Below are 57,671 nucleotides of genomic sequence, written 5' to 3'. Positions count from 1 at the left end.
GTGTATTGATCCATTTTAAATCTTTTCACCTCAAATTTTAGATATAAGCCCAAATTTGATTTTGGGCTGCTTTATATTGTGTTTAATCAGGATAGTAAGGTTCATGATGTTTGCCAAACAACCGATCCTAATATATTGTACTTTGAAATTACTTGTTAGACTATTGGTTTTGAATACTCTAAAATAAAAATACCCTGTCAATAATGACAGGGTATTTTCAAATAAAAATAAAATAAATTCCCGGAGTTCTTTCTATACGGTTTCTTCAGCATAAGATTCTACCGGAGGACATGAACATACCAGAGTCCGGTCACCGTAAGTATCATTAACCCTTCCTACTGAAGGCCAGAATTTATATGCGCTGACATATGGCAATGGGAATGCCGCTTTTTTACGTGAGTATGGATGTCCCCATGCATCTGAAGTTACCACAGATGAGGTGTGTGGTGCATTTTTTAAAGGATTGTCTGTTTTGTCAATCTGCCCGCTTTCCACCTCTGCAATCTCTTCTCTGATAGCTATCATGGCATCGCAGAAACGATCAAGCTCATGCTTTGGCTCTGATTCTGTAGGCTCAATCATCACAGTTCCGGCAACAGGGAATGAAACAGTTGGAGCATGGAAACCATAATCCATTAGTCGCTTGGCAATATCAGTGACTTCAATTCCGAAATTTTTGAATGCACGGCAATCCAGGATCATTTCATGTGCGCAACGTCCCTGACTTCCTGAATAAAGTACAGGATATGAACTTTCTAAACGTGATTTGATATAGTTTGCATTCAGGATAGCATATTTTGTTGCATTTGTTAATCCTTCGGCACCCATCATGGCAATGTATGCATGCGAGATCAGAAGGATGGATGCTGAGCCCCATGGAGCAGAAGAAACAGCAGAAATGGATTTACTGTTGCCGATGTTAACCACCGCATGTCCCGGTAAATAAGGAACAAGATGCTTTGCAACACCGATAGGACCCATACCCGGACCACCACCACCGTGAGGGATGCAGAATGTCTTATGTAAATTCAGATGACATACATCGGCACCAATTGTTGCAGGACTGGTTAAACCTACCTGAGCATTCATGTTGGCACCATCCATGTAAACCTGACCTCCGTTATGATGTATGATCTCACAGATCTCAACGATTGATTCTTCAAACACTCCATGTGTTGAAGGATAGGTAACCATTAAACAGGAAAGATCGGATGCATGCTCTTCGGCTTTTGCTTTCAGGTCTGCTACATCGATATTACCGCGTTCATCACATTTAACAATCACGATTTTCATGCCCGCCATTGCTGCAGATGCAGGATTTGTTCCATGTGCTGAAGAAGGGATAAGTGCTACATTTCTCTGAGCATCACCTCTGTCTGAATGATAAGCACGGATAACCATTAATCCGGCATATTCGCCCTGAGCACCTGAGTTAGGCTGTAAACTCATTGCGGCAAAACCGGTGATTTCACTTAACCATTTATTTAGCTCATCAAAGATCTGCATATATCCGCCAACCTGGTCAGCAGGAGCAAACGGGTGAATTTTGCTGAATTCAGCCCAGGTAACCGGAACCATTTCAGTTGTTGCATTCAGCTTCATTGTACATGAACCTAAAGCAATCATGGAGTGGCAAAGGGAAAGGTCTTTTGCTTCCAGAGATTTGATATATCTGAGCATTTCATGCTCTGAATGATGTGAATTGAAAATCGGATGGGTTAAAAAGGCAGATTTTCTTTTAAGTTCTTCCGGGATCTGTGACCTGACTATTGATTTTAAATTATCGATATCCAGATCATGAATGGTTTTACCTTTCACTTTGGCGAAAAAGCGGATCAGGGTCATCACATCCTCAGTTGAGGTAGTTTCATCAATTGTGATACTTACTGAAGATCCAATATAATGCAGATTTACTTCATTATTTAAGGCCTCTGCATGTATTGGATCGATCAGATCTCCCAATTCAAGTTTTACTGTATCAAAGAAATTTTTGTTTTCCTGTTTATAGCCCAGATTCTCAAGTGCAGATGCCAGAAATACTGTTAATCCGTGAATACGTTCTGCAATAAGTTTAATACCTTTCGGCCCGTGGTACACAGCATACATACCCGACATGATTGCCAGTAATGCCTGGGCGGTACAGATATTCGATGTGGCCTTGTCTCTGCGAATATGCTGTTCACGTGTCTGCAAAGCCATTCTCAGCGCATAATTTCCGGCACTGTCGATGGTTACGCCAATAATTCTGCCGGGTAATGAACGTTTATATTCTTCTTTAGTAGCAAAGAATGCAGCATGCGGACCACCAAAGCCCATCGGCACACCGAAACGTTGGCTTGATCCAAGCACGATATCCGCACCCCACTCTCCCGGAGGGCTTAATAAAGCCAGTGACATGATATCGGCAATTACAGTTAGTTTAATACCTTTCTCATGTGCCTTCAACGCAAAATCAGAATAGTTATAAACCTCCCCGGTTCCGGCAGGGTATTGAACGATTGCACCGAACATGTCTTCGTTTAACTCTGCTTTACGATGATTACCAATAAGGATCTCAATTCCGTAAGGAGCTGAACGGGTTTTTAGAATATCTATGGTTTGAGGAAGTACCTCTTCAGAAACAAAGAAAATTTTTGCGTTTTCATTTTTGCGAAGACTGTATTGCATGAACATGGCTTCTGCTGCTGCAGTTCCTTCGTCAAGAAGTGAGGCATTGGCAATTTCCATTCCGGTCAGGTCTGCTACCATCGTCTGGAAATTCAAAAGTGCCTGTAAACGGCCCTGAGAAATCTCAGCCTGATAAGGGGTATACTGAGTGTACCATCCCGGGTTTTCAAGTATGTTCCTCTGAATAACTCCCGGAACAATTACATCATGATAACCTTGTCCGATATATGATTTGAATACTTTGTTCTTAGAAGCTACCTGTTTAAGGTCATTCAGGTAATCTGCTTCGCTTTTTGCCCGGGGCAGATCCAGAACTTTTTTTAACCTGATGTTTGCCGGAACAGTTTGTTCGATCAGTTGATCAACAGAATCTGCACTGATTGTTTCGAGCATTTTAGCAGTATCCTGCTCATTTGGAGCAATATGACGCTGCTCAAATTTTTCCTGATAATCTATATTTAATTTCATTAAAATGGAGGGAGTTTTCGTGCGGTAAAAATAAGGATTTTCCCGACATTTTTTAACGCTGAATTATATTGAAATCTCCTGAATCAGTGAAGGAAATAACTGAATATGAAAGAGGTTCAACAGGCGATGAATTTAAGCTCTGAAATATTGGGGAATTACTCAGAAGCAACAATCCATCCATCGTCTTTTTTGAGTTTCAGCCTGTAAGTTTTAGTGATAAACTCACTGTTGGATGTTTTGTCTTTATCAAATGGATAAAACTCAGTTTCTTCCCTCTTAAGTGTGACGGTAATCTTAACTGATTTTTCATGCATTTTAATAAAGTTGACCGGTTTTTCATCATCAAGAATATAATTGACCGCTTTAACTTTAGCCTTATCACCGCTTTGACTTATGACAAGCGGCGCAGATTTTTCAGTTAAGGTAATCCGGTAAACATAATTGCTGTCTTTTGACAGAAACCTTTTCTTTTCTTCCAGTAAACTCATGCTGATCATACCTGACTCTTCCAATGTCGTGTATTTCTTCAGGTCGTCCTGATCTTTTTCGCCTTTGAATTTAATCTCTCCGAATTTGAAACTGATTGTTTTGTATTCCGGCTTTGCTTCCAGATAATCAGCAATTACCGATAATGCTTCACTCTCGTTGAGTGAGGTATTGCCACCGCATGCAGCAAAGAATATATTGATGCAGATTGCCAGATATAAAAGGATCGGTCTTTTCATATTTTTGGGATTATGGAAACATAGCTTTATTTGACTGATTATGCTTAAAGATACAAAAGGTTTTGTCCGTCAGATAATTTCAATCAGATGTGCTTCGTTTTTTTCTTCTAACGTTCCAAAGCTGATGATATTTTTTTCAGGAATTCCATTTGCCCTTAAAACTGCTTCAAAATCTTCCGATTCAGACGCTTCAACAGCTACTAATAATCCTCCGCTGGTCTGAGGATCAGCAAGAATCGTAGTTTTTCTGTTCAGTTTGTGTTCTGATCCTGCAATTTTATGACCATAACTTTTCCAGTTACGGACAGTTCCGCCTGGCACAGAATTCTGATCCAGATATTCGTGAATCACCCCGATCTTAGGTACTTTGTCAAATTCAATGACAGCTTTCAGATTACTTCCCTCACACATTTCAGAGAGGTGGCCAAGTAGCCCAAAGCCAGTGACATCGGTCATTGCCTTTACATAATCCAGTTTCCCTAATGTTTCACCAATCTTGTTCAGGGTAGCCATGCTTTTAGGGGCAATATCTGAATGTTCAGGTTTAAGTATTCCTTTTTTCTGTGCAGTTGTCAGAATGCCTACGCCAAGGGCTTTTGTCAGGTATAGTTTACAACCTTTTGTTGCGGTTGAGTTCTGCTTAAGATTGCGGATATCTACCATGCCGTTTACCGAAAGGCCAAAAACAGGCTCAGGGCAGTCAATACTATGACCGCCTGCAAGAGTAATGCCGGCTTCAGCACAGATTGCTCTTGAACCCTCCAGAACTTTTTGTGCCACTTCCGGCGATAATTTGTCGATCGGCCATCCAAGGATAGCAATGGCCAGAACCGGCTTACCGCCCATGGCATATACGTCGCTTATGGCATTAGCAGAAGCAATTCTCCCAAAATCGTAAGGATCATCTACAATAGGCATGAAGAAATCGGTTGTGGATATCAGGGCTGATCCGTTCCCCAGATCGAGTACAGCTGCATCATCCCGGGTATTATTGCCAACCAGCAAGTTAGGGTCGGCAGTATGGCTAATGGGGCTGTGCAGAATGATATCGAGTACTGCAGGACTGATTTTGCATCCGCAGCCGGCCCCATGCGAATATTGAGTTAATTTTATTTCTTCTGTGTTCATTTTTTTAATAATTATTGAAATGCCGGAAACTGTTTTTGTTTGAGGCGCTCCAGGATAATTGAGGCATTTTCTCCGGCATTGGTCTCCCTGCAGGGAATAATTTCAATACTTTCGGGATCCCTTTTCCCCTGTCCGTTTGCATAAGTTTTGTCGTAATAGTGAAGTACGATTCTGATAAAGTCGGCCATTCTGCCTTCCCTGATTGCAGTCGTTGCATCGCGGGTTTGCTCAGGACCCAAACGTCTTCCGATTCTTTCAGTGCTTTCAATCAGAAATTCTTTATCTAATTTCCCATATTCTTCAACCAGGAAATCAATCCTTTTATCAGGAGGAACCATCACTTTGAAAACAGTATTTTCTCTCATCTGTTTAAAGATCGGATTAGGGATAAAGCATCGGCCTATCGACAGGCTTTCATCCTCAAGCCAGACCGGGAATTTTTTATCAATTTTTTTCAGGGCTATTGCGAGCAGATTTTCAAAATGCTCCTGACTTGGCTGGATCAGATGGCCCATAGATCCGTATGAAGAACCCTGATGTTGTGCAAGCCCTTCCAGGTCTATAATCTGCTGTCCTTTTTCTTTCAGTTTATGCAGGATTTGGGTTTTACCAGAGCCGGTCATCCCACCAAGAACGATGATTGGGTATTGTTCCTCAAATTTATCAAGAACCCAGTTTCTGAATCGTTTATAACCACCTTCCAGAAGATATACCTCGAAACCATAAAGGTTCAGTGCCCAGGCCATTGCACCGCTGCGCATTCCTCCGCGCCAGCAATGTACCATGATCTTTTTTTCAGGGGCAATCTTAAGGGCCTGTTTAATAAAATCCGACCACTTCGGACCGGTAAGATCAAATCCTAAAAGAATTGCCGCTTCACGACTTTTTTGCTTGTATGTTGTGCCTACCTGTACTCTTTCCTCATTTGAAAAGATAGGGATATTAAAGGCACCGGGTATTCTTGCATGATCAAATTCAAGAGGCGTCCTGACATCTATCACCGGTATAGTTTCGGCCAATTCCAGAAAATGATGAATATCCAGGGTATGAATCATGTTTTTTTATTTCAGCTGAGAATATCAGATGTTTTTCAATTCTCTGAGGTACATCTGAATAGTATTTTCGAGACCTAAATACAAGGCATCGCAGATCAGTGCATGGCCGATACTGACTTCGAGAAGACCCGGAATATTTTTAGAGAAATAATTCAGATTATGCAGATCCAGATCATGCCCGGCATTGATGCCCAGACCTAACTTATTTGCAACAATGGCAGCATCTATGTAGGGTTTAATAGCAGTTTCCCTGTTATGATGATAGCCGCTTGCATAGGCTTCTGTATAGAGTTCTATCCGGTCGGTTCCGGTGGTTTTTGCTGCTTCAACCATATCGGCAGAAGGATCTACAAAGATGGATACTCTGATACCGGCAGCTTTAAATTCTGCAATAATATCTTTTAAATAGGACTGATGCTTCATGGTATCCCAACCATGGTTTGAAGTTAACTGCCCTTCAGCATCCGGAACCAAAGTTACCTGTGCAGGTGTGTTTGCCAGAACAAGGTCAACAAACTTTTGTTCCTTAGGATTACCCTCAATATTGAATTCAGTGCTGATTACCTTTTTCAGATCGAATACATCCTGATACCGGATATGTCTTTCATCGGGGCGCGGATGGACTGTAATCCCTTCTGCACCAAAGCGTTCTGCATCCAGTGCTACTCTGACAAGATCAGGGTTGTTACCACCTCTTGAATTACGAAGCGTAGCTATTTTATTGATGTTAACTGAGAGTTTGGCCATGATGTAAAGGTACGCTATTGCCTAAATTTTTTTTCTTAAAAAAATGGAATAACCCGGATTTAATTAATGAATTAATTTTTTTTAGTTTTACTAAATTATTATGCTTGAAAGATTATTTTGCTTCTTATTACTTAATCTGGGTTTTATTTACTCTGGGTTCCCCCAGAGTTCAATAATAGCTAAATTAAGAGCAGAGTTCAATAATTACCCGGGTACTTCAGATACAGGTTTAGTAAACATACTGAATTCACTTTCCACGGAATACACGTTTGTTAAGCCTGACAGTACGATCTATTTTGCAGGCAAGTCAAGGCAGATTGCCCATAGCATAAATTTTTCACTGGGGGAAGTCAGGGCAATTGCCAATTTAGCCAAAGCATATTATGTAAAGGGTTCTTATGATCTTTCGCTCAGTTATACACTTCGGGCAAAAAGTATCAGTGAAAAGATCAATGATAAGTTTGGATTGGCTTTCGTATACAATAATATTGGCCTGATCCACCTGACACAGAATAAGGTGCGGGACGGGATTAAAGTTCTGCTAACAGCACTGAATCTGGCGATAGATTCAAAAAATATTAACATTCAGGCCGCTGTTTATTTAAATCTGGGGATTGCATATGCCGAGATTAAACAGCATGCTATAGCTTTAAAATATTTAGAGATTGGTCTTGATCATAGCAAAAAGCATAAATTACATACCTATGCTGTAATGATACTGAACCGGCTGGCTGAGAATTATTATAAGATTAAACAATTTGAGAAGGCTATAGAATATTATCAGTATGTATTAAGCTATCAGGATTTCCGTAGCGACTGGGAGCATAGCTTTGCATATTCAGGAATTGCCCGGATTGAACTTGAAAGGGGAAATTCGGCTGTTTCAATCGGGCATGCAAAGAAAGCTTTACATTATGCCAAACTTGTAAATGCTAAATATGATATTTCACGTTCTCTTCAGATCCTCTATGCAGCATATGCTGAAGCCGGAGATTACAAAAATGCATTTGAATCTCTGGAGCTTGAAAAGTTGTATAGAGACAGCCTTTTTAACGAGGCCAAAGAGAAAGAGATCAACAGATTAAATCTTGAGCAAAAGATTGCTGAGAATAGAAAGCTTCTGAAGCTGATTGATCAAAATAAAGAGCAGATCCGTATCAATGAATTAATAATCAGGATTGTTGCCGGTTTAGCGGTATTTCTGTTGATCCTTACTATTTTGGTATTCAGATATTACAGGCAAAAGAGTAAGCTGAACATGATACTTGTGGAGAAATCTGAACAAATGGAAATCCAGAATGAACTGATCCGAGATCAGAATATGCAGTTGGGGCATCTGAATAAGACTAAAGATCAGTTATTTTCTATCATTGGCCATGATCTCAGGAGCCCTTTCGGAAATATGCTGCAACTGATGGATCTTATGCGCAGCGGCATAATTTCTGAAGAGGAGTTGAGGGGCTTTCTGGATGATTTCTATGAGAAAGTCAGTGATATGTCTTATATGCTTGATAATCTGGTTTCCTGGGCAGGCAGCCAGCAGCAGGGTATAAAGCCAAGACCAGTAAATATTATACTTTATGATCAGGTTGAGCCCTTGCTCAAAATGTTTAAAAGTCAGATAAAGGAAAAGAGGATTAAACTGATTCATACAGGGATTGCCGATACGCACGTATATGGAGATCCCGATCATGTATTGATCATAATTCGTAATCTTCTCGTCAATGCGATAAAGTTCACTCCAGCCGGAGGCAGCATATCAATTTCTTATTCATCAGGTGCAGGCAGTTTATCAATTCATATTAAGGATTCCGGAGTCGGGATGTCTTCAGAAAAGATCAGATGGCTGTTTAAAGCAGCCGGAAAAGAGATCAGCACCCATGGAACTGATAATGAAAAGGGGACCGGTATCGGATTATTGCTGGTAAAGCAATTTGCAGATGAAAATGGAATTGGAATTGAGGTTTGCAGCGAGGAGCAGAAGGGGACGGAGTTTGTACTGCATTTTAAGAGAACTGTTTAGAGTATTGAATCAGGCTTATCAGTTACCTGTTATCTGAAATGAAAACTGATAAATCTCAGGCCGGCAGGAAGGGGTATAAAAACAGAATGCTTACCCTGAAGTAAGCATTCTGTTTAAAATGAATCAAATTTGTGTTTATTCTGTCGGATTTGTCAGCTAACTGGCAACAGGCAACTGACAAAAGACAGCTATCTGCTTCAATTAGTATCTGTATGAATCAGATTTGAACGGACCTTCAACAGGAACTCCGATATAATCTGCCTGATGCTGATCAAGTGTTTCAAGCTCAACACCGATTTTTGCCAGGTGTAGACGGGCTACTTTCTCATCAAGATATTTAGGAAGAACGTAAACCTTGTTCTCATATTTATCAGAATTTGTCCAAAGCTCTAATTGAGCAAGAGTCTGATTGGTAAATGAGTTAGACATTACGAATGAAGGGTGACCTGTAGCACATCCAAGATTTACCAGGCGGCCTTCTGCAAGTACAATGATATCTTTTCCGTTGAGGGTGTATTTATCAACCTGTGGTTTGATCTCAATTTTAGTATTTCCGTAGTTTTTGTTTAACCATGCCATGTCGATTTCGTTATCGAAGTGGCCGATGTTACACACAACAGCTTTATCTTTCATAGCAAGGAAATGCTCGCCACGAACAATATCACAGTTACCTGTAGTTGTTACGATGATATCAGCTTCTTTAACAGCAGTAGAAAGTTTCTTTACTTCATAACCCTCCATTGCAGCCTGTAAAGCACAGATCGGATCGATTTCAGTTACGATAACGCGAACTCCCTGAGAGCTTAAAGATTCTGCAGAACCTTTACCCACATCCCCAAATCCGCAAACAACAGCAACTTTACCTGCAAGCATTAAGTCAGTTGCACGACGGATCGCATCAACCAATGATTCACGGCATCCGTATTTATTATCAAATTTAGATTTGGTTACAGAGTCGTTTACGTTAATTGCAGGTAAGTGCAAAGTTCCGTTTTTCATTCGCTCATATAGACGATGAACTCCGGTTGTAGTTTCTTCAGAAAGACCTTTGATTTCCGCAATCAGTTCAGGGAATCTGTCGAATACCATATTGGTTAAATCGCCACCATCATCAAGAATCATGTTTAATGGTTTGCGATCAGGGCCGAAGTGTAAAGTTTGTTCAATACACCAGTCGAATTCTTCTTCATTCAGACCTTTCCAGGCATAAACCTGAATTCCTGCAGCCGCGATGGCAGCAGCAGCATGGTCCTGAGTTGAAAAGATGTTACAGGAAGACCAGGTAACTTCTGCACCTAATTCAACAAGCGTTTCGATCAGAACCGCTGTTTGAATGGTCATGTGTAAACATCCTGCGATGCGCGCACCTTTAAGAGGCTTTGAAGCACCGAATTCTTCGCGAAGTGCCATTAATCCCGGCATTTCGGCTTCAGCAAGGCCGATCTCTTTGCGGCCCCATTCTGCTAATGAAATGTCCTTAACTTTGTAAGGAACGTAATTTGTCTCTACTGATGACATAGTTTTTTGTTTAAATACGGGTTAACGTATTGATAAATAATTAATTGACTGCTTTTTAGCTTGATATTGGGTTTTGCTGAACGCTTGCCCGCTGTATCAAATGCCTGAAAAACTTTCGACAAAAGTACTTCATTTTCTTTCAATTCAAAAGCCTCAGCATAAAGCATTAAAGGAAAATTGTTTTATTACAATGCGATGGTATTTTACTCATTTTCAGTAAGGAACAGACAATAAGTATAATTTCCGTGTCAAAAGTATGGATCTATAGGGCCTATACATTTCATTTACTTAACTTTGTGTTTGATTTTAAATTTTAATACAAAACGATATGTATCCAGAATATTTAGTTGCACCAATGCGCCAGGAACTGACTAATGCCGGTTTCGAGGATCTAAGAACATCTGAAGAAGTTGATCAGGCTATAAAATCAGAAGGAACGGTGCTGGTTATGGTTAATTCAGTTTGTGGCTGTGCTGCTGCCAATGCACGTCCTGCAGCAAGAATCTCTACTCAGTATGAAAAACATCCGGATAAGTTTGTAACCGTTTTTGCAGGAATGGAAAAAGATGCGGTTGACAGAGCAAGACAACATATGCTTCCTTATCCTCCGTCTTCTCCGGCAATTGCATTGTTCAAAGACGGTAAACTGGTACATATGATAGAACGTCATATGATTGAAGGCCGTCCGGCACAGATGATTGCTGATAACCTTCAGCAGGCTTATGAGCAGTACTGCTAATCTTAATCAATAAAAATTTAATCCGGCATCAGCCGGATTTTTTGTTTAAGCCTTTTATGGGTTTTTCCTAAAAGTCTTTGTTTAATAATTTTTCCAATTCAGCAAAACCTACCTTCATTTTAACACGGCCCTGCTTGGCATAAGAGATCTCGCCGGTTTCTTCAGAAACAATAACCGCTACCGCATCACTCGTTTCAGTTATTCCTATACCGGCTCTGTGCCTGAGCCCGAACTGCGGTGGCAACTTATCGTTTTCTGTTAGCGGGAGTATGCTGCTGGCACATTTGATGCGATTTTCGGAAATGATCACTGCGCCGTCATGCAGCGGACTGGATTTTTGAAAGATACTTTCCAGCAGACGTTTTGAAATTTTAGCTTCTATAATTTCACCGCTGTTCTGAAAGAATTGTTCATCGTAGTATTTGGCAAATACAATCAAAGCACCGGTCCTGCTTTTCTGCATGCTTTTGCAGGCATCTATTATTGGTTTTATACGTACTGAATTATTTTTAACGATATCCTTACGTCCAAAAAGGAATGACCACCAGGCTTTATTTTTTTGAAGGGATGCATTGCGGCCAATCAGAAGCAAAAAACGTCTGATCTCCTGCTGGAATACCACAATCAATGCGATGAAACCAACGCTGACAAATCCGCCAAGCAGCTCAGTAAGCAGGCGCATTTCCGCCTGTTTAACGACCCGGAATACGGCATAAATGATAATCAGTCCGAGTAAGATGTTAAGCGCAATCGTCCCCCTGATCAGATTATAGATATAGTAGATAATCATTGCCACAAACAGGATGTCTACGATGTCGAGAACGCGTAAATTGAGGAAACTGAAATCAAATCCTTCCATCTGACTAATTTATGAATTTTTAAGCTGATTGACTATCCTGATCACCTCTTTTGCTTCTTTAACATCATGAACCCTCAGGATATTGGCTCCCTTCATCAATGCAATGGTATTCACTGCCGTTGTTCCGTTCAGTGCATGTTCTGCATCGCTATCCAGCAGTTTATAGACCATAGATTTACGCGAGACTGCCGCAAGGACAGGATGCCCGCAAATCTTCAGAGCTTCAAGATTTGACAGCAGTTCATAGTTTTGCTCCAGTGTTTTGGCGAATCCAAAGCCCGGGTCAATGATCAGATCATAAACTCCCATTTCCTTTAATTGAGATATTTTCTCAGAAAAATAGCGGCATACGTCTGCAGTAATATTTTCATAATCGGTATTCTGAGCCATATTTTGCGGAGTACCTTTCATATGCATAAGAATATAGGGGACTTTAATTTCTGCTATGGTTTTGAACATATTCTCGTCCAGAGATCCTGCGGAAATATCATTGATCATTCCGGCTCCCTCCTGTACTGAAGCCCGTGCAATTCCCGACCGGAAGGTATCAATAGAAAGAATTGTTCCCGGAAATTCCCTGATGATAGCCCTGATTACCGGAATCATTCTTTCATGTTCCTCCTCCTCAGAAATATGTACTGCTCCAGGGCGGGATGAATAAGCTCCCACATCAATCATGTCAGCTCCTTCAGTCAGCAACTGTTCAGTTTTTTTTAATGCAGCAGTCAGGGTATTGTTTCTTCCTCCATCGTAAAAAGAGTCGGGAGTAAGGTTCAGAATTCCCATTATCTTCGGACTGGACAGGTCGAGCAGAGTACCCCGAACATTTAACGTTGATTTTTGCTGAAAAACTGTATTTTTATCCGCCATATCAGGCAAAATACCGATTAATTCATCGTTCTGACAAATAAAATATAAAGGCTTTGATAAATAAAACTTCTATTGAATACGATGCCGTAATACGGGTGTGCAGGGAATTATTCCTGAAAAAGACCAGAGATTATGGTACTGCCTGGCGTATACTCCGGATTTCATCCATAACCGATCAGATCTTTATTAAAGCTCAGAGAATCCGTACTCTTGAAGAGAAAAAGATTTCTAAGGTAGGTGAGGATATCACTTCAGAATATATCGGTATTGTAAATTATTGTATCATTGCCATGATGCAGCTGGACATGGAAGGAGATCAGCGAACAGAACTTCCTGTTGATGAGGTAGAAACCAATTTCGACAAGAAAGTTTCCGAAACCAAGGAATTAATGTTTGCGAAAAATCACGATTATGGCGAGGCCTGGAGGGATATGCGAATCAGCTCACTGACGGATCTGATCTTAATGAAAATACTCAGGGTGAAGCAGATTGAAGATAATGCCGGACAAACGCTGGCTTCAGAAGGTGTCAGGGCGAACTATCAGGATATGCTGAATTATTCAGTCTTTGCGTTGATCAAACTCGGACTTAAATAATCCGCTTCAGCATTTGTTTTTATAAACTTCTTTAGAAATCTTATCCTCATGAAGAATATTGGGTTGCAAATTACCAGAGTCATTGTAGGGCTGTTATTTATTTTTTCAGGACTCATCAAGGCCAATGATCCGATGGGTTTTGGCTATAAACTGCAGGAGTATTTCGAAGTATTTCACATCGCTTTTCTGCATGATTATGCCACAGCCATTGCCATTTTACTTTGTACACTCGAAATCATTTTAGGAGCATTGCTCTTATTGGGTTTATGGTCGGCGAGAGTGGCATGGGGACTGCTGCTCATCATTATTTTCTTTACCTTTCTGACTTTCTACTCTGCATTTTTTAAGGTAGTTACCTCCTGCGGATGCTTTGGAGATGCCATTCCTTTAACTCCATGGCAATCGTTTAGCAAGGATCTGGTCCTGCTTGCCATGATTCTTCTTATTTTCATTAAAAGAGAGCAGATTCATCCCCTGATCAGGAAAGAATCTGCTCAAAAGCTGGTCGCAGTGCTGGTAGTTTTAGCTTCCCTGGGCTTTGGCTTATACACCACTAATTTTCTTCCGGTTCTGGATTTTCTGCCGTATAAAGTTGGTAATAATATACCTCAGCTCATGATTGTTCCTCCGGGAGCACCTCAGGATGAGTACGAAATAACTTATACCCTGAAGAATAAACAGAGTGCCGAAACCAAAAAGATGACCGACAAGGAGTATCTGAAAACTGAAATATGGAAAGATAAGAACTGGGAAATCGTTGGAGAGCCCGAGTCTAAACTGATTAAAAAAGGTTTTGACCTGAAGATCAAAGATCTGAAGATCACAGACAGTCAGGGGACAGATTATAATGCCGAACTGCTTGAAAACCCATTTTACAATCTGGTTATCGTGGCTTACGATCTTTCAAATGCAGATCAGCAGGCTATTGGTGATTTGAATGCACTGGCCATCAATGCTGCTGAGAATTTCAATATCCGTACCGTTTTTCTGACTTCAAATTCAGTTCAGGATGCTGAGCTGTTCAGCAAAAAGAATAAACTGGTAATGGAAGTATTTTTTGCAGATGCCATTCCATTGAAAAGTATGGTACGATCTAATCCGGGTTTGATGCTGCTTAAGGGAGGGAATGTGATTAATAAATGGCATTATAATAATCTGCCATCGTATGAGCGTCTGACATCTGAGTATTTTAATAAATGATTATTCAAAAGCGGTATTTAAATATAATATGAAAGTATTTCTGGTTGGGTTTATGGGTAGCGGCAAAACTACCATTGGGAAAAAGCTTGCAAACTATCTGAAGTATGATTTTATTGACCTGGATAAGTTAATAGAATCAAGGGCAGGAATGAGTATTGTGGATTATTTTGCGGCTCATGGAGAGCAGCAGTTCAGGGATCTTGAAAGAGAGGTTCTGCAAAAAACCGACTATCCTGAAAATGTAATTATTGCCACAGGCGGAGGAGCTCCGTGTTTTTCAGATAATATGGATTGGATGAATGAGAATGGGACTGTGGCTTATCTTTCTATGAGTCCGAGAGGCCTTGCCAGTCGTTTGGAACACTCCACAGCCGACAGGCCACTCATCAAACATCTTAAAAATGAGGATCTGGTTAATTTTATTGCTGAAAAGCTGAAAGATCGTGAACAGTTTTATTCTAAGGCTAAATATGTAGTCAGTGCTGCTGATCTGACGGCTGAGCGTTTGGCTTTTTATCTGAATCTGAAGGAAGTGTAGGTTGAGTGAGGCTTAGAACCCTAAGTTTTTTGTAACAACCTTCCTAATCTCATGCCCCTGTTGGTATTGTCAGCAACAGGTGGGTGTACATTGCCATTAATATCATGTTTGTTAGCCTCTGCTGTAAAAGCTTTTATTAATTTCTAAAAGCTTTTTGATTCCGCATATTCCGGCAGTACACTCCATCGTATATTAAAATTAACCATTAAAATCACACTATTATTGTGCAACCCAGCCGCCATCAACTGCCATTGCATGTCCGGTTATAAATGATGCATCATCAGAGCAAAGCCACAGCACAGAATTAGCAACTTCTTCCGGTTGGCCCAATCGTCCAATGGGTTCCATAGCGGCAAACTGTTCTTCCACCTCTTTTTTGTTACCAGTAATCCTGTCAATCATTGGGGTTTTAATTGCTCCTGGACAAACAGCATTCACTCTAATTCCAAGTTTAGCACATTCTAATGCAGATGTCTTCGTCAATCCTATAACACCGTGTTTTGATGCTACATAAGCAGGTAAACCCGGAAAACCCACCAGTCCGGCAATAGAAGCGCAGTTAACAATTACTCCTTTACCTTGCTTAAGCATTTCAGGGATTTCATATTTCATGGAGAGCCATATGCCTTTTAGGTTAATACCAATTGTTTTATCCCAATTTTCCTCTGTACACTCATGTACAGACCCATTATTACCTTCAATTCCTGCATTGTTAAAAGCATAGTCTAAACGACCGAACGTTGCAATGGTTTTTTCTACCATTGCTTTTACATCTTCTGGTTTTGATATATCGCATTTAATAAATATTGTTTCCCCTCCAAGTGACTTGATAACATTGAGCGTTTCGCTGTCTTCTACCCAGTCCACAACGGCAACTTTTGCGCCTTTTTTTGCAAAGGCAATGGCAGTAGCTCTGCCTATTCCAAATGAGCCACCTGTCACAATAGCTACTTTTTCTTTAAATTGATTTTCCATTTTATTGATTTTAAATTGTTTATGTTAATATGTTGTCTTAATACAATGACCGGTAACTCGTCTACAACGATGATAAACTGCCGCAAGCCCGCTAAATTTTGTAGTCTTGCGGCTCTTTTATCATCCTTTATTAAATATCCTTATTCTAAGTATAATTACCTAATAGAAACCGAAAATGGCAGGCCTTTATCTTTAAAGCAAAGGCTTGAAAGATTCAACCAGAAAGGCTAGCCGGGCTCGCGCCGGTTGGGTGAACCGTTTTATTCTAAGGCTAAATATGTAGTCAGTGCTTCTGACCTGACGGCCGAGCGTTTGGCTTTTTATCTGAATCTGAAGGAAGTTTAGGTAGAGTGAGGGGGGTAGATTAATGTCATCCTGACGCAGGAGGGATCTTCGTATTGGTTCGCTTTGATTACTCCAATGATCAATTCTGCTTACTTCGGATGAGATCCTTCCTCGCCATCACAATCCTGGTGAATTCAAAACAGGTACGGCTCGTCAGGATGACGCAGAGTTGCAGACTGACGCAGGCGGTTTTACAGAACCTTATTTCATACTTATTTTGAGATTTTCATAAACAAGCTCTACCAATTCAACAGCGATCTCATTTCTATCTGATTTTAGATCGGTGCCGGTAATTTTTGTTGGCCAGGCATTAATTAGTTGCCATTCTATTGTTCTATTACCTGCTTCATCCAGGAGCCATATAGTTATTGTTCTTCTTACCGGTAAATTCATTTTAATTTCTGAAACCCAATCCCAGGAGGTTTGGTCATTTGTTAAAATGCCTTTTTTCATGGTGACATTCCCGAATCACTAGTGTCCGGTTAAATTTAGAACGAATAAAAAAACTTTGTTTTGGCCTTTAAAACATGGATATTATTTTAGGATTTCAATGTAAGCCCTCCTCTATAACCATTCCTCCCTCTATCGCCGGGAGGGCTCGGTACTTTTGAAGGCCAAAAGTACCCAAAAGCCTCTTTCAATCCCTAGGTGCCTTTAGCCACAAACCAACCACACATCAAAAAGCAGCGATCGCTGTCTTTGGGGGATATTGTTTCATGAAAGCATACCGCATATGATCCCAAAGCCTAATGCTCGGTATTACTTTTTGATTGAATCTGTCTCTGTTTTTTGATCTTGCAGGCACTGGGGATTGAAACGTTCTTCGGTAGCTCCTGTATAATATGATCGTTTGTTGGAATCGTGCTTCGGGTGACAGTCATTCATCTACTACAGGTATTGAGTCATGCAGGGATCGGCCTTCCGGGATTTGGCAGTAAAAGCGCGTTTTATCCTTTGTGATAACAATCATATAGCACAGGCTTCAAGCAATCTGGAGAAGTGTTGTAGTAACGTTCATATCTCTCTTCCTTACGCACGGCTTGGAGTGCGTTAATAGGATAAAATGTGGATTTACAATGCCTTAAGTAAGGCACTTCCTTTTCCAGCTGAAGGAAAAGGAAGTGCCCAGCGGCATGAGCGAAAGATTTTCAGTGTGAGCAAATCATTTTAACCGGACACTAGTGATTAACTGATAAATTGACTTTAACCACCGTCAGCCATTTTTACACAAATTTGTTGTTAGCGGTTGTAATTTTTCATTTTAAATTAATACAGATTTGATGGAAAATAATGAATATCAAATACATAGTTGCCTTTGTAATTTTCAATGATACTTAAAGATAAATACGCTTTCTTTTTTAAAAGGCTACTTGAAGAAGAATAAAAAGAATACCCACGTCCAATTAAATCGTTATTCTCATTTTCAGAAACGCTTTTAAAAGTTTTATATGAAATTGGATCGAAAATATTTAGTACTTCCTCCAATTGTTTTTGACATTTGGAAGCCTCATTTGAACTATATTCACTAGTCAATGCTAGCTGGTCGTATTTATGGTTTTCTTTTAAAATTAACATGATGTTATTCTTAGATCCTAAAAACGACATTAATGGATTCTGCTCGAAACTCACTGACATACTACCATTTGAAGTTTTACTTTCCCAATAGTCATAAAAATTTTCTGAACTATTTACGATCAATTTAATATCGAATTTTTCACTACTTTTTGGAAAATTGAAAAATATATCATTAATTTTTGATTTGATATTTGTTATTTGGGAAAAGCAGTTTGTAGCACTAATTGCAATTAGTAACAAAGTAATTAGGTGTTTCTTTTTCATCTAATATTTTTTAAAAACTATATTCAACCATCCGTCATTTTTCTCTATAGATGCCGTTATTCTTTCACTTGCATTCCTGTAAACGTTTTCAGTGTTATAATCCTTTTCGTAATTTAATAATTTTAGGTAAGCTTTAAGAAAACTAAGAGTGCTTTCGAAGTTATTTGAGTTTAGTCGCTCTGACATTACTTCTCCATTACATCTATTAAATGAATTGAAGTTATAAAAAACACCTTTTTTAAGGTCTTTAGAAAAAACAATAATTGAATTGTCGTCAATTGTAACTTCAGGGTATAGCGAAGCAAAAGCAGGTCGTCTAATAAAAGAAATTAATTCGTCTTTGCTTTTGTTTAGACCACTTTGAGCAAAACTATAAGATTGAAACAAGATAAAAAGTACAAATAGTAAATTCCTTTTTAAATTAAAATAGCTTTTCATTGAAAATTGATATTAGTGAAATTGTAATGCTGACTGTTGAGATTAAAAGTGTCAATATTTGTAAATAAAGAAGGCACCATGTCGTTTTTTGGTACACTTTCATTAGTGTTTTATAGTCTGTTACACTTTTATTATTTAGCTCACTTTTAATTTTATTTAGTGTTGTCCGAAAATCAAAAAGTCGACTAAAAATTGTACCTGTTCCAAAGATTATCGAAAATAATAAAGTTAAAAGGCCAAATGTGAAAAATATCTTTTGACAACAATTTGGATTGAAATTTTTGTTGTTTAGAAGTGAAAATATAAACCCTAATATTCCAAAGGAGATGGTCAAAAGCAAATTATTTAAGAAGCTAACGTGTTCTCTTAAAATATTCTGCCACCGAACAAATCTTTCATTGCTGTTGATCTTGTTTTTTGTAGTGTCGTTCATATTATAACAGCTAACGGATTAGGTATTTGTGATGGTGCGGAAATAGTATATCTTCAGCTGAGTTTTGCGCCAAAGTTAAATAGAATTACTGATGTTGAGCATTCAACGTTAAGCCGAACTATTGCAAATACCCTGTTAGCTGCTGCTTTTATTTTTTTGAAGTGTATTCAATTAGTGAAAAATTTACTGCGTCACAAATTTGTGCCGTAAAGAGTTCAATACTTTCTAAATGTCGTAATGACAAGTTCAAATCATCGCCTTCTTTAAATGAATTAGGTATCCAAGGTCGATTAGTTGCGAATTCTCCCAATACTTTGTCAACCTTTGACGCACCGTGAACTAAGTGATTTCTAATTAATGCAACAAATTCAATATTATCACCCCAAGTGGAAGGACTAGATTCTTTATAGTGGCTCGGTGTTTTAAGATTTGCTTCTTTGCAATATGAAAGGAATACTTTAGACAAACCGTCATAAAGTCTTTTCCTATGCCAACTACTTAGTCGTTTTTCCCATTCGCTTTCCCACTGTTTTTTTAAATCCTCACTATTGTTTCTTTCTCTAAATAGTTTTCTTAAGTCTTTAAACTCGCTTCCTTTTATAAGATTATCCGGGTTGCTATTTAGAAAGATTTTGTAAATGTCAAATACAAATTCCTCTAAAGCTGAATAAAGGTCTATTATGCCAAATTCACTTATATAGTTTACTGACTTTAAATGCTGCTTTCCTGCTGTTATTCCATCCCAAGTAATAATTGTCTGTCTTTCGGGAATTCTATTATCTGTTTTGGAAGGCCTAATAGAAGTTACAATAAATTGTTTTTTAGTATAAAAATCAGGTGAAGTATATTTTTCATTTGCAAGATTTAGTCCGTTTATAGACAAAGCCCATCTTGCATATGTGCTTAAAAATATTTGTCTCCATTCTGCAATTCTGATTGTAGTATTTTCTATCCACTTTAAATGAGTTTCATCTGTTTTGAAAATAAAATTCTGAATTGGAATTTTATTCTTAACAGCCTCTTCAGACGTAAAATTCAGAGGTTTTGATTTAATTATGTCTTTTTTTCTACTGTTTGACATTGTTTTGCGGTCTCGGTAAAGTAGCAACTGAATAACTTATCGCCGAATTTTCCAACACCGGCCACTTATAAACGAATATAACCGTTTATTTTGACCGGAAATAGAATAAATATAATATAACAATGATGCTAGTATGCTGGGTCGTCCTAAGCTTGCAACTAACTTATTTATTGCTGCACCTTCCAACTTCATCCGCTTATAAACGAATATGCCAGTTTAAATCGAACATAACTTATAATAGAGCAAAACGTGGATACTGGTTAAAATTGCTGTTTAGGATACTTAAACCCTATTAAAGCACTTGCCATAGATCGGCTAAGGCCTGTGAATTATCATCTGAATTGAGGCTGCCACCTATTGGAGTAGAAGGTTGTGTTTTTAAAGAATTGAAACCTGAGGAAAGGGTAAAACTGTATTTAATCAGCCCCTTAATACACACTAGCCTAATTCTAACTCAAATACACTGCATCTTCCGTTGATGGATCATCCATCACCACATCAACATGTTCTTTGAGGATGGTGGCTAATTCCAGACCGGTAAAGTCGGGGGATACAGGGAAATTACGGTGACTTCGGTCGATTAAGACCAGAGTGCGGAGCTTTTTCAGAGGGATATCAAAAAATACGCCGAGGCCATAGGCAAGGGTTCGGCCGCTGTTTAAAACATCATCAACCAATATCACCACCTTGTTGGATACCTGTTTGATATCAATATCCGAACTGGCTTCAAGGTGGGAGATGTTTTTATTGATCTCCACTTTGATCAGGGTAATTTTGATGTCAGAGATGGTTTCGAGAACTTTTTTCAGCCGTTTTGCAATAATGTATCCTTTGTCAATAATTCCGGCAACAATCAGCTCCTTTTCCTCAAGATTATCCTCCAATATCTGGTAGGCCATACGATCTATCCTTTGCTGAATTTGCTTCTGATTAAGTATCAGTAATTTCTTGTCTGGCATTGCTTCTCAAATTTCATTTGAAATTACATATTCCTGCTGAATTGATGTAATTCCCTGATTATTTATTTGTTATTCCTGATAGGGGTAGAAAACGAAATTAGCGCCTTCCGGTACGATTACAAACAGACACATAAAGTGCTGAGGATCTTTGTACTGAGCAATGAATCTGTCCTTTTTATTCTCCTGAATAATGCCTTTTTCTGAAAATTCCTCTATGGTAGATGCATGAATGCTCCATTCTGTATTTAACTCAATCCGGTCGAGAATAGGTTCTCCGAGTTTGACTTCATGCTGATGGGCAACAAATATCGGGTATTCGGAAATACCCTCTAACATGATCTCGGTTGCTACTTCTTTAATGGATTCGCTGTAGAATTTGAGATCAGATTCAAGGCTTTTCAGCGGACTTACCTTTTCCTTTTTATTTTCCCCATCACTGCCTTCAGGATTGAGAAGATCTTTAATTTCCATTTTGCCGGTATTGAATTATTATTCTTCTGATTGTGTTTTGTTCAGTTTCAGTAAAACCACGTTTTCTACATGCTGGGTATGCGGGAACATATCTACCGGACGGATGCGTACGATTTCATATTTCTCTTTCAGCAAGGCAATATCGCGTGCCTGGGTTGCGGCATTACAACTGACATACACAATCTTTTCTGCTTCCATTTCCAGTAAACGTTCAACCACATCCTGGTGCATTCCTGCTCTCGGAGGATCGGTAATCACCACATCGGGTTTGCCATGGGTACTGATGAACTCTGAATTCAGAATGTCCTTCATATCACCGGCAAAAAAGACGGTATTATTGATGCCGTTTATTGCTGAATTGATTTTTGCATCTTCAATTGCGGTAGGTACATATTCAATCCCTACAACCTTTTTAACTTTCCCCGCTACGAAATTAGCTATTGTTCCGGCGCCGGTATAAAGGTCGTAAACGAGTTCGTCTCCTTTAAAATCTGCAAAATCTCTGGCGATCTTATATAATTCGAATGCCTGCTCCGAATTGGTCTGGTAGAATGATTTCGGACCGATCTTGAATTTCAGTCCGTCCATATTTTCGAAAATATGATCTTCTCCTTTGAATACATGAATATCCTGATCGAAAATGGTATCGTTCCTCTTTTGGTTGATAATATACAGAAGTGAATTTATAGCCGGGAATTCACCTGACAGATATTCCATCAATGCTGAAATCTGATCCTCATCTGCGTAAGCAAATACTACGATCAGCATCAGTTCGCCGGTACTTGCAGTTCGGATAATCAGATTTCTGAGTGCACCTTCGTGGTTCTTCAGGTTGTAAAAGGAGAGCTTATTTTCAAGAGCATAGTCACGCACTTTATTCCTGATTTCGTTAGAAGGGTCGGCTTGTAAATAGCAATGGTCGATGTCGAGAATCTTATCAAACCTTCCTGGGATGTGGTAACCCAAAGCATTCATCTCTCTGCCTTCTGCATCACCCTTCATATCTTCATCCGTAAGCCAGCGCTTATCTGAGAAAGTATATTCCAGCTTATTTCTGTAATAGCGCGATTCTTTGGAGCCCAGAATAGGTTCCATACCTGATACATCAACTTTTGCAAGTCTTTGTAGGGCATCACTCACGCTTTTCTGTTTGAACTGCAGCTGGGCATCGTAATTCAGGTGCTGCCATTTACAACCTCCGCATACTCCGAAATGCCCGCAAAATGGATCGGTACGATGTTCTGAAGCTTTTACCAGATTGTGGATTCTTCCTTCAAAGAATTTCTTCTTCTTTCTCATCAGCTCCACATCCACAATGTCGCCCGGAACGGCCTTGTCTATGAAGATAACCAGGTCGTCTGATTTACCTACACCTTTACCCTCTTCAGCAATATCTATTATCTGAATGTTATTCAAAAACTTTTTGTCGGCGGGAATTTTTTTCATGAGCCGCAAAATTAAAGATTTTTATTTTAGGAAAGCAGTCGGGTGCGGGATAAGGGCAAAAGAGATCCAATCCTGTAAGAATTACAAGTTTTTTGTATTAAAAATTAATGAATTGCCTTAGAATTCGAACAACTCATCAATTAGTATAGAAAGCTCAAAAATTTCACGACTCATAACTGGTTAGGTTTTGATTTCCACCAAAATACAATAAAATATACCCAAAACCAAATTGGTATAAAATCTTAATAATTTCTTAACAATACTGTCAGGTTAAATCCAAATGATTTAATCTGACAGAAAATCTTTCGCTCATGCCGCTGGGCATTTCCTTTTCCCTTCAGCTGGAAAAGGAAACAATGCCGAGCCACCCTCAGCGGCGAGTCCACGAAAGCAATTAAAAGACATAAAAAACTTGAGTAACGCCGCGGCTGTCCGGTATTTGTTGTAAATCCACATTTTATCCTGTTAGTGCAATCCAAGCCGTGCGTATGGAAGAGAGATATGAACGTTTATTCAACACTTCTCCGGATTGCTTGATGCCTGTGCTATATGATTGTTATCACAAAGGATAAAACGCGCCTTTACTGCCAAATCCCGGAAGGCCGATCCCTGCAAGACTCAATACCTGTAGTAGATGAATGACTGTCACCCGAAGCACGATTCCAAACAACATTCATATCATACAGGAGCTACCGAAGGACGTTTCTCCCGGTGTTAAACCGGGACCTATGCCATCAAGATCAAAAAACAGGGGCAGATTCAATCAAAAAGCAAAACCGAGCATTAGGCTTTGGGATCATATGCGGTATGCTTTCATGAGACAATACCCCCCAAAGTCAGTCCCGAATCTTCGGGACTGTTTTTTGATGTGTGGTTGGTTTGTGGCCAAAGGCACCCAGGGATTGTCCCGATAAGTCGGGATGGGTACTTTTGGCCGTCAAACCTGAGCCGCCCTTCAGCGGCGAAAGCATGAACACCTTTAAAAACAATAACCAAAGGGTGAATAACACCGAGCCCTCCCGGCGATAGAGGGATGAAAGGTTAAGGAGGTGGACTTACCTTTAAAACATGAAATAATGTCCCTGATTTAAAGACCTAAGTGAAGATTTCTTGTTGCTTTTGAAATTAACCGGACAACAGTGAATCTTTATAATTCCTTAATGTAAACTTATTTTACTGCTGCTTTGACCAGATAGGGAAGGATCTCCTTCTGGAAAGAAATGAAATTCTTACGTACATCCGAATCACTTACGGATGTGAAAGCAAAGGAGAAGACAATATTTTTACTTGCTTTGATCAAAAAACGAAGCCTTTCGATATAGTCATCTGCTTTAAAGAGCGGAGTTTGATTAAATGACTTGATCAGGAGGTTTTCAAGATCATCTGATAGGGTTTTCAGAAATTCCTGCGAATTGGCTGATTCGCGGATAAATTCCCAGCCAATAAACTCATTACAAACGGTATAGGAAAGCCGGCTGGTTTTCAGGATGATCATACTCAGGTAAGCTTCTTCATCAAGGTCTTCTGAAGGGTTATCAATAATTTCCTGAACACTATGATGGATATATTCCATGATAATGGCCTGCAGCAGAAGTTCCTTGCTTTCAAAGTATTTGTAAATGGTAGCTTTTGCGATTTTAGCACGCTTGGCAATTTCATTAACACTGGTTTTGTGATAGCCGTATTTACGGAACAAATCCTGAGCTGACTTCTTAATACTTTCCTTGATCTTATCTACTTCCATTTCAGTTAACTACCGTCAGGTCAAAATTAGTAATAATTACTCTATATTCCTTCAGTGGTCTTTTTGCAGGTGCTTTTACAGGCGATCCGTCATATAAAGAAAACTTGGCGCCACTGCAGGGATCGGTTGCTGTGAGGTTCGGATCATCCGGAACAACGGCACATCTTTGCTGGGGATTTACAGAGCTGCAGCGATCGTAGGCTACGTATGCTCCATCGGCTCTTCTGTAAATAATCAGTCCGGCAACTCCTGCATTTTCCTGTTTGTTGACCAGCAATAATCCATTCTGATTTTTTATGCCAAATTCCTGTAATGTAATACGGTAACTGACATAAGCTTCAGGAATTCTGTCTGAGCTGTCTTTTCTGCAGGACATCAGAGACAGGAAGATTATGGATATTGCAAGGAAACGCAATTGCATCAGATCATTTCCGACTTGAATTGTTTCAGGAAGCGAACATCATTTTCAGAGAACAATCTCAGATCCTTGATCTGGTATTTCAGGTTAGTGATTCTCTCGATACCCATTCCAAAAGCATAACCGGTATATTTCTTACTGTCGATATTACAGTTCTCAAGAACATTAGGGTCAACCATGCCGCAGCCCAGTATCTCCACCCATCCGCTATGTTTACAAAGCTGGCATCCCTCTCCTTTACAGATTGTACAGGAGATATCCATTTCAGCAGAAGGTTCTGTAAACGGGAAATAACTCGGACGGAAGCGAACTTTGGTTCCTTCACCGTAAAGTTCCTGTACAAAATAGAAAAGGGTTTGCTTTAAATCGGCAAATGAAACATTCTCATCGATATATAATCCTTCTACCTGATGAAAAAAGCAATGTGCTCTGGCAGAAATAGCCTCATTACGATAGACTCTGCCTGGCATAATAGCACGGAAAGGAGGTTTGCCTGCCTCCATCATTCTGACCTGTACTGATGATGTATGCGTACGTAAAGCGATGTCTCCTTTTTCTCCACCCTTTTTGATGAAGAAAGTATCCTGCATATCGCGGGCCGGATGTTCTTCAGGGAAGTTCAGTGCTGAGAAATTATGCCAGTCGTCTTCAATTTCCGGTCCTTCAGCAACATTGAACCCCAGTTTTTTAAAGATCTCAATGATCTCTTTCCTAACCAAAGACAGCGGGTGCCGGGCACCAAGTTCATAACCTTCACCGGGCAGGGTCAGATCGGCATCAGAAGTGGAATTGCCTTCTGCTGTTTCTGAACTTTCTTTCAGAGCCTGATATTTTGCTTCAGCATTTTGCTTAAACTCATTCAATACTTTACCAAGTACTCTTTTCTCTTCAGGAGTAACGGTTTTGAATTCTTCAAAAAGATCTTTTATAATTCCCTTTGTACCTAAAAAGCGAATTCTGAAGGTTTCCAGTTCAGCGGCATCTTTTGGTTGAAAAGAGTTTATCTCAGCGGTATACTGATTAATTTTTTCCTGCATGATTTATTTTATATTCGAGGGCTGAAGGCCCGTTTTTTAATTCTGTTTTAATACACCAAGTTTGGTTCCTGTTTTGATGAAAGCTGCAATGGCCTTATCAAGATGCTCAATTTCGTGTGCTGCGGATAACTGAACCCTGATACGTGCTTTACCTTTTGGAACTACCGGAAAATAAAAGCCGATGACATAAATTCCTTCTTTCAATAATTCTGAAGCAAAATCCTGAGCCAGGCGCGCATCATAAAGCATTATCGGAACAATTGGATGTGTTCCCGGCTTAATGTCGAAACCGGCAGCAGTCATTTTTTCTCTGAAGTATCTGGTGTTACGCTCCAGTTTATCTCTGAGTTCAGTTGTTTCACTCAGCATGTTCAATACTTCTATGGAAGCTCCAACTATGGAAGGTGCCAGGGTATTTGAGAAAAGATATGGCCTTGAACGCTGACGCAGCATGTTGATTACTTCTTTAGGCCCGGAAGTAAATCCGCCTGATGCGCCGCCCAATGCCTTGCCTAAGGTGCCGGTAATGATGTCTACGCGGCCAATAACATTATGATGCTCATGTGTACCACGTCCTGTTTTGCCTAAAAACCCGGAAGAATGACATTCATCAATCATAACCAAAGCTTTGTACTGATCAGCCAGATCACAAATTTTGTCTAATTGTGCTATGGTTCCATCCATGGAGAATGAACCATCTGTCACAATGATGCGGTGGCGAAGATGTTGTGTTTCTTTCAGTTTTTCTTCCAGATCAGCCATATCATCATGGTTATATCTGTAGCGCTGGGCTTTACATAATCTAACCCCATCAATAATTGAAGCATGGTTTAATGCATCAGAAATAATAGCATCCTGCTCATCAAAGAGAGGTTCAAACACACCGCCATTGGCATCAAAAGCAGCGGCATACAAAATGGTATCCTCAGTGCCCAGAAATCTGGAGATTTTCGCTTCCAGTTCTTTATGGATATCCTGGGTTCCGCAGATGAAACGAACAGAAGCCAGACCAAATCCATGGCTGTCCATTGCTTTTTTTGCAGCGTCTATCACACGGGGATGAGAAGCCAACCCGAGGTAATTGTTCGCACAGAAATTAATGACTTCCTGTCCGCCCTGTATTTTGATATCAGCTCCCTGAGGGGTGATAATAATCCTTTCACGTTTATATAAGCCGGCTTTTTCAATTTCTTCCAGCTCCTTTTCCAGTACAGGTTGAAGGGTTTTATACATGATAATGAATATGAATTTGTAAAATTACGAATTTTGCAGACTTCATGGTAACAATAAGGTTTAGAGCAAGAGATTTCTCCTCACGTCAAACTTATTCCTGAACATAAAAAATCCGTTCGCTCGTTACCCATGACATGTTATTTTCTATTCACTGTTTTATGTTTTTTTGCTCGCCAAGACGCTAAGACGCCAAATCAAAGACTAATTCCAACATTCATTTATTTCATAAATGAAGCGTCTCTGTGTCTTTGCGTGATTATCTATCCCGCTATGTCATTTTCTCCTTCAGAATTTCTTAAATTTTATTACTCGAAAAGACGTGATATTATGATCATTCCAGCCTAACTCCTAATCCCAATTTGCTCATTTGCTAATTTTCTCATTTTCAAATCCCCATTTCCCAAACATATTTCTCATTATCTCTACAGATGTTCATCTTTACAAAAAAATGTACATGCGATTCATCTTTTATCTGATTGTATTTCTTAATCTGCCTTACAGTATTTTCGCCCAGTCGCTGAATCTGAGAGGAAAAGTCTTAGATACATTCGGGAATCCGGTTCCCTTTGCCAGTGTTTTTGAGCAAGGCACAAGCAACGGAACTTCAGCAAACAGTGAGGGTGAATATCATCTTAAATTAAAGTCCGGCAAACATTTTTTGGTATTTAAGGCCATTGGCTTTAGTCAGGAACTCAGGGAAATGGATCTCAACTCTGATCAAAGTATGCATGTTGTTTTACAAAGGACAGTTTATCAGCTTAGCGATGTAGTTGTCAGGGCCGGAGCTGAAGATCCTGCCTATGCAGTGATCAGAAATGCAATCAAAAAGCGGAAGCAGCATTTGGCAGAGCCTGAACAATACACGGCTGAGGTATATATCAAAGGAATGCAGAAACTGCTGTCGGCACCCCGGAAATTTCTCGGAAAAAATATTGATGATCTTGGGAGGCAGATCGGGCTGGATTCTAATCGCGCAGGTATTTTGTATCTGTCTGAATCTGAATCAAAAATCAGTTTTCTTCAACCCGGCAAACTAAAGGAAGAAATGATTTCTTCCAGAGTATCGGGTAGTAACCGCGCTTTCAGCCTTAACCGTGCTTCAGATATACGAACTAATTTTTATGAGAATCTGCTCGATCTGGAAGGCATAAGCAATCGCCCTTTTGTTTCGCCTATTGCAGATAATGCTTTATTTTATTATCACTATAAACTGGTTGGGACTAGTTTAGAAAACGGTGAAATGATCAATAAAATAGAGGTCATTCCTAGAAGATCCTCAGATCCGGTTTTCAGAGGTCAGATTTATATACTTGAAGATAGCTGGAGAATTCATAGTGCAGATCTGACTGTAACGAAAGAGGCCAACATTAATTTTGTTGATACTTTGACGATTAAGCAGGAGTTTCTCAGGGTTGATGCAAATATCTGGATGCCCGCTTTAACCGGCTATGAGTTTAGAGGGAAGGTATTGGGTTTTGGTTTTGATGGTTACTTTATAGCCTTGTTCAAGAATTATGTTTTAAATCCGGGTTTGAATAAAAAGAATTTCGATGAAGTGCTCAAAATTACTTCCGGTGTTAATAAAAAAGATACAGTTTACTGGGAACAGGCCAGACCTGTTCCGTTGACGAACGAAGAGCAGAGGGATTATATTAAGAAGGAAATTCTGGCAAAAAAGCGGGAGTCTGAATCCTATCTCGACTCGCTGGATAAAGTGAGCAATAAGTTCAAACCGCTGAGTTTTCTGATCGGCTCCGGTTATAATCTTCGTAACAGGTATAAGAAGGAAAATTATAACTTCAGTTCTCTTCTGAATTCAGTTTTCTATAATACAGTTGAGGGTTTCGGGATTAATTATCAGGTTAGCTATACAAAGCGTATTGATTCAATCAGTAATAAGTATTTAAATTATTCAGGAAAGCTGAGATATGGACTCTCATCGGATAAACTCTATGCAAGTTTTTCTGGATTAATCCCTCTGAATTCAGCCAGATTAAAATTCGGCCTGGGCTCTGATGTAATGGATCTCAATGATAGGGGGAGCGTTACCCTTCTGGGCAATTCCATTAATTCTTTGTTCTATGAAAGAAATCTGCTGAAACTATACGAGGAGAAATTTGTGAATCTGTCGTTTTCAAAGCCATTTGGTAGTTTGCAAACTAGCTGGAACGCTTCATGGTCGAACCGGCGATCACTTCAGAATAATGCAGACTATATGATCAGGGATCTGGGCAGAAGACAATTTACATCGAATAATCCATTTTTGCCATTAAGTGATGCGCTATTATTCCCTGAAAATCAGTCGCTGAAGGTTAGTATGGGACTTTCATATGCATTTAGTAATGAATATGAAAGTCATCCTTCAGGGAAGTATTATCGTTCCTCGAAATATCCCAGGCTAAACATTAATTATACCAAAGGAATCAACGGGATTTTGGGCTCTGACGTAAATTATGATCTGCTGACTTTTGATCTTTCAAAATCAGATATCAGGCTGGGGATGTTTGGTAAGTCATCAATCTGGCTTGGAGCCGGAAAATTCCTGAATGCGGAGAGTTTATATTATCCGGATTATAAACATTTCAGAGGCAATAAAACACTCACCTATCTACCTGGAATTAACAGCTTTTTATTTCTGGATTATTATGTTTTCAGTACGTCTGATCGTTATTATGAATCTCATATTGAGCATAATTTCTCCGGCTTTTTTATGAATAAAATTCCACTGCTTAAAAAACTGAAACTGACTGAGATCGGAGGGTTCAATTATTTGAATACCCCTGCGTTTAATCAGTATTCTGAATTTTATTTCGGTTTGAAATATCTGACATTAAGGGCTTTGTTTGGGATGTCATTCATTGAAGGGGAAAGAATGGACAGGGGATTCAGAATCGCTTACAGCTTTTAAGCTCCTGATTTCTGGTATCCATAGCTGGTTGAATCTTTTGCAGAAATGTTTATCTTTGCACCGCATTAAACGCTGTTTGCAACAGTATCAATGAATTATGATAAAATACCAGACACTTCTTTACTATTGTTATAGTAGAATAGAGGATGCTGAACAATTCGCATCCGATCACCTTAAGTTTTGTAAATCTTTAAATCTCGTTGGAAGGATCATCGTTGCTGATGAAGGCTTGAACGGCACCGTTTCTGGAACAGTGGAATCATGTAAAATTTACATGGATGCGGTTCATGCTGATCCGCGTTTTGCCAAAACAGATTTTAAGATTGATGATGTGGAAGAGCCATCTTTCATAAAAATGCATTGCCGTTATAAGGCTGAAATTGTGCATTCAGGACTCAGAGATCCGCGGATCATTAATCCTGAAGAGAAAACAGGTATACATCTTGCTCCTGCTGATTTTGTAAAATTGAAAGATGAAGAGGATGTGGTTATCGTGGATGTCCGGTCTAATTACGAGCACTCTATTGGCCGCTTCAAAAATGCTATCACTTTCGATATTGAAAATTTCAGGGATTTTCCTTCCATGATAAATGAACTGGCTCAATACAAAGACAAGAAGATCATTACTTATTGTACAGGTGGGATTAAGTGCGAAAAGGCATCTGCTTTATTATTGCATGAAGGCTTTGAAAATGTTTACCAGTTGCATGGTGGAATCATTAAATATGGCAAGGAAGCAGGAGGTGAAGATTTTGAAGGTAAGTGTTATGTGTTTGATAACAGGGTTGCTGTTGATGTGAACTCTGTAAATCCTGTGGTGATATCAACCTGCCGGAATTGCGGAACCCATACAACAAAAATGATTAACTGCGCAAACCCTGAGTGTAATGAGCATTTCACACAATGCGATGCCTGTGGTGAAAGACTGGAGGGAGCATGTTCAGAAGAGTGTATGGCACATCCGCGAAAGCGTGTTTATGACGGAACAGGCTATTATGTAAAAGTTCCGCAGCCGGTTAATACTGAAAAATTAAAGCTTAGCAAAGTCTGAGATTTTGAGAGTTTTACTGACTATTTCACTGCTTTGTATTTCCAATATTTTCATGACTCTTGCCTGGTATGGCCATCTCAAGTTCAGAGAGATGGAATGGAGCAAAGGTTTAGGACTCTTTGCGATTATACTGATCAGCTGGGGAATAGCAATGTTCGAATATATGTTTCAGGTTCCGGCCAATAAATTTGGGTTTAAAGGAAATGGCGGACCATTCAGTTTGCTCGAGCTTAAAATGATACAGGAAGCTCTGTCAATCGGTATCTTCCTGATTTTCACACTTTTCTTCTTCAAGAATGAAAAGATAGCCTGGAATCATCTGGTTGGCTTTGGCTTTCTGGTTCTGGCGGTATATTTTGTATTTCTAAAAAAGTAGATTCGCCTGAAGATGATTAATAAATCCGAAAAATCGTATTTTCGGTAAATTGATTTTATGAAAAGATTCTTACTCATTGCCTTCTTAGCGGCATCAATTATCCAGCAATCTTTTGCTCAGGATAAATCCATGTATTCCAGAGAACAGTTTATCAGCGGAGAGGATACTTTATTATATCGTATGCTTCTTCCTGAGAATTTTGATCCTCAGAAAAAGTATCCGGTTTTGTTTTTCTTACACGGTTCAGGAGAGCGCGGCAATGATAATGAAGCACAGTTATTTCATGGAGGTAAACTTTTTCTGCAGGCACAGAACAGGAAAAATTTTCCTGCGATCATTATTTTTCCTCAATGCTCCAAAGATGACTTCTGGGCAAATTTAAAGAGAGGCGATGGTAAAACTTCCGAGCGTTTTGGTTTTCAGAAAGATGGTAAACCAGGCAAGGCTATGAAACTTCTGATCGGACTGGTTTCAGAAATCAGATCACAAAAATACGCAGATAAGCAACAGTTTTATGTGGGCGGCCTGTCGATGGGAGGAATGGGTACTTTTGAATTGTTAAGACATAAACCAAAGGTTTTTGCGGCTGCTTTTTCAATCTGCGGAGGCGATCATACAGAGAATGTAAGGAAGTATAGAAAAGTTCCCTTATGGGTATTCCATGGCGGAAAAGACACGGTTGTGCCTCTTGAAAAATCAGAAATTGTAGTTAATGAATTAAAGCGTCTGAATGCTGAAGTGAAGTTTACCGTTTATCCTGAAGCAAATCATAACAGCTGGGATTCTGCTTTTGCAGAACCTGATTTTCTTGCCTGGATATTTTCGCACCGGAAATAGCTATTCTTCGGGATTTTTTTTAACCATTGAGGGCTTAAACCGGGGCTTGTATGCCGGTTTAACTGCTTGTTCTTCTGCAGGTTTTGTTTCAGATGGAGCAGAAGCAACACTTGCGGCTTCAGCTTGACCTTCCGTGATTTCTTTTTTGTCGCCTTCAGAAAGTGCCTTAATAATTTCTGCAGACTCTGATTTTGCCGCAACAGGGTTTAATGAAGCTTTAAATCTGGGTTTGAAACCGGCAGGCTTTGCCGCGATTTCCTGTTTAATCTCACTTTCTTTTTGAACAGGAGCCGGGCTTGTGCTTTCGCTGCTTTCAGTACTTTCTTCAGCTTTCGCTGCGGGTAATTGAGCTTTGAACCTTGGCTTAAATGCCGGTTTTGCTGTGCTCGTTTCCAGGCTTGCTTCTGAGGGTTTTCCAGATTCTGCGGCTATTGGAGATGAGGCAGCAGTGCTTGCTTCTTCAGGTTTAACCGGCTTGGGTTCTTCTTTTAAGGGATGAGCCCGCCGGAGTTTATTGAACCAGAATTTCTTACTGTATTCGAAGCTTTTATCGCCCATTTGATTGAAATGACTTTCGAATTCAAAAAAAAGATCCCGCTCAGCCATCATTAACTGAACAGGATCAATTTTTTTCTTTTTTAGAAATTCTTCGAAAGTCATTTTAATTCAGACTATTCAGCCATATTGTGATAAACAGCCTGTACATCATCATCTTCCTCAAGTTTATCGATAAGCTTGAGAACATCTGCAGCCTGCTCTTCAGTTACTTCGGTAGTTGATTGGGCAATTCGTTCAAGTTTTGCACTGATTACAGGAATACCTTTTTCTTCCAATGCTTTCTGCATTTTCCCAAAATCTTCAAATGAGGTATGAATCACGCCGATGTCTTTACCGGTCTCATCTACTTCAACGTAAAGATCCTCCAACCCGGCATCAATCAGTTCAAATTCCAGTTCGTCTAATTCCATTTCTCCGGGGTCAAAGCGGAATACTGATTTACGTGTGAAAATAAAATCAAGCGATCCGGTCTTTCCGAGTGCGCCATTGGTTTTATTGAAATAACTGCGAACATTAGCCACTGTTCTGTTGGTATTATCAGTTGCAGTTTCGATAAGAACGGCAACTCCATGCGGAGCATAACCTTCATAAACGATCTCTTCGTAATTACTTTCGTCCTTATTTGTTGCTCTTTTTATTGCAGCTTCAACGGTATGCTTCGGCATATTTACCGCCTTGGCATTCTGAATTGCAGTTCTGAGTCTCGAATTTGCATCAGGGTTTGATCCGCCATCCTTCACCGCCATAACAATCTCTTTCCCGAGACGTGTGAACTGCACAGCCATTTTGGCCCAGCGTTTGAATTTTCTTTCTTTTCTGAATTCGAATGCTCTTCCCATTATTGTCCTAATTGTATTTAAAATTTCAGCAACCGAAATTGCTCATTTATTCTTTATTTTTCACTAATACTGCTGTAATTTTTCTGTTTGCAGAGCACAAATTCATTGCAATTTCTAAACTAAAAACAAACAGAATTATTTTCTCAGGTTGTTCAGCATTTCCGCTGTCATCTTTGTAAGATCAAAATCTGGTTTCCAGCCCCAGTCGCGTTCTGCAATACCGTCATCGATTGATCGTGGCCAGCTATCTGCAATCGCCTGGCGCTGATCATATTCTGTATAACCAAGTTTGAAGCCGGGGATATGTTTTTTTATTTCATTAGCCAGTGTCTCTGGGGTGAAACTCATTCCGGTAAAATTGTATGAAGAGCGTATGCTGATTTTTTCTGCAGGTGCATCCATCAATTCAATTGTTCCACGAATTGCATCATCCATATACATCATGGGTAATTCGGTTTCGGCTGACAGAAAACTCTGATAAGCCTGCTTCTTCAATGCATCATGAAATATATGTATCGCATAATCGGTTGTTCCACCTCCAGGCGCGGCTTTCCAGCTGATCAATCCAGGATAACGGATGCTTCTCACATCAAGTCCGTAACGCTGGAAATAATACTCACACCACCTTTCTCCCGCAAGCTTACTTATCCCATAAACGGTATTCGGATCCATAATACAATATTGCGGAGTATGATCTTTCGGAGAATTTGGCCCGAATGCAGCTATTGAGCTTGGCCAGTAAACTCTGGCGGTATTGTATTCAAGTGCAAGATCCAGCACATTGAGTAATCCATTCATATTCAGATCCCAGGCTAATTTAGGATTCTGTTCTCCTGTTGCTGATAATAATGCCGCAAGAAGGTAAACCTGTGTAGGTTTGTATTTTTTAAATAGCTGGTTCAGGATTTCTTTTTCCAGAACGTTTACGAACTCAAACGGACCTGCATTTTTTATATCATAATCAGGTCTTCTGATATCACAGGCTATGACATTCCCATCACCATAGCTTTTCCTTAATTCGCTTACTAATTCTGTTCCTATTTGCCCGTTTGAGCCAATAACCACAATCTTTTCATGCATAATAATTGGTTTTGACCAAAGTTATAAAAAATCTGTAGGGCAGATTTAATTATTAGGGGAATAACTCATTTGAATTTTCCGGCCAGTGCAAAACTTCTTTTGAAAATTTTTGTATTTCCTTTTGTATTAAATACTTCAGCATGAATTATATAGATCCCGGCCGGGGCTAATTGTGAATTTTCATCAAATCCATCCCATTGAAATGAACCTTCGGCATTCAGAGTATAGTTTTTCAGTATTTTTTTAACCGCTTGCCCCCGATCATTAAATACTGATACATTGGCGATGCTTCCTGACTCGTCGAAACGGTATTTCATTTCAATAAAATCTTCAAAACCGTCGTTGTCTGGCGAGAATGTTTTGGATACAAGTTTAAATGATTCTGTATCAGGCAGTTCATCTGAATACTGTGAATTCTGATATCCCGGACTTGCGCCTCCTGAAGCGGTAGTTGCAGATCTGAGATTACCCGGTTCATCTGTAGCTTGATTAAGCTTTCTTCGTTCAAGGGATGTTCCCTCAACATTTTTTAAAAGCGGGAAATGCATTTTCTCCTGATAGCTTAACCTGTCAACCTGTTTATTATTGCTGATCAGAATTGCTGTTCCTGAATCATCATTGAATGCAGGGAATGCTGACATTTTCAGAATCTGATTCGGGTGTTTCGCAAGATATTCTTTTCGGATATTATCCGGATCCGGACTTAAGGCAAGATATTTCCCGGGTTCCAGAAGAGTCTGCTTTGTACTTATCCGGAATAGTGAACTCAGGTTGTCGCCTGAAGATTTGCCAAGTGAAATTTCCTTTAAGTCGACAGGATATTCAGTGTTATTGTAGATTTCAACAAAATCTGCCCCGCCGGGTCTTGGATTAAAAAGAATTTCGGTAAGCAGTATATCGTTTTTTTCTATTTTTTTTGGATAGAAGAATTCCAGTTTGTTAAACTCAGCTTTGATCAGGGTGTTTCGGCAATCACAGACATTATCAACTACCAGGCTGTAATTCATTCCGCGGCTTAAGTTTTTATCGAATTTAATCCTTACTTTATTAAACTCAGGGCCAAGGGGAAGAGCCAGGGACGCTTTTCCTGCACCGTTATTCAGTGAGTAATTCTCCGGATTTGATGCTCTCAGACTGTCGATACTTTTATTGAACCCAAGAAGCAGTGTCAGGCTGTCGAGCAATTCAATTTCTGTAAGTTTTAAGGATTCGGGGGTGTTATTTACCTGAAACAGGGAATTTGTCCTGCCCGGACTTCCACCCAGACTGTCGCGGCTTGCTGCCCAGTTTTGAAAGGCAGGGCATATTGAGCCGGGATCAATTAGTTCCAGAGAGTAGCCGCCTTTTTGTTTTTCCGGATCTTTATACCAGGCCTGTTTAAATTCTACTCTGTGAATTTCCCTGCCTTTGTTATTACTTAAAGTCAGCATATCGGCATTGTTCTTCAGTCCCGGCCATGTCTGAATCCCCTGCACACTACCATGTTGTTTAAACCTTGCACTGTCTGCAACTGCACATAAAATCAGGAAGGCCCCGGCTTTTAATTCACCTTTGCTGAAAGTAAATGAACTGCCGAATTTTAGTCCGGCTAGTTCTACCGGCTTTTCAGTAGGGTTAAATAATTCTACATATTCGGCTTCGGGCAGGCCCCTCACCGGCGAAGGATCAGCCATAATCTCGCTGATTATAAGCGGGTAATCTTTTTCAGCAATAGCTGGTATTTCAAAAGTGATTTGAGCATCTGATCCTTGAATATGAAGTCCCGAACAACTGATCAGCGAGTCGATTTTTAACTCGTACCTGTTCCCTTCTTTGAATTTTTCTTTGAAAACCAAGTCTATTGTGTGGTATCCGGGATCAACTGTAAGTTTCTCCGGATTCCCCATTTGATTGCTGAGTGTAAAATTTGAAAGCTTAAAATTATTTGTATCAGGTATACTGCTAAATGAAATACTGAAACTACTGTCTGATATTAATTTCAGCGTATCAATTTTTAAGTTCTTTATTGGAGCACTAAGGCTGTTTGGCTGCCCCGGTGTTCCTCCTTTGGGATCATCTGATGCACCCCAGTTATAAAATCCTTTGCATGAATTTTCTGACAAATCTGCCTTCTCCAGCGACCATCCACCTGCCTTCTTTTTGAGGTCTTTATACCAAACTGAAGAATAAGAAACGGAATCCACACTGCGGCCATTGAAACTTTTAAGGCTGATCTGGTCTGAACTATTGTTCAGAGATGGCCATGGATTTATTCCAAGTGTTCGCCCCATAGCTTTATATTGTGAACTGTCTGCTTCCGGACAAATGATCAGATATTGCTGCGGTGGAAGCTTGAATTTTTTAAAGATAGCTTTGCTTTGCAGATCGGAAATGCTCCACCCGCTGAGATCTGCGGTATCTTTTCCCGGATTATATACTTCAATAAACTCAACCAAAGGGAGAGCTATTTCCGGTGAAGGGTCGGCAAAAATCTCAGTAATGATCAATTTTACTGTATCAGTTCTAAGCGGCTCAGCTGGTGGTTTTGGAATTTCCGGTATGCTGAATTTTAATGGCTCCGGAACTTGAATTGAATTTCCGTTGCAATCTTTCAGATTTGAGAGGTTTAAAAGGTAATTTGTTCCGGGTTTGAATTTTTCGCTGAAAATCAGTTTCAATTTCTTTTGATCCGAAGTATGCATAATTTTCAGATCAGATCCTGCCTCGGGGCTAAGCCTGAAATTCTCCTTGTTTATACCCGATGTGTCGGGAGCCTTGTTGAAATAAACAGTCAGAGTTGAGTCTGACGTCTTATTTAAACTGTCGGCCTTAAAGTTCAGGATATCATAGTGGCTTATATGAACAGAATTTAATCTGCCCGGTGTTCCTCCTGATTTGTCAGTGGAAGCTGACCAGTTGAAAATACCTGAGCATCCGGATAGCGGATCTATTCGCTCTAATGTCCAGCCACCTTGTTTTTTTACATCATCGCCGTACCAGCTTGCAGAATAAAAAACAGAATCAACAAGCCTGTTTCTAAAACTTTTTAAAACGATCTGTTCGGAATTGTTATTTAGCGAGGGCCATGGGCTCAGCCCCAGAACTTTTCCGAAATCTTTGTATTGAACAGTATCTGAAAGCGGGCAAAGTATCAAATATTGTTTAGGTGGGAGTAATAACTTTTTCATAATTGCTTTTGTCTGAATGTCACTTAATGACCATTCTGCCAGATTTACAGTATCAGTTCCCGTATTAAAAATCTCAATAAATTCAGCTAATGGAAGTCCTATTTCCGGCGAAGGATCGGCAAAGATTTCTGTGATATATATATGGGCAGTATCTGTTCTTTCAGGGGCAGGTTTAGGCAGATCCGGGATTTTAAAACTTAAAGATTTCGAATTATTGATATTGACTCCGCTGCAGTCTTTCAGCTCTGATATTTTTAATTGGTAGGATGTACCGGGCAGAAATTTTTTATTGAAAATCAGAGTGGTTTGTTTGAATTCAGAGTCATTTCGTATTTCTTTGATCCGGGGATCGTCAGGGATAAGTTGAAAGCTTTCATTTTTGACCGGGAGATTGGCCAGATGTTTATTGAAATAGACGATTAAAGTAGAATCGGAAGTACGCGTCAGACTGTCGGCCTTTAGTTCCATAAGATCATACCCTGAAATATTGGTGGAGTTAATTTTACCGGGACTTCCACCCGTACTGTCTTTTGAGCTGTACCAGTTGAAAGCACCTGCACATATTGATTTCGGGTCAGCTCTTTCCAATGACCACCCTCCCTGCCTTTTGACAGGATCCCGATGCCATTGATCGGAATAGCTTAGAGAGTCTATGGTGATATTCTGAACGTTTTTTAGAACAATCTGATCACCAGAGTTATTTAGTGATGGCCATGGTGATATCCCAAGAACCTTACCAAATTTTTTAAATTCAGCAGTGTCTGATTTCGCACAAAGGATCAGAAAGGATTCAGGGTCCATGCTGATTTCCCCAAGGGTGGAGATGCTTGACTGGTCGCTGAATTTCCATGTTTTAATTGAGATAGTTTCTTTTGTTGTGTTGTATAATTCCACAAATTCTACTGATGGCAGGTCAATCTGAGGACCAGGATCGGCAAATATTTCATTAATTATAATATCTCCGGCTATTGCAGAATAGGGTTTAACATAAGGGAAGCTGATAGTATCTTTTGTGCTTATCAGATTACCTGCCCGGTCTTTGACGCCGCTGATTTTTAAAGTATAATTTCCGGTATTTAAAGGTTTTGATAAACCAAGCCGGTATTTTGCCGGATCAATGCTTGTTGATACCGAACTGATGCTGCCATCGTAATTACTCAGGTTAAAATTTGCCGGTTTTTTTATGCTGATACTGTCCATTATCTCATTGAAGCTTAGTTCAAGAGTTTCTGCATTCAGAACAGAAATTCCGTTTAGTTCCGGCGGACTGGTATCTGCTACCAAGGGCAGGATTTTGAAATCATCAAAAAAATGTTTCTGGAAAAAAGTCGGGCTTGATTGCTGAATGAATATTCCAAAGTGACCTGAATTAGTAAAGCTGATATCTGTCATTGTACCTTCAGTATAAAAGCCTGAATTAGTACTTCCTGTTTCCCGCTCCAGAATAAATATGCCTGTATCGCTGCGGGATACTTTTACTTTTATGGTGTTGTTAGAAGAGTTCAGAATTCCGTTAACTCCGTCAATGAGCTTGGTACTGCCTGAGGCAGCTCCCGACCGTTTAAAGAGGCTAATCTCATCATCTGTGCCACCAATCCTGATAAAGTATCCGTTGATTGCTGCATTTTTCAGATCAGCTTTGTCCGAGATCAGATAGATATCTGCATAGTTTGAGCCTGAAGGGTTAAACTGGATATTTACCCAAAACTCCCATTTTACATTCATTGCCAGATTATTGGCAGTACTCAAATAAAAGGATGATGAGGCAGTGTTTGAATTTGATCTCAGGCGGTTATTTATAATTGAGAAGTCGGCACCCGAATTGCTGCCGGTCCAGTTAGGATTTGAGCTGAAATCTCCGTCTGCGAATTCATCATTCAGTTGAGAATAAACAGTATTGCTGAACAGGAGTAGCATGAAGAAGATGATATTTTTCATTTCTGCCGTGTTTTGCAGAATTAAATTAATGTTAGGATCATTGGTTTTTCTACAGAATGAGTCAGCGCCTTCAAATTGTGATTTAACGGTAAAAATTATGAATGCAGGATAGATTTGGTATCAATGATGTTAATCTTTGATACTTAGAGGGATGAAATCTTAGAATGCCCAAACTTTTTCACATCTTTGTATAGATATTAATTTTTTATTCAAATTTTTTTAACAAAAACACAATTAAGAAATGAAAGTTGCAGTAGTAGGCGCTACCGGCCTTGTAGGTTCGGTGATGTTAAAAGTTTTAGCAGAGCGCAATTTCCCGGTTAGTGAATTGATCCCCGTAGCCTCTGCCAAGAGTGCTGGTAAACAGATCGAGTTCAAGGGAAAGAAGTATACTGTTGTGACTATGGATGATGCCATTGCAATGAAGCCTGATGTGGCATTATTTTCTGCCGGTGGAAGCACTTCTCTGGAAAATGCTCCACGCTTTGCTGAGGCGGGAACAACAGTTATTGATAATTCATCTGCATGGCGGATGGATCCGGGAAAGAAGCTTATCGTTCCTGAAGTAAATGCAAATGAACTTAGCGCTCAGGATAAGATCATTGCAAATCCAAACTGTTCAACTATACAAATGGTAGTGGTGTTAAAGCCACTTCATGATAAATATAAGATCAAACGTGTTGTTGTTTCAACTTATCAGTCGGTAACAGGTACCGGAGTGAAAGCGGTTGAACAGCTGATGAATGAGCGTAAAGGGATTGAAGGGCCAATGGCTTATGCTTACCCTATCGATCTGAATGTTATTCCTCAGATCGATGTGTTCCTGAGTAATGGCTATACTAAGGAAGAAATGAAAATGATTCTTGAGACCAAGAAAATCATGGGTGATGATTCAATTCAGGTGACTGCAACAACTGTACGTATCCCGGTTATGGGCGGTCACTCAGAATCTGTAAATATTGAGTTTGAAAATGAGTTTGATCTTGCAGAAGTCCGTTCAATTCTTGAGAATGAAGAAGGAGTTATTGTAGTGGATGATCCTGCAAACCAGAAGTATCCTATGCCAATGGATGCACATGAGAGAGATGAGGTTTTTGTCGGACGTATTCGCAGGGATGAGTCGCAGCCTAAAACTCTTAATCTTTGGGTTGTTGCTGATAACCTTAGAAAAGGTGCTGCTACCAATGCAGTTCAGATAGCAGAATATCTGATGGCAAAGAAGCTGATATAAAATAATAGAGCCCTGAATTTATTTCAGGGCTCTATTGTTATTGAGCAAACCGCTCCATTTTAATGTATTTAACAACGGAGGAATTATTTTTAATTAAGTATAGCTCCGGTTTTCTTCCTCCTAAAGATATTTCCTTTCTTTTTCTTAGATAGCCCCTGCAGAGTTAATTCGATGGCTGGAATTAATAAAGTTCTGAGCTAATATTATAAATTCTCCTGATATCGGCATTCCATTTTGCTCTTCCCGAATTGAGAAGTTTGATCAGCTCTGTTTTGTATTTTAACAGAGTACTCCGGGCTTTTTTTCTGAAATATTCAGCTTTTGAACGATGTAAAATAGTTTCTGGCAAATATTGTGACATTCCTCCTGGATATGTGTCTCCTCTTTCCTCCGGAAATGGATTTGCCTTTTGCTATTATTTAGAGAATGTTTTTCGTGAAATAATTACGTTTTATTTTTATAATACCTTAGAGTAGAAACTTTTATAAAAAAAGTCTAAAAATTATAATTTTTTAATGATAAGGTTAAAAACAATAAGATTATTACACAGCTTAATGTTTTTTTTCACCTATATTTAGGATGTCTACTGAAAACTATGCAAAACAAAATGGGACAAATATCTGATTTTGAGCTCATCTCCAGAATAAAGGAGGGCGATGAATCTGCTTTCCGTATTGTTTTCAATTTATACTCCGGAAAATTATTTAATTTCAGCTATCGTTTTCTTAAAGACAAGGAACCATGTCATGAAGTTGTTCAGGAAGTCTTTCTGAGCCTTTGGCTTAATCGCTCAAAACTCGATACGCAATTTCCTATTGCCCCCTATCTTTATACAATTACCCGCCGGCTTACACTGAATGTTATCAGACAAGTTGCCAATTCTCAATGTGCTATTGAAAAAATGTGGCTGAACACGCAAAAGGTTAGCAATGAAACAGAAGAGGTAGTCCTTTTGGATGATCTTGAGAGATTTGCTGCAGGTGTTTTGGCTCAGTTACCCAAACAGCAGCAGCTTGTTTACAGAATGAGCAGACATCAGGACCTGACTTATGAAGAAATTGCACAGGAGTTAAATATTTCCAAAAATACTGTGAAGAATCATCTTGTAGCGGCATTAAAGACTCTGAGGACTCATTTATTTAAAGTTTTCACCTTTATATTTTTTCTGGACTCTGTTCTGTCATAATTTTCTGACAAATATTTTCCTGCCGACTAGTCCTTATCGAATTCCCGCGTGTATTAGTATTGTTGATCATTCTGCATGACAGGATATAAATATGAGTCAAAGAAAATTAGAAGAGCTTTTAAGACTTTTTGTTGAAGGTAAGATCAGCAGAGCTGAATACGAGCAGCTTTTTGATTATATACGGTCAACCTCCGGCGAGGATGATGAGTTGAATCATGCTGTTGATTATGTTTTCAGAAATATTAAGAGCTATGAAGATTTAAGTGATGATGAGAAGGAACTTCTCTATAAAAATATTATCAGCTCAATTCCTTCTGAAGAAGATTCCCGGAATGAAAAATCTACCCGGAGCTTATGGTATAAGATTGGGATTGCTGCAAGTATCATTGTAGTTTTTGCAATTGGTTTATTTTTTTATTCAAAAGAAACTCAAATTCAGCCGGTGGTTGCAGTGAAAAAGATTGCTAAACCTGTAGTTATAGAACCCGGAGGCGATAAGGCAGTATTAACACTTTCAGACGGTTCAAGGATTATTCTGGATAATGCAAAAAATGGTGTTTTGGCTAATCAGGCAGGTGTAAGCATTCAGAAAACATCTGATGGCGAATTACTCTATACATTTTCGCATTCTGATGGAGATGAGACTCTGGAAATTACTGAAGACATAATTTATAATAAGATAGAAACACCTGTAGGGGGCAAGTATCAGGTAAATCTTCCGGATGGTAGTAAAGTATGGCTGAACTCAGCCTCTTCCTTACGTTTTCCTGCTTTATTTAGTGGAAATACCAGAGAAGTTGAGTTGAGTGGAGAAGCGTTTTTTGATGTTGCCAGTAATAAGAATAAGCCTTTTAAGGTAATTACCAAAGATCAGATTGTTGAAGTCCTGGGCACTCAGTTTAATATTAACTCTTATGGGGATGAAGAGACTATTAAAACGACACTGATTGAGGGATCTGTAAAGATTATTTATAAGGATAAGGTGGTTCTGCTTACGCCAGGTCAGCAGTTTCAGCCAAATGAATTAAAACCTAAGGTAATTGAGGCAGATACAGAAGAGGTAATTGCCTGGAAGAACGGGTATTTTTTGTTTAAGAATGAAGATATACACAGTATCATGAGAAAATTGTCGAGATGGTATAATGTAGAAGTCAGCTACAACGGTGAAATTCCTGAAGTTGGTTTTGGAGGTAATATCTCCAGATCAAAGGATATCACTGAGGTGCTTGATGCATTACAGCTTACCAATGCAGTTCATTTTAAAGTTGAAGGAAGGAGGATTACCGTTATGCGATGAAACAGACTTCGTAAATGAAAATGGTAATCCAAAAAAACCAGAAGCGGTTGCAACGCTCCTGGCTAAACGTTGGGCTACCAAACAACATGTAGTGAACAAGTATTAACTAAACCCAAACACGCAAATATATGAAATTCGATTCATTAACATTATGTAGGCCCTCTGACTACATAATAAAGCTATTGTTGATGATAAAACTGACTTTTGTTTTATTGGTCACAGTTCTGCTTCAGGTAAGCAGTGCTGAAACGTACTCTCAGACGGTGAGTTTAAAGTTTAAGAACGCTAAACTTGAAACCGTGCTGAAAGAAATTGGAACCCAGACGGGTTATGATTTGGTGTATATTACTCCCCTGATCAATGAGGCCAGGCCGGTTAGTATACATGTAAGTAATGCTCCTCTGAGGGATGTATTGGAAAGATCATTTTCTAACCAGTCTTTAACTTACACAATTAGTAATAATACAATTATCGTACAGAAGAAAGCTGCTGAAAATGTGGCTGTTCCTCTTATCGGTATTGAAACACTGACTGAAAAAGCTCCTCCGGCAGAAATCAGAGGTAAAGTTACTGACACTAAAGGCGAAGCACTGATCGGTGTTAGTGTAAAAGTGAAAGGAACTGCTGTTGGTGTAAGCACTGATGTTAATGGTAATTTTACCATCAATGCACCCGATGGTTCAACTACTCTTGTATTTACCTATGTTGGTTATACTACGCAGGAAGTTTCTATCGGCGGTCGTACTTCTCTGAATGTTCAGCTAAGCCAAAGCACTGAAGCCTTACAGGAAGTGGTTGTGGTAGGATACGGAACTCAAAAGAAAAGTGATTTGACCGGTTCTGTTGTTTCAGTAACCTCTAAGGATATTAAAGATCAGGCATTTTCCAATATTAACCAGGCCCTTCAGGGTAAGGTTGCCGGGGTTACTTTTACAAGTACTTCAGGAGATCCGGGAGAAGGAGTCAATGTCAGAATCAGAGGACTAAACACATTTGGTAGTTCTGGCCCTTTATATGTTGTAGACGGTATGCCAATGGAGGCCGGAGATATTAATAGTATTAATCCTAATGATATCGAGTCAACAACTGTTCTGAAAGACGGATCTGCTGCAGCTATTTATGGTTCAAGATCTGCAAATGGTGTGATCCTGCTTACCACAAAGAGTGGAGCAGATCGCGTTCCTTCTATCAGTTTTAATTCATACTACGGTATTCAGTCATTTAACAAGTTTATTCCATTGCTGAATTCTCAGCAAATGGCAGATGTGATTAATGAGGCTCACGTAAATGGTAATTTTTATCCTTTACAGCCAGCCATGAACGATCCGAATAACCTTAAAACCAGTACTGACTGGCAGGATGAGGCGATTAATCCGGCCCCGATTCAGGATCATTCAATATCAGTTTCCGGAGGAAATCCGAATGCTAAATATGCGATATCCGGTGGTGTTTTTGATCAGGAAAGCGTTTTGGCCTTCCGTACGTTTAAGCGTTATTACTCCAGAGTAAAAACTGAGTTTAAAATAGGCAAGTTAACTATTGGTCAATCGTTAATAGCGAGTAGGGACCAGGGGCTGAACCTGAATTTTGGTAATAACCTTGATTTAGCTTATATGATGGGTGCAGCGCCTACTATGCCTGTATACGACCCTAATAATGATAGCGGTTATGCAGGTCCATCTCCGGCAGTAACCGGTGTTAATAACAGGGATAATATCTTAGGCCGTCGTGATATGAACCGTGCCTATACCTGGAACAATAAGCTAATTGGAAGTGCATATGCAGCTTATAAGATAATACCTGATCTGGAATTCAAGATTAATGCAGGTCTGAACTTTGGTAACCGGCGTTTCAAAAACTATGTTCCACGATTCCAGATGAATAACAGGGGTAGTAATATAAGGTCGCTTACAGAAAGATTGTCAGAATCTTATGAGTATCTGATTGAAAACACATTGTCTTACAATAAGGTAATCGCTAAAAATTATCGTGTTAATTTATTGGCAGGTTATACTCAGCAAAATTTCTTCTTTAATACTATTTCTGGTAACAGAAGGGATTTCCCAAGTAATGACATTCAGGTATTAAGTGCCGGAACCGGAGCTTTTACAATTGATGGAAATCAGGCAGAAAACTCATTAAGGTCATTTTTAGGAAGGGCTAACATTACCCTTTTTGAAAAATATCTTGTTACTGCAACCATTCGCCGGGATGGCTCGTCAAGGTTTGGTTCAACCAACAGATATGGTAATTTCCCTTCAATTGCAGTTGGGTGGAATCTGGATCAGGAAAACTTCCTGAAAGATTCAAAGCTTATCAGTGGATTGAAGCTAAGAACAAGCTGGGGGCAATTGGGTAACCAGGACATAGGTAATTATAGTAACCAGACTGTAGTTTCAACTAACTCGCGTTATTTCTTTGGAGCTGATGCTTTAGCTCCGGCTGCTGTTGTAAATACCCTTGGTAATCCAAATTTACGCTGGGAGAGAACTACCCAATCAAACATTGGAGTTGATTTAAGTTTACTTCAGAATAAAATCACTTTTACAGCTGATTACTGGGTTAAAAATACCGATGGAATTCTCGTTCGTACCCCTATATCTACCGTTACAGGATTTGCACGTGATTCAGGACCATACCAAAATGCCGCTGAGCTACAGAACAAGGGATTTGAATTCCTTGCCGCTTACCGTGGTAATGCAGGTGAATTGAAGTATGGTGTTTCTGCTAATCTTTCAACTGTGAGAAACAAAGTGCTTTCACTTGGAGCTGGAAGCAGTATCATTAATCTTCTTGAGAACGTTTATTACTCAGGAACTTTTGTTCGTACTATGCCGGGTATGCCTATGTCGCATTTTTATGGACATATTTCTGATGGTATTTTCCAGACTCAGGCTGAAATTAATGCTCATGCAAGTCAGCCGGGAGCAAAACCAGGTGATGTAAGATTCAGGGATATCAATGGAGATGGAAAGGTTGATGCAAATGACCGGACAAACATTGGCGATCCATGGGCTGATTTTGATTATGGATTCTCTGCAGATGCAACATTTAAAGGCTTTGATATCAACATGAGTTTTTATGGTACACAAGGTAAACAGCTTTATGATGCTCAGGGAGTTTATTTAGAGACGATGCAAGGTGAGTGGAATAACAAGACCACTGTATTGAATCGCTGGAAAGGTCCTGGTACATCCAATACTTTACCAAGAGCAGTTCGTGGTGATACCAATCAAAACAACCGTGGTCAGTCAAGATATGTTCTTGATGCAGATTTCCTTAGAATGCAGAATTTCCAGATTGGCTACACCATACCGCAAAGTATGATTAAGAGAATTGGTGCCAGAAATGCAAGAATTTATTTTAATGGACAGAACCTATTTACTATCACAAAGTATCCAAATTATAATGCGGATACCCTGGGTGGTTTAGGCTTTAATGACGATTCAATGAGTCCGCTGGGATTTGGAGTAGACACAGGTTCAACTCCGATACCAACTGTGTATTCATTAGGAGTTAATTTAACCTTCTAAGGTAATTAGAACTTCAATTTATTCTGATAATTAAGTCATTAAGAAATTTAAAGTATAAAAAAATGAAAAAGCTAAAAAGTCTAATAACGACCTTCATAGTATTGTTATTATTTAGTGGTTGTAGTAAGGAATTTCTGGAAAAATCTCCACCTGATGCATTGACAGAAGATGGATTCTACAATTCTGAAGAACGGGCACAACTTGGAGTAAATGCAATATATGTATCACTTCAGTCATCCTGGAGTGAAAACCTCTTAAGAATTAATGATGTCCCTTCCGGTGATCTTGTGTTATCCAATACAACACCATTGGAGTATAATAATTTTACTTATTACCCTGCTCTGACTCAAATCCACTCTACCTATAGTGGATTGTATCAGGGGATAATCAGGTCTAATGCAGTTATCAAAAATGTACCTTCAATCAATATGACTGATGCACTTAAGAATCAATATTTAGGTGAAGCCAAATTTTTGAGAGCTCTGAATTATTTTACCCTCACCAATTTGTTTGGTGCAGTACCATTGGTTACTGAGCCTTTAGCAAATACAGATGCGGCTTTAGTTGCAAGAACTCCGGTTGCTGATATTACTAAAGTAATTATTGCAGATCTTGTGGCTGCTGAAGCAGGTTTGCCTGTTTCTTATAGCGGCAATAATTTAGGAAGAGCCACCAAAGGTGCAGCTCAGGCACTGCTCGGAAAGGTTTATTTGTATAATAAGGATTATACTAATGCAGAGAAGTACTTTAGTCTGGTTATTGCTTCGGGCAAATATGGACTGATGGACAATTTCCAGGAAGTATGGCACCGTTCTTTTGAGAACAATAAGGAATCAGTTTTTGAAGTACAGTTTGCAGATATTGGTGGAAGTGGAGCGAATAATAAAAACGGTACAATGCTTCCTGCAGTAAATGGAGCTACCGGTTCTACTTTGGCTACCAAAAGGGCATTTGATGCTTTTGATCCGAGTGACCCACGCAGAGGTATGTCTATATTCAAAGCCGGTGATACTTTCGCACCAAATGTAAGTGCAGCTTTAGCAATATTTAACCCTACATGGTCTGCAAGTGGTTATGCAGTTAAGAAGGGTATGTGGCCTATCATGTATGTTAACGGAAGTGGTATCAATTACCCACTGATTCGTTATGCAGATGTATTGTTGATGTATGCAGAAGCAGCTAATGAGTTAAATCAGATCGATAAGGCTCGTGCAGCGGTGAATCAGGTTCGCCAGCGTCCGTCTGTTATGATGCCTGTACTGACAACTGCAGATACAGGAACGAAACAAACTATGTTTGACGCAATTGTTAAAGAAAGACAGGTTGAACTGATGTTCGAATTTCAGCGCTTTATGGATCTGAAAAGATGGGGAATGGCGCCAACTGTATTAGGTCCACTGGGATATCAGGCTAAACATAATTTATTCCCGATCCCTCAGCTTGAACTGGATATTAATCCTAAACTGACACAAAATCCGGGCTGGTAACAGTCTTCAGTAGTTCTTTTTTAATAAAAGGGATGTTGTGAAAATTTTCACAACATCCCTTATTCAAATTTCCGGGGAAATTCGATCTCTTCATAACGAGACCAGGATATGAACCGTACCTGAAACCTATTGCCCTTAGTTTAAGGAACAGTATGAGGTTCAGTTCTCTGATAGAATAAAAATTCTTTCAAAAACAAATAAATTGAAACGCAGAGATTTAATTAAGGGTTTATCACTGTTGCCATTAACAGATTATTCGGTTATCGGCGATTTAGGTAGGCTTTTTTCTGAAGGAACCGCTTCTTCGTCGGAGGCATTTTTCTCAGCTGATCTGCATAAAGATGCATTTGTAATGGATGGACATATCCATGTGATAACAAGGCAGCTTCTCGAAGGTTTGGATATAGGCCAGCGTTATCCAGACGGGCATGTTGATCTTCCCAGAGCTATCGGGGGTGGACTGGATGCCATGTTTTTTTCTGTTTATACTCCTGAACCTTATTATCCCGGACGACATGAAGTCAAGAATACTTTTCGGGTAATTGAACTGGCTTTGGCTCAGATCGAAAAGAATAATAATCTGATCGAACTTGCCCGTTCTGCATCAGAAATTACAGCAGTCAATAAGAAAGGTAAAGTTGCCGCTTTTCTTGATTTGGAAGGCGGATTTGATCTCGACGGAGATCTTAATCTGTTAAGAGCGCTTTACAGACTTGGTTTACGCTCTGTTCAGCTTACAGCTCATAATGAAACCAATGGATTTATAGATGCATGCAGCGATATTAAGCGTTGGGGTGGTATCAATGACCATGGCCGGGCGGTAATCAGCGAGATGAACCGTTTAGGAATGGTGATCAATGTAGCTCATGCTTCGGATGATGCTATATTGCAGTCTGCAGCAGCCAGTAAAGACCCAATTATTTACAGTCATGGCGGATTCAGAGCTATTGTAGATAATCCGAGATGTATCACGGATCAGGGAGCCAAAGCGATTGCTGCAAAGGGCGGGGTAATCGGGATTCAGTTTGGCAGCAGTTTTAATAATCCCAAATATGCCGCATGGCAAAAGTCGCTTCAAAGATCTGTTACGGCTCCCCGGCAGGAACCTAAAGATCTGACGAAGCTATCAATTGAAGAAATAGACAGGGAGATTGCAAAGGATCTTCCTTTTGTATATAAAACTAAAATACCTGATGAATACTGGATGGGTACAGATCAGCTTGCTAAAGTCATCGATTATGGTGTTCGTTTGCTCGGTGAAGATCATATAGCTCTGGGCTCAGATTTTGATGGAGGACCGCCTCTGCCAAGACAGATTAAGGATGTGAGTGATTATCCGCAAATGACAAAAGCAATGCAGGAATTAGGTTATTCAGAACAAAGAATCCGCAAAATTTTAGGAACAAACTGGTTGAGGGTAATCAGAGAGGTTACAGATAAGTAGTAAGAAATTATTTCAATATAATATAAAAGAATTTAGAATCATAATCAGGAAACATGAACAGAACTTTACTTAAACAATTTGGCCGGATTCTGTTTGCCGGACTGTTATTGCCGGCCTTAAACCTTCAGGCTCAGCAAATTGATCTGCTCCTGAAGGGCGGTCATGTGATCGACCCAAAGAACAATATCAACTCTAAAATGGATGTTGCTATTGCTGATGGCAAGATATTCCGTGTAGCCGCCGATATTCCTGCAAATACCGCAAAAAAGACTGTTGATGTTAGCGGATTATATGTTACACCGGGCTTGATCGATATTCATACACATGTTTTTGCAGGAACTAAGGATCCGGGGTTTACCGGATTTGAAATTGCTGACGGATTAGGAAGTGTGGTACCGGATGATTTCAGTTTTCGCGCAGGAGTAACAACTTTAGTAGATGCGGGTTCTTCGGGCTGGAGAGATTTTCATAAATTCAAAAAAACCATCATTGATCATTCAGAAACCCGTGTGCTTGCATTTTTAAGTATTGCAGGTCATGGAATGCTGGGAACCGTTAATGCTCAGGATCTTACAGATATGAATCCGGTTGCTACCGCATTTGTAATGAATGAGTATCCTGACCTGATTGTGGGCATTAAAGCCCATCATTACCGCGGGCATGATTTTACACCGGTTGACCGCGCTGTGCAGGCCGGAAATATTACTAAGAAGCCGGTTATTGTAGACTTTGGCGGAAGTACTCCGAGATTGTCTATAGAAGAGCTGTTTATGAAGCATTTGCGGCCTGGTGATATATTTACTCATACTTATGCCTATTCATTGCCGGGCAGAGAGTCTGTTGTTGACGAGAACAGCAAGTTAAAACCTTTTGTTCTGGCTGCACAGAAAAGCGGCCGGATTTTCGATCTGGGACATGGCGGCGGCGCATTCAGATGGCATGTGGCCAACGCCTCGGTGAAGCAAGGCTTTTTACCTAATACAATCAGTACTGATCTGTATCGGGCCAGCCGAAATGCAGGGATGAAGGATATGGCTAATGTGATGTCCAAATTCCTGGCACTGGGTTTATCTGTTCAGGATATTATTCTTCGTTCAACATGGAATCCAGCACAGGTAATTCAGAAACCTGAACTTGGGAATTTAAGTGTGGGTGCGGAAGCTGATGTGGCTGTTTTTAACGTTCGTGAAGGAAATTTCGGATTTATGGATTCAAGAGGCTTAACCATGAAAGGCAATAAAAAATTTGAAGCCGAGCTTACGCTGAGGGCAGGAAAGATTGCATGGGATTTAAATGGTATCAGCGGGCCTATCTGGGATCAGGTGAAACAATAATAGTGAAGAATCAGTGAAAAATGTAAATTCAATAATGATAATCAAAGTATTAACCTATTAATATAAATACAGATGAAACGTAGAAATGTTCTTAAAACCCTGTCGCTTCTGCCTCTGGCGGGGTCGGTAAATTCAGTGTTTGCATCTCCGGCAGTAGTTAGCCAGGTTGCTCCTCCATTTAATCCACTGGGGCCTGCAGCTGAGATCACGCTTGAATCGTTTATGTCTCCGACTAATATCTACAGAACGTATGGAATTGAACCTGTTATCAATTGCAGAGGTATTTTTACGATCATCGGCGGATCATTGAAGCGCCCGCAGGTTAAAGCAGCAATGGAGGAAGCTTCACGCAATTTCGCACAGATGGATGAGGTTGGTGATGGAATTGGCAGGAAGCTCGCTGAACTGACCGGTGCAGAGTGGGGTGTTGTTTCGGCAGGTTGCGCTGCAGGATTGAAGCTGGTTACAGCTGCCGTGGTTGCCGGGGGCGATCCTGAGAAGCTAATCAGAATTCCAAATCTTGAAGGTTTGGAGAAGACTGAAGTAATTGTACCAAGGACATCCAGAAATGCCTATGATCATGCTATCAGGAACATTGGGGTAACGATGGTCAATGTAGGGTCAATGGAGGAATTGAAAAATGCAATTAACCCTAAAACTGCAATGATCTATGTAGTAAATGGCGACAGGTCCTGGACCGGAGCACCAATGTCTCTGGAGAATATTGTTGCAGTGGCAAAAGAAAAAAATATTCCGGTTCTTTTTGATGCGGCAAATGAGATACTGACATTTCCCCCTGTACATCTTAAACGTGGTGCAACAATTGTTGCGTACAGCGGAGGGAAGGCTATCTGTGGACCGCAATCATGCGGTCTGATTCTGGGTAATAAAGATATTCTGATGTCTGCCTGGCAGGCCAGCTCCCCTCATCATGGTCCTTGCCGCGATAATAAGGTAGACCGCGATGAAATGTTTGGAATGGTAGCTGCTGTGAAGGCATGGAAAGAAATTGATCACGAGGCAATCAGAAAGCAGTGGTATTCTTATCTCGATCATGTCATTAATAAAGTAAAAGGAATTAAAAGTGTTGAAACCATGGTACATGTACCTTCAACACAATCCGGATTATCAAATGTTTCGCCTGAGGTGGTGATTACCTGGGATGCGGATGTATTAAATATTACAGGGGCAGAAATGGCAGATGAGCTGGCCCGTACCAAACCACGAGTCGCTGTTGCAAGCGGTGGCGGTCGCGGAAGAGATGCAAATATCAATGGAATTGCGGTTACTACCATTGGAATGCAGGCCGGAGAGGAGAAGATTGCTGCAGATAAAATTTATTCTATCCTCACAGCAAAGAGGGCCCCAAGGGTTAAAGAACTAAAGGCTCCGGCAGGGAATGTTGCAGGCGCCTGGGATGTGGATGTTAAGTTTTACAGCAGTCAGGGTAAGCATAAATTGTTTATTGAACAGGATGGAAACTGGATCAAAGGCTCACATCAAAGTGGTTTTGCAGTGAATGATATGACCGGAACTATTGAGGGGAATGAGGTAAAACTGCAAAGTTCCATTAAGCTGACCGGCGATTCAGTGATTTATACATTCAGCGGTACCTTATCAGGGAATCAGCTTTCCGGTGAAATATTTATGGGAGAATATCGCAGCGCCAGATTTACAGCCCTGCGAAATACAGAGGCCGCACCGAAGAAAAAAATATTTGTCCCTTCAGGAGCTCCGCTTGCCAGTTAATTTAAAAGTCATTAAATTAAGAGAATACTATTTTAAACAATTTAAAATGAAAAAAAATATAATCAAAAAGATTTCAGGGCTGTTATTTACAGCATGTTTAATGTCTTTATCGGCTGTTCAGGCTCAGGAAATAGATATGCTGTTAAAAGGCGGACATGTAATTGATCCAAAGAATAAAATCGATTCTAAAATGGATGTTGCAATCAAAGACGGTAAAATATTCCGGGTTGCAGCAGATATTCCTGCTTCCAGTTCAAAAAAGACTGTTGATATAAGCGGTTTGTATGTTTCTCCGGGTTTTATTGATTTACATGTACACGTTTTTGCTGGTACAAAGGATCCCGGCTTTACCGGATTTGGAATAACCGATGGACTGGGCAGCGTTGTGCCTGATGATTTTACATTCCGTTCAGGGGTGACCACAGTTGTGGATGCAGGCTCTTCCGGCTGGAGAGATTTCTATACCTTCAAGAAGAATATCATTGATAATTCCCAAACCCGTGTGCTTGCTTTCATCAGTATTGCCGGCCATGGGATGCTGGGTACTGTTCATGCTCAGGATACCACTGATATGAATCCGGTGGCTACCGCATTTGTCATGAATGAGTATCCGGAAACTATTGTAGGAATTAAAGCACATCATTACCGTGGCCATGATTTTACTCCGGTTGATCGTGCAATTGCTGCAGGAAAGATCACCAATAAGCCGATCATTGTAGACTTTGGCTCGAGCACGCCAAAGCTTTCTATTGAAGAGCTTTTTCTAAAGCATTTCCGTCCCGGTGATATTTTTACTCATACTTATTCAGGTTCTGCAACTTCTGAAGGTATGCCGGGTGGGCGCGAATCTGTTATCGACAAAAATAATAAGGTTAAGCCATTCATATTTGAAGCTCAGAAGAAGGGAAGAATTTTTGATGTTGGCCATGGTGGCGGTGCTTTTGTTTGGAGTACAGCCATCAATTCCATTAAACAGGGATTCCTTCCGAACACAATCAGCACTGACTTGTACAGAAACAGCAGAAACGCAGGTATGAAGGACATGGCTAATGTAATGTCTAAATTCCTTAACATGGGAATGTCTGTTCAGGATGTAATTCTGCGGTCTACCTGGAACCCTGCCAATGTAATCAATCATACTGAACTGGGCCATTTGAGTGTTGGTGCCGAAGCTGATGTTGCGGTGTTCAATGTCAGAGAAGGCAAGTTTGGTTATATGGATGCAAGAGGATCTGTTCTGAATGGCACCAAAAAACTGGAAGCAGAGCTTACTTTACGTGCAGGCAAAGTTGCCTGGGATTTGAACGGACTTACCGGTCCGCAGTGGGATGCCGTAAAGTAGTTCTCAATTAAATAATGGATACAATCATAAATATATTTCTATGCAAAAGATGATTAAAAACAAACTGGCTTCGTTGCTTTCTAATGTCCATTCGGTTAACTGTTGGAAGTTAGCTGCAGCTGCAATGATTTTAATTTTATCTGCTGCTCCGGGAAATATCCGGGCACAGGAAATAGATTTATTATTGAAGGGCGGACATGTAATTGATCCGAAGAATAATATCAATTCTAAAATGGATGTTGCCATTACTGGGAATAAAATATCCCGCATTGCAGCAGATATTCCGGCAAACACTTCGAAAAAGACGGTAGATGTAAGCGGTTTATATATTACTCCGGGCCTTATTGATATGCATACCCATGTTTTTCACGGCACTGACCCGAATAGTATGACAGCAAACTCTTACGGCGGATTGCAGGCTGATGCCTTTTCCTTTCGTGCGGGAGTAACTACAGTAGTTGATGCAGGATCTTCCGGTTGGAGGAATTTCCCGCTTTTTAAAGCTCAGTCTATCGATCGTGCCCAAACCCGGGTTCTGGCGTTCCTGAATGTTGTTGGCCACGGAATGCGTTCTCGTTTTGATCAGCAGGATGTAACAGATATGAATCCTGTGATGAATGCTCACATGATTAATAAACTGTATCCGGATATTATTGTCGGTATAAAATCAGCACATTACTGGGGTGATTTTACCTCTGTGGATAAGGCGGTTGAATCAGGTAAGCTCGCCAATGTTCCGGTAATTGTAGATTTTGGAGAACATACACCCACAAATCCCATACAATCTTTATTTATGGAGCATTTTCGTCCGGGTGATATCTTCACACATACTTTTTCTGAAATTAATGGAGGCAGAGAGTCAATTGTTGATGAGAAAACCCGTAAAGTAAAACCATTTGTATTTGAAGCTCAAAAAAGGGGGATCATATTCGATGTTGGTCACGGAGCAGGGGCATTTAATTTTAATCAGGCTATTCCTGCCATAAAGCAGGGCTTCCTTCCAAATACGATCAGTACAGATCTTTACAATTTGAGTATGAATGCTGCAATGAAAGACATGACTAATGTGATGTCTAAATTTCTTGCGATGGGTTTGAGTCTGAACGATGTTATATTAAGAACAACATGGAACCCTGCACAAGTTATAAAAAGGACTGATCTGGGACATTTAAGTGTAGGTACTGAAGCTGATATCGCAGTGTTCAATTTGAAAAAAGGAAATTTCGGATATATGGATGTTCGCCGGACAAAAATCAGCGGCAAAGAAAAGCTGGAGGCAGAGTTAACTATCCGTGCAGGGCGTGTTGTTTGGGATTTGAATGGGATCAGTGTTCCTGAATGGCAAATGCCTTCAGCTACCAATTGATCGATGGTAAATGAAATCATTAAATCATATCGATATGCAAAAGATGTTTAATTACAGAAAGGTATTGCCGCTGGTCTTTGCAATTCCTGTACTGATCGGGCTAACATTGTTTATTACCCCTATTCAAGCAGATGCGCAGGAAATTGAGCTTTTGCTTAAAGGAGGCCGCCTGATTGATCCAAAGAATAAAATTGACGCAAAGATGGATCTGGCAATTGCAGCCGGAAAAGTTATTCGTGTTGCAGCAGATATTCCGGCATCGGAGGCTAAGAAGGTAGTTGATGTATCAGGCTTAATTGTTTCACCGGGACTGATCAATATGCATACTCATGTTTATGCCGGAAGTAATGCGGGGTTTACTGACGGTACCTCAAGCCAGTTGCCTGACGCTTTTGCTCCGCGCGCAGGTATTACAACTGTGGTTGATGCCGGAACATCCGGATGGCGTACATTTCCTGATTTTAAATCAAAGATTATCGATAAATCAACTACCCGTGTACTTGCATTTCTGAGTATTGCAGCCGGTGGATATTCTGTTGATAAAGCTCAGGAGAATGTTGAAGAGATGGATGTTCAGAAAACGGTAGAAACGTTAAAGAATAATCCTGATATACTTGTAGGAGTTCGTATCGGAAGATATGATGGAAAAGAGTGGACTCCTTTCGAAAGAGCATCTGAAGCTGCTAAACTGGTCAATAAGCCATTATTTGTAGAATGTCATCTTCCTGAGTATTCTCTGGAGGATCAATTGAAACGTATGCGTGCCGGCGATATCATTACCCATGCCTTTGAAAATGTTTCAGAACGTATGACTGTTGTTGATGAGCAGGGTAAAGTAAGGCCTTTTGTACTGGCAGCGCAAAAAAGAGGTGTGCTGTTTGATGTTGGTCATGGTGGTGGAGGTTTCTGGTTTAATCAGGCGGTGCCAGCTTTTAAGCAGGGCCTGTGGCCAAATTCATTTGGTACTGATGAGCACCGGACAAGTATGAATTCAGGAATGAAAACCATGCTGAATGTAATGTCTAAATACCTGAATATGGGGATGAGTATTCCTGATATTATTGACAGGGGCAGCTGGAGAGCAGCACAATCTATCAAGCGTCAGGACCTTGGGAACCTCTCTGTGGGTTCTGTGGCTGATATTGCTGTTTTGAGCATTGTGAATGGAAAATTTGGCTTTGTTGATTCCGGGAATAATAAGATCGAAGGGGATAAAAAGTTTGAGGCAGAGCTGACCGTCAGAGGAGGTAAAATAGTATGGGACCTCAACGGTCTGTCTGCTAATGCATATTCCAAATAATTTAATTAAAGAATTTTAATCTGTTTATATGAAGCGAACATGAGATTTTAGCACACACAGGGGCATGTAAATAAGAGTTGGTAACTTTCTACAAAC

General features: G+C 39.9%; 44 protein-coding genes and 1 pseudogene (1 of these 45 running past the window's edge). 20 read left to right on the top strand and 25 right to left on the bottom strand.

Annotated features, from left to right (window positions below; all coding sequences use genetic code 11):
• From P2W72_RS07570 to P2W72_RS07545, 6 genes are all read right to left on the bottom strand, one after another.
• A protein-coding gene (locus P2W72_RS07570; RefSeq protein WP_276360408.1) for an ABC transporter substrate-binding protein crosses the window boundary here: on the bottom strand, window positions 1–29 show its start. It extends 2,215 nt beyond the left edge of the window; only the first 29 of its 2,244 coding nucleotides appear in the window; the start codon lies at window positions 27–29; its stop codon lies beyond the left edge, outside the window.
• 223 nt (window positions 30–252) lie between these two features.
• Window positions 253–3,135: an aminomethyl-transferring glycine dehydrogenase gene (gcvP, locus tag P2W72_RS07565; RefSeq protein ID WP_276360405.1), complete on the bottom strand. Its 2,883-nt coding sequence runs from the start codon at window positions 3,133–3,135 to the stop codon at window positions 253–255.
• A gap of 155 nt (window positions 3,136–3,290) precedes the next feature.
• Window positions 3,291–3,860 (bottom strand): hypothetical protein, encoded by a 570-nt coding sequence (locus P2W72_RS07560; RefSeq protein WP_276360403.1) that lies wholly within the window; start codon window positions 3,858–3,860, stop codon window positions 3,291–3,293.
• Between the two features lie 69 nt (window positions 3,861–3,929).
• Window positions 3,930–4,988 (bottom strand): selenide, water dikinase SelD, encoded by a 1,059-nt coding sequence (gene selD, locus P2W72_RS07555; protein WP_276360401.1) that lies wholly within the window; start codon window positions 4,986–4,988, stop codon window positions 3,930–3,932.
• A gap of 11 nt (window positions 4,989–4,999) precedes the next feature.
• Window positions 5,000–6,043 (bottom strand): tRNA 2-selenouridine(34) synthase MnmH, encoded by a 1,044-nt coding sequence (mnmH, locus tag P2W72_RS07550; RefSeq protein ID WP_276360399.1) that lies wholly within the window; start codon window positions 6,041–6,043, stop codon window positions 5,000–5,002.
• A gap of 24 nt (window positions 6,044–6,067) precedes the next feature.
• Window positions 6,068–6,790, bottom strand: coding sequence for a pyridoxine 5'-phosphate synthase (locus tag P2W72_RS07545; RefSeq protein ID WP_276360397.1), 723 nt, complete (start codon window positions 6,788–6,790; stop codon window positions 6,068–6,070).
• A gap of 100 nt (window positions 6,791–6,890) precedes the next feature.
• Here P2W72_RS07545 and P2W72_RS07540 point away from each other — a divergent pair, with 100 nt between their 5' ends.
• The gene (locus P2W72_RS07540; RefSeq protein WP_276360393.1) at window positions 6,891–8,813 is read left to right on the top strand and encodes an ATP-binding protein; all 1,923 of its coding nucleotides are present in this window, start codon (window positions 6,891–6,893) and stop codon (window positions 8,811–8,813) included.
• Window positions 8,814–9,014: 201 nt separating this feature from the next.
• Here the strand turns inward: P2W72_RS07540 and ahcY are convergent, their stop codons facing one another.
• Complete coding sequence (ahcY, locus tag P2W72_RS07535; RefSeq protein ID WP_276360391.1) at window positions 9,015–10,331, bottom strand: adenosylhomocysteinase; 1,317 nt, start codon at window positions 10,329–10,331, stop codon at window positions 9,015–9,017.
• Window positions 10,332–10,659: 328 nt separating this feature from the next.
• Between ahcY and P2W72_RS07530 the strand changes: the two genes are divergently transcribed.
• Complete coding sequence (locus P2W72_RS07530; RefSeq protein ID WP_276360389.1) at window positions 10,660–11,070, top strand: BrxA/BrxB family bacilliredoxin; 411 nt, start codon at window positions 10,660–10,662, stop codon at window positions 11,068–11,070.
• A 67-nt stretch (window positions 11,071–11,137) separates the two neighbouring features.
• Here P2W72_RS07530 and cdaA read toward each other — a convergent pair whose 3' ends face one another.
• Both cdaA and folP read right to left on the bottom strand, forming a co-directional pair.
• Window positions 11,138–11,929, bottom strand: a complete 792-nt coding sequence (gene cdaA / locus P2W72_RS07525; protein WP_276360388.1) for a diadenylate cyclase CdaA — start codon at window positions 11,927–11,929, stop codon at window positions 11,138–11,140.
• Between the two features lie 9 nt (window positions 11,930–11,938).
• Entirely contained in the window at window positions 11,939–12,799 is an 861-nt protein-coding gene (folP, locus tag P2W72_RS07520) for a dihydropteroate synthase (RefSeq protein ID WP_276360387.1), read from the bottom strand.
• 53 nt (window positions 12,800–12,852) lie between these two features.
• On the opposite strand from folP, the gene P2W72_RS07515 reads away from it, so the two are divergent.
• From P2W72_RS07515 to P2W72_RS07505, 3 genes are read left to right on the top strand one after another with little or no spacing between them, the layout of a single operon-like run.
• The gene (locus tag P2W72_RS07515; RefSeq protein ID WP_276360386.1) at window positions 12,853–13,395 is read left to right on the top strand and encodes a DUF1599 domain-containing protein; all 543 of its coding nucleotides are present in this window, start codon (window positions 12,853–12,855) and stop codon (window positions 13,393–13,395) included.
• Window positions 13,396–13,443: 48 nt separating this feature from the next.
• Window positions 13,444–14,595, top strand: a complete 1,152-nt coding sequence (locus tag P2W72_RS07510; RefSeq protein WP_276360385.1) for a BT_3928 family protein — start codon at window positions 13,444–13,446, stop codon at window positions 14,593–14,595.
• A 28-nt stretch (window positions 14,596–14,623) separates the two neighbouring features.
• Window positions 14,624–15,133 carry a shikimate kinase gene (locus P2W72_RS07505; protein WP_276360384.1) on the top strand — a complete coding sequence of 170 codons (510 nt, stop codon included), beginning with the start codon at window positions 14,624–14,626 and terminating at the stop codon, window positions 15,131–15,133.
• Between the two features lie 219 nt (window positions 15,134–15,352).
• On the opposite strand, the gene P2W72_RS07500 is transcribed toward P2W72_RS07505, so the two are convergent.
• From P2W72_RS07500 to kbl, 12 genes and pseudogenes are all read right to left on the bottom strand, one after another.
• On the bottom strand, window positions 15,353–16,108 hold the full coding sequence (locus tag P2W72_RS07500; protein ID WP_276360383.1) for an SDR family oxidoreductase: 756 nt from the start codon (window positions 16,106–16,108) through the stop codon (window positions 15,353–15,355).
• Between the two features lie 546 nt (window positions 16,109–16,654).
• Window positions 16,655–16,909, bottom strand: a pseudogene (locus P2W72_RS07495) (phage tail protein); the annotation flags it as partial.
• 810 nt (window positions 16,910–17,719) lie between these two features.
• Window positions 17,720–18,292 carry a hypothetical protein gene (locus P2W72_RS07490; protein ID WP_276360381.1) on the bottom strand — a complete coding sequence of 191 codons (573 nt, stop codon included), beginning with the start codon at window positions 18,290–18,292 and terminating at the stop codon, window positions 17,720–17,722.
• The gene (locus tag P2W72_RS07485) at window positions 18,293–18,730 is read right to left on the bottom strand and encodes a hypothetical protein (protein WP_276360380.1); all 438 of its coding nucleotides are present in this window, start codon (window positions 18,728–18,730) and stop codon (window positions 18,293–18,295) included.
• A 581-nt stretch (window positions 18,731–19,311) separates the two neighbouring features.
• Complete coding sequence (locus tag P2W72_RS07480; RefSeq protein ID WP_276360379.1) at window positions 19,312–20,244, bottom strand: hypothetical protein; 933 nt, start codon at window positions 20,242–20,244, stop codon at window positions 19,312–19,314.
• A 449-nt stretch (window positions 20,245–20,693) separates the two neighbouring features.
• A complete protein-coding gene (locus P2W72_RS07475) occupies window positions 20,694–21,203 on the bottom strand; it encodes a phosphoribosyltransferase family protein (RefSeq protein WP_276360378.1) in 510 nt (169 codons plus the stop codon).
• Between the two features lie 69 nt (window positions 21,204–21,272).
• Window positions 21,273–21,674, bottom strand: coding sequence for a hypothetical protein (locus tag P2W72_RS07470; RefSeq protein WP_276360377.1), 402 nt, complete (start codon window positions 21,672–21,674; stop codon window positions 21,273–21,275).
• An 18-nt stretch (window positions 21,675–21,692) separates the two neighbouring features.
• Window positions 21,693–23,120, bottom strand: a complete 1,428-nt coding sequence (rlmD, locus tag P2W72_RS07465) for a 23S rRNA (uracil(1939)-C(5))-methyltransferase RlmD (RefSeq protein ID WP_276360376.1) — start codon at window positions 23,118–23,120, stop codon at window positions 21,693–21,695.
• 1,168 nt (window positions 23,121–24,288) lie between these two features.
• Window positions 24,289–24,864: a TetR/AcrR family transcriptional regulator gene (locus P2W72_RS07460; protein WP_276360375.1), complete on the bottom strand. Its 576-nt coding sequence runs from the start codon at window positions 24,862–24,864 to the stop codon at window positions 24,289–24,291.
• A gap of 1 nt (window position 24,865) precedes the next feature.
• Entirely contained in the window at window positions 24,866–25,240 is a 375-nt protein-coding gene (locus P2W72_RS07455) for a hypothetical protein (RefSeq protein WP_276360374.1), read from the bottom strand.
• A gap of 44 nt (window positions 25,241–25,284) precedes the next feature.
• Entirely contained in the window at window positions 25,285–26,319 is a 1,035-nt protein-coding gene (pheS, locus tag P2W72_RS07450; RefSeq protein WP_276360373.1) for a phenylalanine--tRNA ligase subunit alpha, read from the bottom strand.
• 36 nt (window positions 26,320–26,355) lie between these two features.
• The gene (kbl, locus tag P2W72_RS07445; RefSeq protein ID WP_276360372.1) at window positions 26,356–27,552 is read right to left on the bottom strand and encodes a glycine C-acetyltransferase; all 1,197 of its coding nucleotides are present in this window, start codon (window positions 27,550–27,552) and stop codon (window positions 26,356–26,358) included.
• A 454-nt stretch (window positions 27,553–28,006) separates the two neighbouring features.
• Here kbl and P2W72_RS07440 point away from each other — a divergent pair, with 454 nt between their 5' ends.
• The 4 genes from P2W72_RS07440 to P2W72_RS07425 all read left to right on the top strand — a co-directional run bounded on the left by P2W72_RS07440 (window position 28,007) and on the right by P2W72_RS07425 (window position 32,724).
• Window positions 28,007–30,460, top strand: coding sequence for a DUF5686 and carboxypeptidase regulatory-like domain-containing protein (locus P2W72_RS07440; RefSeq protein ID WP_276360371.1), 2,454 nt, complete (start codon window positions 28,007–28,009; stop codon window positions 30,458–30,460).
• A 97-nt stretch (window positions 30,461–30,557) separates the two neighbouring features.
• Window positions 30,558–31,511 carry a rhodanese-related sulfurtransferase gene (locus P2W72_RS07435; RefSeq protein WP_276360370.1) on the top strand — a complete coding sequence of 318 codons (954 nt, stop codon included), beginning with the start codon at window positions 30,558–30,560 and terminating at the stop codon, window positions 31,509–31,511.
• A gap of 4 nt (window positions 31,512–31,515) precedes the next feature.
• Window positions 31,516–31,887, top strand: coding sequence for a DMT family protein (locus P2W72_RS07430; protein ID WP_276360369.1), 372 nt, complete (start codon window positions 31,516–31,518; stop codon window positions 31,885–31,887).
• Between the two features lie 57 nt (window positions 31,888–31,944).
• Window positions 31,945–32,724, top strand: a complete 780-nt coding sequence (locus tag P2W72_RS07425; RefSeq protein ID WP_276360368.1) for a prolyl oligopeptidase family serine peptidase — start codon at window positions 31,945–31,947, stop codon at window positions 32,722–32,724.
• Here the strand turns inward: P2W72_RS07425 and P2W72_RS07420 are convergent, their stop codons facing one another.
• The 4 genes from P2W72_RS07420 to P2W72_RS07405 form a co-directional block, all read right to left on the bottom strand.
• Window positions 32,725–33,384, bottom strand: a complete 660-nt coding sequence (locus P2W72_RS07420) for a hypothetical protein (protein ID WP_276360367.1) — start codon at window positions 33,382–33,384, stop codon at window positions 32,725–32,727.
• An 11-nt stretch (window positions 33,385–33,395) separates the two neighbouring features.
• Window positions 33,396–34,121 carry a YebC/PmpR family DNA-binding transcriptional regulator gene (locus P2W72_RS07415; protein WP_276360366.1) on the bottom strand — a complete coding sequence of 242 codons (726 nt, stop codon included), beginning with the start codon at window positions 34,119–34,121 and terminating at the stop codon, window positions 33,396–33,398.
• 135 nt (window positions 34,122–34,256) lie between these two features.
• Window positions 34,257–35,201 (bottom strand): NAD-dependent epimerase/dehydratase family protein, encoded by a 945-nt coding sequence (locus tag P2W72_RS07410; protein WP_276360365.1) that lies wholly within the window; start codon window positions 35,199–35,201, stop codon window positions 34,257–34,259.
• 65 nt (window positions 35,202–35,266) lie between these two features.
• A complete protein-coding gene (locus P2W72_RS07405) occupies window positions 35,267–40,306 on the bottom strand; it encodes a lamin tail domain-containing protein (protein ID WP_276360364.1) in 5,040 nt (1,679 codons plus the stop codon).
• A gap of 241 nt (window positions 40,307–40,547) precedes the next feature.
• Here P2W72_RS07405 and P2W72_RS07400 point away from each other — a divergent pair, with 241 nt between their 5' ends.
• The 11 genes from P2W72_RS07400 to P2W72_RS07350 all read left to right on the top strand — a co-directional run bounded on the left by P2W72_RS07400 (window position 40,548) and on the right by P2W72_RS07350 (window position 57,575).
• The gene (locus P2W72_RS07400; protein WP_276360363.1) at window positions 40,548–41,537 is read left to right on the top strand and encodes an aspartate-semialdehyde dehydrogenase; all 990 of its coding nucleotides are present in this window, start codon (window positions 40,548–40,550) and stop codon (window positions 41,535–41,537) included.
• 607 nt (window positions 41,538–42,144) lie between these two features.
• Complete coding sequence (locus P2W72_RS07395) at window positions 42,145–42,723, top strand: RNA polymerase sigma-70 factor (RefSeq protein WP_276360362.1); 579 nt, start codon at window positions 42,145–42,147, stop codon at window positions 42,721–42,723.
• Window positions 42,724–42,814: 91 nt separating this feature from the next.
• Window positions 42,815–44,020 carry a FecR family protein gene (locus P2W72_RS07390; RefSeq protein WP_276360361.1) on the top strand — a complete coding sequence of 402 codons (1,206 nt, stop codon included), beginning with the start codon at window positions 42,815–42,817 and terminating at the stop codon, window positions 44,018–44,020.
• Window positions 44,021–44,208: 188 nt separating this feature from the next.
• The gene (locus P2W72_RS07385) at window positions 44,209–47,553 is read left to right on the top strand and encodes a TonB-dependent receptor (RefSeq protein WP_276360360.1); all 3,345 of its coding nucleotides are present in this window, start codon (window positions 44,209–44,211) and stop codon (window positions 47,551–47,553) included.
• 62 nt (window positions 47,554–47,615) lie between these two features.
• Complete coding sequence (locus P2W72_RS07380; RefSeq protein ID WP_276360359.1) at window positions 47,616–49,040, top strand: RagB/SusD family nutrient uptake outer membrane protein; 1,425 nt, start codon at window positions 47,616–47,618, stop codon at window positions 49,038–49,040.
• A gap of 202 nt (window positions 49,041–49,242) precedes the next feature.
• A complete protein-coding gene (locus tag P2W72_RS07375) occupies window positions 49,243–50,484 on the top strand; it encodes a dipeptidase (RefSeq protein WP_276360358.1) in 1,242 nt (413 codons plus the stop codon).
• 53 nt (window positions 50,485–50,537) lie between these two features.
• Complete coding sequence (locus P2W72_RS07370; protein ID WP_276360357.1) at window positions 50,538–51,818, top strand: amidohydrolase/deacetylase family metallohydrolase; 1,281 nt, start codon at window positions 50,538–50,540, stop codon at window positions 51,816–51,818.
• 72 nt (window positions 51,819–51,890) lie between these two features.
• A complete protein-coding gene (locus P2W72_RS07365; protein ID WP_276360356.1) occupies window positions 51,891–53,567 on the top strand; it encodes an aminotransferase class V-fold PLP-dependent enzyme in 1,677 nt (558 codons plus the stop codon).
• A 46-nt stretch (window positions 53,568–53,613) separates the two neighbouring features.
• Window positions 53,614–54,909 carry an amidohydrolase/deacetylase family metallohydrolase gene (locus P2W72_RS07360; protein ID WP_276360355.1) on the top strand — a complete coding sequence of 432 codons (1,296 nt, stop codon included), beginning with the start codon at window positions 53,614–53,616 and terminating at the stop codon, window positions 54,907–54,909.
• A gap of 124 nt (window positions 54,910–55,033) precedes the next feature.
• Window positions 55,034–56,275 carry an amidohydrolase/deacetylase family metallohydrolase gene (locus P2W72_RS07355; protein ID WP_276360354.1) on the top strand — a complete coding sequence of 414 codons (1,242 nt, stop codon included), beginning with the start codon at window positions 55,034–55,036 and terminating at the stop codon, window positions 56,273–56,275.
• A gap of 10 nt (window positions 56,276–56,285) precedes the next feature.
• Entirely contained in the window at window positions 56,286–57,575 is a 1,290-nt protein-coding gene (locus P2W72_RS07350; protein ID WP_276360353.1) for an amidohydrolase/deacetylase family metallohydrolase, read from the top strand.
• The last annotated feature ends 96 nt before the right edge of the window (window positions 57,576–57,671 follow it).

Origin of the sequence: Daejeonella sp. H1SJ63 (genome assembly GCF_029360775.1) — a bacterium.
Taxonomy (GTDB): domain Bacteria; phylum Bacteroidota; class Bacteroidia; order Sphingobacteriales; family Sphingobacteriaceae; genus Daejeonella.
The sequence above is the reverse complement of the archived record's forward strand: the minus strand, read 5'-3'. Positions and strand labels throughout refer to the sequence as shown.

Bases quoted from the DNA above. Each gene is read 5' to 3' on its own strand.
- P2W72_RS07460 (WP_276360375.1), bottom strand. From the start codon at position 24,864: ATGGAAGTAGATAAGATCAAGGAAAGTATTAAGAAGTCAGCTCAGGAT.
- P2W72_RS07405 (WP_276360364.1), bottom strand. From the start codon at position 40,306: ATGAAAAATATCATCTTCTTCATGCTACTCCTGTTCAGCAATACTGTT.
- P2W72_RS07390 (WP_276360361.1), top strand. From the start codon at position 42,815: ATGAGTCAAAGAAAATTAGAAGAGCTTTTAAGACTTTTTGTTGAAGGT.
- P2W72_RS07370 (WP_276360357.1), top strand. From the start codon at position 50,538: ATGAACAGAACTTTACTTAAACAATTTGGCCGGATTCTGTTTGCCGGA.
- P2W72_RS07470 (WP_276360377.1), bottom strand. From the start codon at position 21,674: ATGGAAATTAAAGATCTTCTCAATCCTGAAGGCAGTGATGGGGAAAAT.
- P2W72_RS07365 (WP_276360356.1), top strand. From the start codon at position 51,891: ATGAAACGTAGAAATGTTCTTAAAACCCTGTCGCTTCTGCCTCTGGCG.
- P2W72_RS07360 (WP_276360355.1), top strand. From the start codon at position 53,614: ATGAAAAAAAATATAATCAAAAAGATTTCAGGGCTGTTATTTACAGCA.
- P2W72_RS07545 (WP_276360397.1), bottom strand. From the start codon at position 6,790: ATGGCCAAACTCTCAGTTAACATCAATAAAATAGCTACGCTTCGTAAT.
- mnmH (WP_276360399.1), bottom strand. From the start codon at position 6,043: ATGATTCATACCCTGGATATTCATCATTTTCTGGAATTGGCCGAAACT.
- P2W72_RS07355 (WP_276360354.1), top strand. From the start codon at position 55,034: ATGATTTTAATTTTATCTGCTGCTCCGGGAAATATCCGGGCACAGGAA.
- P2W72_RS07530 (WP_276360389.1), top strand. From the start codon at position 10,660: ATGTATCCAGAATATTTAGTTGCACCAATGCGCCAGGAACTGACTAAT.
- P2W72_RS07500 (WP_276360383.1), bottom strand. From the start codon at position 16,108: ATGGAAAATCAATTTAAAGAAAAAGTAGCTATTGTGACAGGTGGCTCA.
- P2W72_RS07395 (WP_276360362.1), top strand. From the start codon at position 42,145: ATGGGACAAATATCTGATTTTGAGCTCATCTCCAGAATAAAGGAGGGC.
- P2W72_RS07480 (WP_276360379.1), bottom strand. From the start codon at position 20,244: ATGTCAAACAGTAGAAAAAAAGACATAATTAAATCAAAACCTCTGAAT.
- ahcY (WP_276360391.1), bottom strand. From the start codon at position 10,331: ATGTCATCAGTAGAGACAAATTACGTTCCTTACAAAGTTAAGGACATT.
- P2W72_RS07455 (WP_276360374.1), bottom strand. From the start codon at position 25,240: ATGTCCTGCAGAAAAGACAGCTCAGACAGAATTCCTGAAGCTTATGTC.
- P2W72_RS07490 (WP_276360381.1), bottom strand. From the start codon at position 18,292: ATGAAAAAGAAACACCTAATTACTTTGTTACTAATTGCAATTAGTGCT.
- P2W72_RS07410 (WP_276360365.1), bottom strand. From the start codon at position 35,201: ATGCATGAAAAGATTGTGGTTATTGGCTCAAACGGGCAAATAGGAACA.
- selD (WP_276360401.1), bottom strand. From the start codon at position 4,988: ATGAACACAGAAGAAATAAAATTAACTCAATATTCGCATGGGGCCGGC.
- gcvP (WP_276360405.1), bottom strand. From the start codon at position 3,135: ATGAAATTAAATATAGATTATCAGGAAAAATTTGAGCAGCGTCATATT.
- P2W72_RS07380 (WP_276360359.1), top strand. From the start codon at position 47,616: ATGAAAAAGCTAAAAAGTCTAATAACGACCTTCATAGTATTGTTATTA.
- P2W72_RS07440 (WP_276360371.1), top strand. From the start codon at position 28,007: ATGCGATTCATCTTTTATCTGATTGTATTTCTTAATCTGCCTTACAGT.
- folP (WP_276360387.1), bottom strand. From the start codon at position 12,799: ATGGCGGATAAAAATACAGTTTTTCAGCAAAAATCAACGTTAAATGTT.
- P2W72_RS07385 (WP_276360360.1), top strand. From the start codon at position 44,209: ATGATAAAACTGACTTTTGTTTTATTGGTCACAGTTCTGCTTCAGGTA.
- P2W72_RS07540 (WP_276360393.1), top strand. From the start codon at position 6,891: ATGCTTGAAAGATTATTTTGCTTCTTATTACTTAATCTGGGTTTTATT.
- P2W72_RS07415 (WP_276360366.1), bottom strand. From the start codon at position 34,121: ATGGGAAGAGCATTCGAATTCAGAAAAGAAAGAAAATTCAAACGCTGG.
- P2W72_RS07425 (WP_276360368.1), top strand. From the start codon at position 31,945: ATGAAAAGATTCTTACTCATTGCCTTCTTAGCGGCATCAATTATCCAG.
- P2W72_RS07400 (WP_276360363.1), top strand. From the start codon at position 40,548: ATGAAAGTTGCAGTAGTAGGCGCTACCGGCCTTGTAGGTTCGGTGATG.
- P2W72_RS07435 (WP_276360370.1), top strand. From the start codon at position 30,558: ATGATAAAATACCAGACACTTCTTTACTATTGTTATAGTAGAATAGAG.
- P2W72_RS07420 (WP_276360367.1), bottom strand. From the start codon at position 33,384: ATGACTTTCGAAGAATTTCTAAAAAAGAAAAAAATTGATCCTGTTCAG.
- P2W72_RS07560 (WP_276360403.1), bottom strand. From the start codon at position 3,860: ATGAAAAGACCGATCCTTTTATATCTGGCAATCTGCATCAATATATTC.
- cdaA (WP_276360388.1), bottom strand. From the start codon at position 11,929: ATGGAAGGATTTGATTTCAGTTTCCTCAATTTACGCGTTCTCGACATC.
- rlmD (WP_276360376.1), bottom strand. From the start codon at position 23,120: ATGAAAAAAATTCCCGCCGACAAAAAGTTTTTGAATAACATTCAGATA.
- P2W72_RS07505 (WP_276360384.1), top strand. From the start codon at position 14,624: ATGAAAGTATTTCTGGTTGGGTTTATGGGTAGCGGCAAAACTACCATT.
- pheS (WP_276360373.1), bottom strand. From the start codon at position 26,319: ATGCAGGAAAAAATTAATCAGTATACCGCTGAGATAAACTCTTTTCAA.
- P2W72_RS07350 (WP_276360353.1), top strand. From the start codon at position 56,286: ATGAAATCATTAAATCATATCGATATGCAAAAGATGTTTAATTACAGA.
- P2W72_RS07485 (WP_276360380.1), bottom strand. From the start codon at position 18,730: ATGAAAAGCTATTTTAATTTAAAAAGGAATTTACTATTTGTACTTTTT.
- P2W72_RS07510 (WP_276360385.1), top strand. From the start codon at position 13,444: ATGAAGAATATTGGGTTGCAAATTACCAGAGTCATTGTAGGGCTGTTA.
- kbl (WP_276360372.1), bottom strand. From the start codon at position 27,552: ATGTATAAAACCCTTCAACCTGTACTGGAAAAGGAGCTGGAAGAAATT.
- P2W72_RS07475 (WP_276360378.1), bottom strand. From the start codon at position 21,203: ATGCCAGACAAGAAATTACTGATACTTAATCAGAAGCAAATTCAGCAA.